The organism is Pseudomonas sp. 1 R 17 (assembly GCF_900067035.1).
GTDB classification, from domain to species: domain Bacteria; phylum Pseudomonadota; class Gammaproteobacteria; order Pseudomonadales; family Pseudomonadaceae; genus Aquipseudomonas; species Aquipseudomonas marginalis.
Genome location: NZ_FKLB01000041.1, coordinates 1 through 57671 on the forward strand (window position 1 = coordinate 1; position 57671 = coordinate 57671).

Consider the following 57671-nt stretch of genomic DNA (forward strand, 5'->3'; position numbering starts at 1 on the left):
GTAACCGTCCGAGCAACACATCTTCCTGATGCCATCGGTTAAGGCGATGGTGTCCACCTAAATTTAAGTGGACACCATTTTTAGCCTTTTTAAGCGGACGCCCATGCCACAAGAACGCCGTTCCTATTCCAAGTCCTTCAAGGCCCAGGTCATTACTGAGTGCGCCCATCCTGACACTTCAATTGCCAATGTCGCCTTGACCCACAACCTCAATGCAAACCTCGTCCATAAATGGATTCGGGTGCATGCGCAGAAAAACCTGGCACTGCAAACTGCCTTCATCCCGGTCAAGACTTCGCCGCCGGTGCCGATGCATCAGGCCCTTCCTGCCACGATCCGAATCGAAGTGCCGCATCCAAAAGGTGTAGTCGTGGTGAGTTGGCCAGCAGAAAATGCAGCGGCGTGTTCTGCTTTCCTACGAGACCTGCTGCGATGATCCGCGTCGATTCCATCTGGCTCGCCACCGAGCCCATGGACATGCGCGCCGGCACTGAAACCGCGCTCGCACGAGTCGTGGCGGTGTTCGGTGCGGCGAAGCCGCACTGTGCCTATCTGTTCGCCAACCGCCGCGCCAATCGAATGAAAGTGCTGGTGCATGACGGCGTGGGGATTTGGCTTGCCGCCCGGCGTTTGAATCAAGGACGCTTCTTCTGGCCGGGTGTGCGACACGGCTCCGAAGTTGAGTTGGATGCCGAGCAACTTCAGGCCCTGGTGCTCGGTTTACCTTGGCAGCGCGTCGGTGCAGGCGGAATCATCTCGATGCTTTAACATCTGCCATGGCGTGCTTGCCAGCGCAATTGGCCCATCAGTCTATCGTCGCCATCAGCCCTCTCTGGCAAAATCGGCGGCATGACTTTGCATCCAAATCTCGATCAATTAAACCCTGAACAGCTGCGTGCCCTGGCGGCGCAGTTGATCCAGCGCGTCGAGACAATGGACAAGCAAATCACTCATCACAAGTCGGTCAACGAGAAACTGGCCCACGAGATCGCGCTGCTCAAACGCTTCAAGTTTGCCAAGCGCAGCGAGCAGTTGAGCCCGGATCAAGCCAGCCTGCTCGACGACTTGATCGATACGGATATCGCCGCTATCGAAGCCGAACTTGAGGCGCTGCAACCGGCACCTGTCGAAGCCAAAGTGCGCCAGCAACCCAAGCGCGCACCGCTGCCACCGCAGTTTCCTCGCACACTGATCCATCACGAACCGGACAACAGCCACTGCCAGTGCGGCTGCGCCCTCAAGCGCATCGGCGAAGACGCCAGCGAAAAGCTCGACTACACGCCCGGCGTATTCACCGTCGAGCGTCACATCCGTGGAAAGTGGGCCTGCGAGCAGTGTGAAACGCTAATCCAGGCGCCGGTACCGGCGCACGTCATCGACAAAGGCGTCCCGACCGCAGGCCTGCTGGCCCACATCATGGTGGCCAAGTTCGCCGACCATCTGCCGCTGTATCGCCAAGAGAAAATCTTCGGCCGCGCCGGGCTGCCCATCGCCCGTTCGACACTGGCGCAGTGGGTGGGTCAAACCGGCGTACAACTGCAACCGCTCGTGGAAGCACTGCGCGAGGCAGTGCTGGCCCAGCGAGTCGTCCATGCCGATGAAACACCCGTGCAGATGCTGGCACCGGGTGAAAAGAAAACGCACCGAGCGTATGTCTGGGCCTACTGCACGACACCATTCTCGGCACTGAAGGCGGTAGTCTACGACTTCAGCCCGAGCCGTGCTGGCGAACATGCGCGCAACTTCCTGGGCACTTGGAACGGCAAGCTGGTCTGCGATGGCTTCGCAGGCTACAAGGCCGGCTTCGAAGGGGGCATCACCGAAATCGGCTGCATGGCCCATGCTCGCCGCAAGTTCTTCGACCTGCATGTGGCGAACAAAAGCCAACTGGCCGAACAGGCGCTGCACTCAATCGGCGGCCTATACGAGGTTGAACGAAAGGCCAAAGAGATGAGCGATGAAGATCGCTGGCGATTACGTCAAGAAATGGCGATTCCTATCGCGGAGAAGTTGCATGAGTGGATGCTGGCTCAGCGCGAACTTGTGCCCGAGGGCTCGGCCACAGCCAAGGCTCTGGATTACAGCCTGAAACGCTGGGTAGCGCTGACGCGCTACCTCAATGATGGTGCTGTGCCCATCGACAACAATCGGGTCGAAAATACGATCCGGCCTTGGGCCCTTGGCCGTTCGAATTGGCTCTTCGCCGGATCACTGCGCAGCGGTAAACGAGCGGCGGCAATTATGAGCTTGATTCAATCGGCACGCATGAATGGGCATGATCCGTTCGCGTATCTCAAGGATGTACTGACGCGGTTGCCGACACAGAGGGCCAGTGCAATTGACCAATTACTACCGCATCAATGGGCACAGGGCTCCTAACACGCTATGAGCTACATTCAGTCCGACGCGTCTGAATCTAATGGTGTCGATGGAGGTATTTGCCATGCGGGTTTTTTGTCATCCTGACTGTCGAAAATACGCCGCGCCTTGCGGAAATCCTCAACGTTCTCGACAACCCAAGTCCAGATAGGTGACATGCGGATCAACAGTCCCATACCCAGCGGCGTCAGCTCATACTCGACACGTGGCGGAATCTCACCGAACTCCCGCCGAACCACTAGCCCATCCCGCTCCATGGAGCGTAGCGTCTTGGTTAACATCCGCTGAGTCACCCCAGTCATCTGCCTTTTTATTTCGGCATGGCGCATCGTGCCGTAAACCCCCAGGGCATGCAGAATACCTAACGACCAGCGGCTACCTGCGTGAGCAAGCACTTCTCGTCTGACGCCATCATCGTCTTCTCTAAGCGTTCGGCAAATTGTTTCTGCCTGGCTGAGAGCCTCCTGATCGGTCATTTCATTCTCTGGTATCACAGGTGTGCCTTCTTACGAACGTTGCCTAATCGTGCAAGCATTTGTTCATCTTACAGGCAACAGGTCTCAGGAGAAATCATGACCGAAGTGACCCAGCTTTCCCCCCAATCCATTCTCGTTCTAGGCGCCGGTGAGCTTGGGCTGCCGGTTCTGCGCAATCTTGCGCGAGTAGCAAAGCGCGCGCCCGGCTCCACAATCAGCGTCCTGCTCAGGGATTCGACCATCAACACTCAGGTGCCCGAGAAAAAGGTCGAAATCGATGAGCTTCGAGGTCTTGGCATCCAGATGGTGGCCGCAGATCTCGTGAATAATTCAATCGATCAGTTGGCTGAAGTGTTCGCACGGTTCGATACCGTAATAGGCTGCGCAGGCATGGTTGCAGGCCGGGAAACCCCGATGAAGCTGGCTACAGCAGCTCTCAAGTCCGGTGTGAAGCGCTACTTTCCTTGGCAGTTTGGTGTCGACTTCGAGGTAATCGGTCGGGGCAGTCCTCAAGATCTGTTCGATGCTCAGCTTGATGTACGCGAATTGCTTCGCGCCCAGGATAAAACTGAATGGGTAATCATCTCGACGGGTATGTTCACCAGCTTTCTATTCGAGCCAGTATTCGAGGTGGTTGACTTCGAAAACGATACCGTGAACGCGCTAGGCAGTCTTGAGACCAGCGTGACGCTCACGACTCCAGAAGACATTGGTGCGTTGACAGCGGAAATTGTTTTCTTCGAACCTCGCTTCCGCGATCAGATTGTGTACCTCTCGGGAGATACAGTGACGTACGGAGAGGTTGCGAGCCTCCTCGAACGTGTACTGGGTCGCCCGTTCAAACGTAACGTGTGGACTGTTCCGTACTTGCTCCAAGAATTGGAGAGAGACCCAACGCATCACATCAAGAAGTACCGCGCTGTGTTCGCCCAGGGCAGAGGCGTGGCCTGGCCTAAAGCAGGCACTTTCAACGCGCAGCAGTCGACTCAAGTCACGACCGCTGAGGAGTGGGCCCGTGCAAATCTGGCAACCTCATCAGCATAAGGGCAGTAGCTGAACGAACGTTCTCGCGCTCGGAGTTGACCTGCTAAAAAGCTCCTCAGTCTGATAATGGGCGCTGATAACCGAAGCTAAGGCGCGGAGAATGGGTCTGGTAATCCAAGACGACCGAATCTTTATCTTATCCGCACCATCTGCCGAGGTCTGAGGCGTCCCACTTCACTATCTATTGAGTTTTCTAAGCGCGAATTCCGAACCACGGTGACTTAACCAAGCGCTTACTAAAGCCTTGCAAATGAGCGTGGTTTTGAGGAGCACGGGGGAGAATGGTGTGGTCAAGGTGTGTCTGCCGGACGCTTACAGCCAAAGATGCAACATTTACTCCTGTTTTTCAGGGATTTTAGTAAATGTTGGGATATCGAGGTGTTCACCAATGGCATCAACATTTACTGGCCATCGGCTTAACGCTGACGTCAGTGCTTTGGCCTGCTTCCGGCACAGCCACAGAGTCTGCTCGTCTATCACTGTTGCTTCGCCATCTAAACTTAATTGAAGGCCTAGCCGAAGACAGCGCCCGCCTACCCCGTGACGAAACCTCCCGCTACCACTTCGACTACAAACGCCTCCGCAACGACGTGCAACGTATACGCCAAGGCGTCCAGGACCACCTGAGCCCCCAACGTGCACAACCGCGCGATCCCTTGCCGTTGCAGGGAGACTATCGTCAAGACACGGAGGTGGCCCCCATGAGCCTCAGCGCCGATCAGGCGTCAGCCTTCCTGGCCCATGGCGGTTTCACACACGACGCGAGTGCCACGTTGCTGCTAGGCATGGTGTTCGCCGTACTGCTGGTTTGGGGCGTATGGGCATTACGCACAGCCTATGTCGGTTGGGCTGAGCACAAGCTGAGCCAGCGGCAGCTGCTGGGCGTCGCGGTGCGATTTGCCGTGATGTATGTGGTGCTGACCTATTTCCTGCTGTCTTGAGAGAGGTTGTATGAAGCACTTCGATCAAGGTCTCCCCATTGTGTACATGGCAGGTGTGGCTGCGGTGTTGCTGTCACCCACCTGGGCGCTAGGCGGGCTGCCATCACTGGAAGACCCGTCGCGCGGTACCGGGGATAGCATTCTCACGACGCTGCAGAACTACGGCTACGACATCGTAATGCTGGTGGCACTGCTGGTAATTGCCTCCATGTTTATCGGGGTCTGCTACCACGCCTATACCACCTATTCGGAGATCCACGCAGGACGTAAGACTTGGGGACAGTTTGGCCTGACCGTAGCGGTGGGTGCCCGATTGCTGGTGGTCGGTATCTGGTTACTGACCCAGGCCACCGGAATTCTCTAGGAGACAAACATGCCGAGCGAATCAAGGCAGGATCAAACTCTGACTTTTTTGCCCCATCGACTGAACCGGCAGCCGATCCCCGGGATAGCTGACAACAGCAACACCATGCTCTAAACCTGCGGCACAGGTCAGGCTTTGGCGGACCGGAGTGCATGGAGTCTAACTGGGGATGATCCAGCCTACCTCGCTACCGTCATGAACTGGTTACGCTGGATGTCGATCCTGCCTAGAGCTCCTTGAGTGCCGTCGCGGTGCCTGAGAGGATTTCGTCGGACAGGCCCCCGTCGCCGATTGCTCGCGCCATGGCAAGGGCACCAACCAGTGCACTGAGTACCAAGCAGGCGCGAAGTCGATCACCAGCGGCGTCCGTACCCGGCGTCAACGCGGCCAGAAGCTCGATGTACTGCTCGACCTGACGTCCATAGGCCGAGCGAGTTCGGTCATCCGCGCGCGAAATGCCCTCAGCCAACCCGGCCACTGCGCATCCGGCTTCAGGATGCGCGCGGTGGGCTGGACTGAGGTAATCGTCGACGATCGCTTCGAGCGCCCGTCTGCCGCCTTGGCCGGACGTAGCCACAGTCCGTGCACTTCCCTGAGCCAAAGCGCGTTCCACCGCGGCACCGACCAGTTCATCTCGAGATTCGAAATGACGGTAGAAGCCGCCGTGCGTCAGGCCGGCTTCCCGCATCAGCTCCGCTACTCCGAAACCGTTAATGCCACTGCGGCGCATTCGAGCCGCAGCGATGTCGACAATTCGATCGTGGCTTGCCGCCTTGTCTGCTTTCGAACTACCCATGAATGGGACACTCCTCCCGATGCAACACTAGTTATATCCTAACGATTTTGGTAACGATCCAGTTCAAGCGAATATACGCCAAGGCTTCGACCCCACTCTTTGGCGCTGCAGTTGCTGTTATCGGGTTTCGGTACTGAGATTGCCGAGGTGATAACCCATGCGTGCCTCGAAATCAAGACCCACTTCGTCGCGCTTTTGCGCGATTCGTGCTCCCCGCTCATGGACAGTCGGCCAAGAGAACGCATTAAGGAAAGCGTCCTGTGTCTGCATCAGGTCCTCCGCGGACGGCAGGGTTCTACGATTGATCAGCTGCTTCGCCTCGGCGAGCGCAGGTTTGTCGAAGGACGCGATGCGCCTAGCGAGGTTGTCGACGAAGGCGTCAAGCTCGTCATCGGGGAGTGCACGATTCACCCACCCGTAGTTCGCTGCCGTTGCTGCGTCGAAATCGTCGCTGCCGAGAACGATTTCGAGCGCCCTGGCCCGTCCGACGAGGAGTGGCAGGCGCTCGGTTCCGCCACCACCCGGAAAGACGCCTGCCCCGACCTCGATCTGAGCGAAGATCGCGCGCTCCTGGCTGGCAAAACGCATATCACATGCCAGAGCAATCTCAGAACCCCCGCCGCGCGTGCGACCTCGAATCGACGCAATGGTCACGACCGGGGAGATGGTTAACCGTGTCGTGGCATCGACGAATGTTGGCAGACCGGTCGGCCCCGGCGTCAGGGGAAAATCGGCAACCCGGGAGACGTCGTAGTGATTAACGAAGAAGTCCGGGTCAGCACTATCGAACACGACCACCCGCAACGTGTCATCGGACTCGATGAGGCCGACGATCTCCTGCAGCTCTAGGAGGGTCTCCGGATCGCACAGGTTGATCGGCGGATTGTTGAAGGTCACTCGCCAGTATCCCGGCGCTGCCTCGGTAATCATGAACTGGGTCAGTGGAGCATTCATTCGAAAGATTCCTTCGTTCTAAGGCGCTGGGCGCCGGAGGTGTCGGGGGCGCAGACCATCTGGTCGCTGACAATGAGGATGATGCTCATCATCCTCATTGTCAAGACGCGACCGCATCGAGGCCACCGGGCAACCGTTACGGGAGTTTGGGGAAGCGGAGCGGCTCAACAGCTCGGCGCTTCGATAGCGTCGATCGAATCGCCCATGCAGATACTCGGCAATCGTTGGGTTAGCGAAACCGGTCGGCATTGCTGCATGAGCGATGAGCGCAGGCACGCAGGAAACCGGAGAGACGACAGCGTTGCCGAGAACCGGGCCGACCTGCCATCGCTTGATAAGGGCGCCATAGAGCGAAAACGTCAGGCCCTGTAGCACAAAGGGTGCTGTTCCGACAGGTGACAAACGCTTGTCTTGGAATGTGTTGTAGATAAACAGAATAAATTCCACGTATCCTGGAGCAGCCCTCGCCAGATGCACTCAAGCCAGCGGCTACATCCGTTGTCACCGCTCGAAGACAGCACCTCAGCTCGAGCTCAGGGTCCTGCAGACAATCCGCATGGTAATTTCGAAATTATCCATGGTGAGCCCATCGATTGGCGAATGACCCTTTAGCCGCTCATGAGGTTTACACAGCGTCCGATAAAGCCTCCATGCATCCACATCCGGAGACCGCGCTAATACCGTGAGCACCAACTTGTGCCGTAACGCATCAAGCTGCCAGTCCGGAATGCGCTGACCACGATTCCCCAAGCTCAGGGACAGAAGACGTCGAGCCTTAATATCCCGATTGATCTGATCGCGGGATTTGCCTGCCAGTCTGGCGAAGACCAGCAGCGGCAAATTACTCGAAGCTTCAAACGTGGCCAACATTTCGGTCCGTTCACGCTGGGCTTCAGACACGTGAGATTTGTGAGGCTTTTCAGTCTGTATTGGAACGGGCACGACAGGCGATTGGTTGGGCCTCATGGGGCCTTTCTCGCTACCTACCAGCATCGTCGATGAGGTCGCCGCAGCAAAGTTGCTGCTGTAAAGAACGACATTTCCCTTAGAGTTTTCCAGTAAGGGCAGCGAGGCTGCGCCCTACAAACGAATAGTCAGCGGAGAGCTTGCTGCTTTCGGCTTACCCTGCCCCCAAAGGTCCAATCTATTCGCCCAATCCTGCATCATGGTCCGACGTTGCTCGACGTATTCCGCGTGGTTGTAGGCCGCACTCACCTTGCCTGAATCGGCATGAGAAAGCTGCGCATCAACCCATACCTTGGGGTAGCCAATCTCGTTAAGCGCCGTCGAAATCGTGGCCCTCATCCCATGCCCGGTGAGTTGATCGGCATACCCCATTCGACGCAACGCCCCATTCAAGGTGTTCTCGCTAATGCGCTTGCTTAGGTCGCTCCGGTGCGCTAACAAATAACACTGCGCGGGGACAACTTGACTCAGCATCTCGCGCACGATTTCAAGCGCCTGGACCGACAATGGCACGATGTAAGGCGGTATGTTTGAGGTCTGCTTCCCCGCCCTGCGCATCCCCATCTGAAGCTGTTTCACCACTTCCGGCGGGATGATCCACAACCGCTGCCTTAGATCAAACTGGTCGGGCGTCGACAAGCGCAACTCGCCGGTACGCACCCCCGTTAGCAGCAACAAGCGAAGACCTAGGCGTGTTTGGTTCGCACCACCGTAATCTCGAAGCGCGGCCAGCAATGTAGGCAGCTCGTCCATACGAAGAAAGGGATTATGTGCGACAGGGGGTTTCGGAAGCGCTACCACATCAAGGTCCGACGCAGGATTCTGGTCAAGCCCCTCCACCTTCACCAGGGCATAGCGGACAATTGCTTGAACCAGGTCCGACATTTTTCCGCTGTCGTTAACGCCTTGCGTTGTTCGATTCCGCTCAGGAGGTGCATCAGGTCGTGGCGATTGATGCCGTAGATGGACCGCCTGCCGAGCGTTGGCAGGAGGTCTTTTTTGAAGATTCTCAATATCTGCGAGAGTGTGCTCTGGCGCCCCTCCTTCAGGCTCAGCATGCGGAACTCCACCCACTGATTGAACACGGCCTCGAAGGTATGCTCTGCCGCAAAACGAACAGCACGGCGCTGTTGCTTACGGTGCTCATAGGGATTGATGCCTTGGGCGACCAAGGCTCGCGCCTCGTCACGTCGGGCACGGGCTTCTTTGAGGGAGATTTGTGGGTAACAACCCAAGGACATGCGCTTCTGCTTGCCTGCCCAGTAGTAACGGAAGAGCCAGACTTTGCCGCCTCTGGCCGTCACATTGAGAGTGAGACCATCACTGTCACCGAGGGTGTAGCCATTACCGGTGATTCGGGCATGCCGAACTGTCATTTCTGAGAGTGCCATCGCGAGCTCCTGAACAGAGTCAGGGCCAGATACTCATCTCGCTGCGCAAACTGCTCCAGCAACAAACCGATTCAGGGCATGTCCGGATTCTGGACTTAATCCTGGACTTAAACGCACCGGATAGTACTGGATTTCAGTGGTTCCCGCCGGAACGAAAAAAAGGGCCTAAAGGCCCTGATTTCAATCACTTACAGAATTCAGTGGAACTCTGTAGCGCAATATTTGGAGCGGGAAACGAGACTCGCATCTGGCGTCAGACCCATTGAAATCTAAGGGGTTTATTTTCTTGCCGAAGCAGGAAAAGACTCAAATCTGGACTTGTTTTTGAGGTGTATCAAGAGCCTGTTATCACGGATACAGTATGCTATGTCCGGAGATGTCCAAATCTGAAAATGCTTTGCCATTGATCCAACCAATCACTTCATGGGTAGAAACAGGCAAATAACAACAAAGTTATAACCTTCTGTCGTCTTTGATTCTCCTACTAGCTAACGCGACGCCACCCTGAGGACGGCGTCAAGTTCCGGTTTCAGCTGGTTAGCAAGGCATCACACAACTGCTCAAGGGCCGAGGTGGAGCGAATAATGCCACGATGCCCAAGGCCCGAGGTTAATATTAGCTTGGCACCTGGCCAAACTTCGACGAGCAATTCGCTCTCGATTTTATTGACGTAAGTGTCGTTGGTATCATGCAACGCGACCAATGGAATGGACATGGCTTCGGCTCCCCGGTAAGCGCTGTAAAAGTCCCAGTTTTCACCTTGCAACTGATAGCGGTCGAGCACGACGGACGACAAGTGCGCTTGCATGGTCCGGGTCAGCCGCAACTGAGCCGACACTTTCTCGAACACACCATAGAAACTGGAAGGCGAACTGATCAGCCCGAGGCGCTTGATGGGGAGGCCGGCTTTCACAGCATTAACTGCGGCAATTCCGCCAAAACTGTAGCCAATTACGCAATTGATACTGTCATACAGGCCGACCATGTGCGTAATGCATTCCTTAAAGTCCAGCATATCCGCTTCATCGCCTCCGGATTGACCGTGAGCGACCGCATCGAAAGCCGCAACACACAGTCCGCGACGGGTCAGCAACTCGATCAACGTGCGAAAATGCGACGCCTTCGACTCCCAGCCATGCGCCAGAAGAACGTCTGGGCGCTCTCCTCCCCACAGGTAGTACTTGCAAGAAACGTCCGATTTGATCGCAAAGTCCCCTGACACCGATGCGCTTACAAGGAAGCGATCCCTAGGATCGTTATTCTTGCGACGCGGTTGAAACAAAAGACTCTCCATTTTTCTTTTTGTGAAGCCAGGCGCGCAAATCTCACTGAATTTCATCGCAGTGCGAAATAACTTAAGCGGCAGCGTGCCGTTAAACTCAGGCGCATTGAAATCGCCATAAGATGCGGTAATTTTATCTTTGTAATTCACGATGACTCTCCTATTTTAAATCGCATCCATAAGGCATGTTTATTTCTTCATAACGAATGAAACGCTGCCTTTTTTCGTCCCATAAATGACACGACAGATTGCTTGTAATATCGGCTATACGCCAGGTTGTCCGATGCACTTTCGCAATCCCCTCAATAGCCGACATCGCCGCCGGAAGGTGATAAAAAGGCACCTTTGCATTGACGTGATGCACTTGATGATAACCAATATTGGCCGTCACCCAGTGCCCCAGCCGGCACATACTGAAGAACGATGTACTGTCGAATGCCGCATCCAAATAATCCCATTCTGCCGTCGCGTAAAACTTCGCGCCCTGAAAGTTGTGCTGAGCATAGAAAAGGTAGCTCCCCACTGCAGTGGCAATCAGTAGCGACGAGATATAGAGGAGCACACTCAGGCTGCCCGCGAACTGATAAAGCCCTAGCAGCAATACGCTATGGAGAAGCACAGACATGAAGGACGTCCAGCAGCGGCGAAAATCAATGAAGCCTCTAGCGAGCGTCGGCAGCACGAAGAAAACCAATAGCCCCAACACCATCGATAAACCGGAGCGCCTGAGTTTGTACAGCGCCTTCTGCCTTGGCGAAAATGCGGCCCATTGCTCAGTGTTCACAACCATGAAGTAGCCGGACAGGTAGCTCTCGGCCATTGAGTTCGTACCAAAATTCAGAATCGAGTTGGTACGGTGATGCTCATCGTGACTACGCGTCCATTGTGCCGGCGGAAAGAAGATGAAAAGTCCAAAAAAACCCAGGATGGCTTTAACTATAATGTTTGTATTTTTCAACAACGCGCCATGGCAATAGTCGTGATAAATCACAAACAATCTAATATTCAACGCCACAGCCGCGGCACACCCCAATATGCTAAGAATGATATCATCCGAGAGCGCAATCACGGAATAAGCAGAAAATAAAATTACCACCGTGGATATCAGGCAGAAATATGAGTACCCAATCCGCTCATGAGCAAAACCTTGAACAATATCAAATAACTTTCGCTTTTCTGATGAACTGAGCACGTTATTCTCCACTGTCACCCAAGTGTTTCAGCTGGCCGCTCATGCTTGAGCACCCCGAAATTTTCCTTGTATATAGTCTTGACGAACTTGAAGTCTTTTTATCTTACCGCTGGTAGTTTTGGGGATATGTGATTGGTCTACGCAAATCACTTCATGGGGTCGAATCCCGTGCACGGTGAAGCAGTGCTCCTTGATCATCGATTCAAGTGTTTCTACTGAATAGACATGGCGCTGTGAACGCTCAATCTCCTGAATAACGATGAGTTGCTCACCCTGCGCCTCAATGGAAATGGCGGCTCCCGCATCTGCTTTGAAAACACTGGACAGCGCCTGAACGGACCCTTCGATATCTGATGGGAAATAGTTTTTCCCATTGATGATGATGACCTCCTTCAAACGCCCGGTAATGAACAGCTCCTGCGCATCAAAAAATCCGTAGTCACCTGTTCTCATGAATGGCCCTCGCCCATCCTCGGTCATGGCCTGGAAAACCACCTCGCTTTCTTCGGGACGCTGCCAGTAACCCTGAGCAACGCTTGCCCCTGATACCCAGATTTCACCCACATCCCGATCATTCAAAACTCGGCGGCTCTGGGGATCCACAATCAAGACTTCATTGCCCAATACTTGCCCGGAACCGACTACCGTCTTTACGTCAGGCCGTTCGACAACAGGCACGGCCCGCCCTAGAGAGAGCTGCTCGCTATCGATAGTGATCTGCTGATGCACCTCACGGGGGCTACCACCGGTAACGAAGAGTGTCGATTCAGCAAGTCCGTAGCAGGGATAAAAAGCTTCGTGACTGAAACCGTATGGCGCGAACTGCTCGGAAAATGACTTGAGTGTCTGCGCATGAATAGGCTCAGCGCCGTTAAAGGCAACCCTCCAGGAGGAGAGATCAATACCTTCCATTTGCTTGCTGTTGGAGTGTTTAGCGCACAATTTGTAGGAAAAATTTGGCCCGCCGCTGGACGTTGCGCCGTACAGCGAGATTGCCTGGAGCCAGCGCAACGGCCTGCGCAAAAATGTCATCGGCGACATGATGTTGGCGGTAAAACCTGCAAACATTGGCTGAATAATGCCGCCCACCAGCCCCATGTCGTGAAAAGGCGGTAGCCAACTGACGACAGAGCTATGGGCATCATGCTCGAACTTACGATAGATGACCGTGGAGTTATGGAGCAGATTTTGATTGGTGACGATGACGCCTTTGGGATTTCCCGTAGACCCAGAAGTGTATTGCAAGAAGGCAATCTCACCTGGACTTATGACATGACGTGGCTCGACGTCCGAGTTAGCCACTTCATCGACGACAATAATCCTGAACGTCGTGTGTGTGAGCCCCTCTTTTTCCAGCCACTGGAGCAGAGAGTCCTTCAAAGCAGAGGTGGTCAGAATATACCGAGGATTGCAGTCCCTAATGATGACCCGCAGCCTTACATGTTCGGAGTGCGAAACCATTGGGTAAGCTGGCACCGCGACGATCCCGGCGAAAATGCATGCATAAAAGCTTGATATATAGTCGAACCCTGATGGGAATAGAAGGATAGCCCGCTCTCCGCCATCGCCTACGTCAAAGTGCCCGGCGATAGACCGCAGGCGTGCGAGCAGTTGACCACAGGTCAACGTTTCGCAGTCATCCAAACCATTGTTGAGGAAGCGATAAGCAATACTGTCGGACTGGTGAATACCTCGCCACTGACACACTTCAACTATAGATTTTGCAAAACAGCGTTCTTCAGTATTCGGAATGTTATAAAAATTTCTGTCGGTCACGTTGACCCCTCCTTCCTTGCCGGGTACTTATGGAAAATAGTACGCCACCCATGCCACGTCGCAGGTCGGCGATGCATGACAAACGGGTGCTAATCCCAAACTCAATTCAGCGCCATGAACGCTTTCAGTTCACCAACAGTCTTGAATGAGAACACCTTCGACTCCGGAATTTCAACGCCAGAGTTATCCTCCAAATAGCCCACAAGTTCAAAGATTTCAACCGAGTCCAGGCCCAAAGAAGGAATAAGCAGACTCATCAGAGACTCTTCGCCCTCAAGCGAATCAAGAATGACAAGCGACTCCGAGCGAATGTGGCCAACAGCCTCATAAAGAAGATTAAAAAACTTGCAATTACCCACGCTTACGACTCCTTGAACACACTGAAAAAATGGCTTCCGCGGATGACCTTACGCTCGCGCTCATCCAGCATCTTGCTTCTGGTCTCAGGCAACCGAAACCAATGGATATCTGGCATACAATGGTGTTCCTGGTGATAGCCATTATTGAACCAAAGCAAATTGTATAACCGTGAATAGCTACTCACGGAATTACTCATGCTATTGGCCGGGTCACAGCCGTGATGCTCTGCATAGTTTTCCAGTGAAGCCATCGACGTCCCGAGGTAATGAACAGGAATCACAAACAGCACAAACGCCAGCGGCTGATAGATCAGCGTTAGAGTGACTGCAAAGACTAGGATGCTGATCTCGATCATCACCAGTGCGCCGACGCGCTGATAGGCATCTTTAAACAACTCGGTGACAGACAGCCTGAAATAACTGAGCAGCGTGTAGCGCAATGCACTCTCCTCGCCAGCGTCACTGCCGTATAAATAAAGCGATGATCTGTCCTTTGGCGGCTGATCGCCCACCCACCCATCGTTATTGAAAACGTGGTGATTGATATGGTGTGCCTTGTAGAACGATTGCGGCATGCCCAGCGCCAGTGTATTGATCACTGAAAACACCAAGTTACCCAGGCGCGACTTGAAAAACGGATTATGAATAAAATTATGTGCCACGCATTGATAGTTGGTACACATCAATAGAATGTTGGCCAATGCCAGAATGAGCAGACTCGCAATCGACAGTTCGTTAAACCACACGACTGGTACGACCCAACAAGCAATATGCGCCAAACTCAAAGCCACCAGCACGCCATCGAATTTACTATATTTAAACATTCTGCTTTCTCCACTGACGACGCTGTTCAGACATGATTGCTCCTTCCTCAGCCGTGGCATAATGTTTTTCCCAATGCTCCAGTTTTTTCTCCATCACTCGAAACCAATAGCGTGGAAACAACGAGCGGAAAATTTGCACAACGTAACCATGCTCAATCAGTACCGGGCTTTCAAGACTACCCAGCGACCAATATTTTTTGTTTGGGTTAGCATGATGATCCGAATGCCGAGTCAAATTCAGCAAAACCGCGGATGAAAATAGGCTGCGGCAATCCCAGCTGTGGGCTGGCCTGACCTTACTACCTGGCACACGCACCAAACCATAATGTTGAATGTAATTAGTGCACTCATAAGTAACTTTCGAGGTCACCACAATAATTAGATAACACGCAAAACCCATTGCACCTGCGACATATATTGAGATAGCGATGATCAGCAGCGTGAGGATGAAGCCTGGCATCAGTCTATTCCCTAGGCCGTAGACAGATCTCGGCAATCTGTTCAACCGCGCCTTCTCGAATGCCCAGGCTTCGGCATACTGCTCCCAGGACGAGCGGACAATAAACCGATAAATACTTTCACCGCGACGCGCTGTCGCTGCATCCTGAGTTGTCGCAACATTTTTATGATGACAATGTACGTGGGAAATGGCGAACTGGCTGTCAGCAACGATCGCTAAGGCTAGATTGCCCGCCGCCATGTCAAGCTTGCTGATTGTTCGGTGGGTCAGTTCATGTCCCACCACCATATTGATGCTGAGTACGAACCCTGTGCTCACGGAAGCGACAACAACCTGTAAGAGCGTCCATTGTCGTTCAGCCAGCGCCGGCGTATCAACCAGACGGGCCAGCGCTTGCATAGCTTCATGAGCATGTCCGCCGGCCACGAGCAACACCGCGCCTACCGCGATCAGCGACTGGACGATATATACATACATAAGCCCGTCGAGAACAAACGACCAACGTCCGGCATCCTGAACATCGCCGAGATCAGAAAATCGATCGAGCACAAAGTAGCATGCAAAGATGAACAACAAGTTTAGTAAGGGCGCCCACCCACCCCACAAGGTCGAGAACACCAACAGGGGCATATAAAGTAAAGGCACCGCCGAGAATCTTAAATACTTCACGTATCACCTACCCAGTTCAATTATTTGCCGAACGACTCAATTTCCCACTGATGGTTTTTCACGGTATGCATCTTCAATACGTCCAGGCAGGCATTGACCAGGGATTGAGAGCCACACATCAGGAAACGTTCCGTTCCTTTTAACCGATCGCCTTCCGTTGCCCGAAACATCTCATGCAATATTGCAGGCACACGCTCACCGTTCGTAGCACTGCTGGAACTGGATTCTCTTGAAACCGCCACACGATAATCAAAGGCCGGGTATTTTTTCTTCATCGCCTCAAGGCGCCTTCCGTCATAACAGTGAGAGGAATAGCGCACTGCATGCATTAATAGCACGGAGGCCTTGGGATACTTTCTCAACCGCCCCTCAAGCACTCCCAGCACCATACCCAACGCTGAACCACCCGCGACTGCAACACAACGATCGGTTTCTTTAGGCCAGTCGTCTAGAGAAGCTCCAAATTGCCCAAATGCGGCGCTGACGTTCAAGTCGTGATGGATGTGAGCGTTATCAGATAGCCACTGCGAATAAAAACCGCTTTCTCTTCGTGCTACATCTACAGCCAATCTTCCCGGACTTGTACTGACAATAGAATAACTTCGACCGTCAGTTGCCCCCGGTATAGTCAGCATAACGCTCTGCCCTACCTGAGCGACACAAAGGCTGGATAATGTCACTCGGGAAATGTATTCGTTCATCGGCTCAATATGTTCAATACGTGCCGACAGCAGATTTGTCGTGTCACTGAGCTTATGCAGAAAATCCAGATGGACGTCACTTTGCGGTACAGCTTGGCAGGCCAAGACATACCCTTGTGCAATCTGAGAGGGTGTCAGGCAGTGGCTTAAATCAATCAGCGATCTAGCCTGTCCATGCGCTACTTTCACAAGACATTTCTGGCATGCGCCAACTTGACAGGAATACGGCACGTCAAGACCTTGCTCCAGAAGACTATCCAAGATCGTATTTTTCCGGTGCAACTGACATGGCGTACTGCCGACCTGACCAACAAAGGGAGGTTTTTTCTTAAAAAAGGAAAGCATTGGGCCTACCTATTACGAGTTACTGATTGATCATCGCGGTGATTTGCCGAGCCAGCCAACGAGGGCTGATACGAACCGACTGCATAGCCAACTTATTCACCAGCCCGGGGACAATGACCACACGGTTACTTAACAGGCCTTTGAAACCGATCCTCGCCACTTCTTCCGGGCTCATGACAATACCGAACAACCCCTTAGCGAGGCCTGTATCCACCGACCCGGCTCTTAGATGAAATGCCGTCTGAGTCGTACCTGGGCACAACGCTGCACATCTCACGCCCTTCTTGCGCAGTTCCACCGCCAATGCTTCAGTGAAGTGCAAGACATAGGCTTTTGAGGCGTAATAGTTTGCATAATAAGGTCCGGGCTGAAATGCAGCTAAAGATGCGACATTTAGCAAGTAGCCTTTACCCCGGCGTACAAAATGTTGTGCGATAAAATGGCTCAATACCGTAAGTGCGCGGACATTAGTTTCAATAAGCGCACTATGATCGACCACATCGGTGTCCAAAAAACTGCCTCCGCGACCGACACCGGCATTATTGATAAACACTTCTATCACTTCAAGATATGGCGAAAGGTGCAATATCAGCTGGCTTAACTCATCAGCATTCGATAAATCAAAACTCAAACACTTAACCGTCACTTGATAGTTCGCAGCAAGACGCTCCGCAGCATAGTTTAGTCGCTCTTTATGATTGGCAACCATGATCAGATTATAACCACTGCTCGCCGCCTCCTGGCTAAGCGCGTAGCCAATACCGGAGGATGCTCCGGTAACGACAGCATATTTCCCTTCTTTCATAAACCAAGCCTATTTATTAAGATTGCGCGACAGCAATGCTGCTTTTCAATTGGTATGCCAGGCATGCGGAAAACCGATCTAGCGATACAGGCGGGTGCAATAAGCTGTTTAGCAGAAGATCCAAACTCACCGAGTCTTCCTTAATCAGATAACCAACGCCTAACATTCCAGGTACATGGCAAAGCGTTCCAAACTGCAGCAATGCGTTTTGGCTGCCTCCGTTGGACGCCATAATGGTTCTGTCATAGATAAAGCGAAATGCCGGTAGACCAGCCAGCACTGAATACTTCATCACCCGCTGGACGATCGCATTGGTCGCTCCACCGGCCCAGCGCAAGTAACTGATCTGCAAGAGATGGGAAAGCAATCCCAAGCCTTGCTTGGAGTGCGATATGGCTCGTTTATGCGCTTGCGTCGCTTGCACGAGCACGTCGACTTTCTGTTGTGAACTTGCCGCTGACTTATAACGTTTGAAGGCGGCACTTACCGGATTGATGAAATCAAGTGCACGGCCAGGCAAATGGTCCAGTGCAACAGGTTCGAACAGGGTCGGTGGCGACCCGGTCGTTTCTCTATAAGCTTCATAAATGGCCAGCTGCACCAACATGTCTAACGAGATACGCCGCCGCCTAACCGCGCTCAGGTCCAGATCCTTTATACAAAGCACACGGTGCTCAACGCTTCGCAGTTGGTTGTCTAGATAAGACTTGATCGAAGCCACCTTTACACGCCCCAACTGTGCCTGCGCAACAGCGTTGTCATAGCGAGCCACCTCTTCCTGAATCAAGACGCCCGGGAGCTGCGACGGAGCATTCTGATTCTGCTGGACTGTCGAGACTATTGATGCCGCTTGAGCGCCAGTAAGGCTTGCATGCTCGCAGAGCACGAGCACTTCATTGCTGCCAAGGCGCGCGCACACCTGCAATGCCTTGTCGGCAAACCGATTATCTAGATTGACAAGACGCCCCGAAGCGCTGTCATTACTCCCCGCCGGATCAATACAAAGCAGGAAACTGCACTGGCGCAACACCCTTAGCCCTTCACCCGCCACCGGATCAGCCTGTAGACGCACCGAAATGGTAGACCACCCATGACGACGATAGGACGCACACTCCGACAAAGTCAGGGTTGCGCCATGGACGTCTTCAGGGTTCGGTTTAAAGATGATGTCGATCAATATCGTTCGAAGATGTCCAAGATCCAGGCAGGCATCCACTGGCACCTTGAATAGAGCGCCAGCGTGCAAAATGGCGAAATAGGGGTAAGTGTCAGGGCAGACCAGTGCGTCGCAAAAAGCCCTTGGTGAACGCCAAATACGAAAAGCCCGGGCAACGTCGTCGCTCGCCAAGCAGGCTTGATGAATAGCAGAAATCAGACGGGTAAAACGCTCGACGTCTGCCTCATGCTCCTGACCCATTGAAAAGACCAGCGGGAAATTATTATAAAACGGCAAGCCTCCACGACACGTCAGGTAGAAATGCGCGGTACTGTCCTTGTAACTGCTCTGGTAGCCGCCCATCCATCGACGCAATACGTCGACCCCATGGAAAAAACTAACGGATAAAAGAAACAGGCTGGATACAAAGTGCGCACGCGCTCTGCCGAACCCTTGAATACTTTGAATATGTTCAAATAGAGCGCAATACAACCCGCGAATACTTAGTGCGGGCGAGCGTTTTTTATAATCCACTGTTTCTGCCCTCCTGGCATTTAATTATTCCTCCCACGACTCAAGTGCTACTCAGGCCATCCGCCAAACGCAAGAACTTGATGTATGAGCTAGAGGCCAATGGTAATAACGCCGGCGGTGCCAAATAAGGGGCGCTGCTGCGATACCAGGGCAAGTCGGGTGAACAAGAAAATGCTTCCAGCCAGTTTGCATAGGACGCGCCATTGGCCAACGACAAGGCCAAGCCGTGCCCGCAGCACCCCACAAAACTGTCGACCGACGATTGTCCACGGGTAACGACGGGATAGTTATCTAGCGTGACGCCAATGGTTCCGCTCCAGACTTTTTCAATACTGATATCAGCCAGTTGAGGTAGAAACTTGCTCAGCCCTTCGCTCAGGCCTGCATAGACCTTGTAGGACTCCGGTTCTCCATCGCGTTGCCGCTTCCATACAGAATCTGTGGAATAAAATGGCTCCCCTCCGCCGAACAACAAACGATGATCAGGCGTGATGCGCAAGTAATTAAAGATTCTTCGTACATCGATGATCGCGTTGTTCGGCTGTAACCCAAGTTGTGCCATTTGACCAGGCAGTAACGGCGCAGAAAGCATCAGCGAAGTCGATATGGGCATCACTCGTCCGCGCAACCGATTCAACGAGGGGGTAAAACCGTTCGTCGCCAACAACGCCCTCGAAAAGCGCAGGGAATGCCCATTCGCCTCAACGAAATGTTCCTGAGGCTCGGCACACCGAGTGTTGACGTAAATCTCTCCACCCATGGCCAGGATTTTCTTGGCCAAAGACACTACGAGCTTCACAGGGTCAATGGTCGCTGTATTTTTATACTCGAGCCCCGACAGGTAACCCGGGCTATCGACAATCCCTTTGATAGCCTTGCGATCGTAGGTCTCTACGTCAAAACCCGCTGCAATCAACGCGTCGCCCTCCAACTGGAGTTGTCTATCATTGGCCGCGTTGGTGGACACTTTGAACTGGCTACCCATCAACAAATCACAACCCAGCTTTTCGTCGCGAATCAACTGCGTGCTGTAGTTAAGTGCGTCCAGGGTGTGGACGAAAATCTGACGAGCCTTGACGTCACCATACTGTTTCACCAAAAGGTGATATTGCTTGCCAATACCTGGCCCTATCATCCCTGAGTTTCGGCCACTGGCTCCACTGCCTAGAGGATGGGCATCGACCACGATGACTTTGCGGCGCGACCCAAACTTTTTCAATATGTGGTAAGCCGCAGACAACCCTGCCAACCCCGCACCAATAATCAGATGATCGCACTCTGCGTCCGCGCACAGTGATGGCAAGGAAATCTCGGCCCCCGTACGACTCCATACGAGGTTTGATGTGAAGTCCATTTCAATACACCTAGATAGCGTTAGTTAACTTCATCAACCGAAGCAGAATTCCAACACGGAACTTTCCATAGGTGGCGAAGTACTCAGGTGTCACTGACATTGGCTGCCACTTCAACTTGTAAGCCACCTGACTGGCTGCGGGATAGATGCGCTGTCCCTGCTTTTCCAACGCGCCCAATATCCATCTCAACAGACGGCTGCGCGAGGAATACGTATCAAATTCATCCGTCACACCATAGAAGGGAGTCAGCCCAAAATTCAGGTACTTCTCGCCCTCTTGCTTGAAGCGCTTGATCGCCTCGACATTGACCAATTCCATTGTGCCAGGAGGCAACTTGGACACGCGGCGCGTCAGGTCATGCATCCACCCGTTGTATTCGCCAAAGGCTGGCACGTAACTAATGAAGCCGACAATCTTGTCGTGCAGTACGGCGACGAAAATTCGCTCTTTGTCCAGCCCGCTTGCACCCAGGTCGCCGACCATGAACGACAGCAGTTTTTTGCTTCCTTTGGCCTTCAACCACTCCTCGGTAATGGACGAAAGCATGCGCTGTTGGTCCGGTCCGTTAGGTAGGTCAACCCCCAACTCCTTGACAATGACCCCTGCCTTTTCGGCTCGCTTGATCTTGTTTCGCAAGCTCATGAAGGGGCTACCCGCCATCGAAAAACGCTCCAGATCCAGTGTGTAGGAGCAGCCCATCTGGTTGACATGAAAACCTAGCCTTTCGAACAGATCGGCTTGATCACGACGCAGTTGCACACAAGACAATTCCCGGCCATGCTCCACCGCGTGGCTGATGAATGCCTTCAGCAGCGGCTCCCGATTATCCGCAGAGCTAATAACACCGGTGAGGATGAACAGGCACTTACCATCGTCCTGAAAAGGCAGGTATCCGGCCAGCCCTTCGACAGTAAACGTCGAGATACCACTGTTGAGGGTCAGGAATAGCGACGGGTGATTCCCAAACCGCTCAGCCCAGAGAAATTTTCGCGCGCTATCCACCACCGTACCGTTAAGCTTTCTTTCATGTGCCATCAACGCTTGAAACTTCGCGTAGAGCGGGTGTATGCGTGGCTCGAACGACATCGCTCTGGATTTGAAGCCATTTCCGAATAGACTGCGATCACCAAATAGATGAATGAGAATCCCCATCAGCGCCCATTCTACCTCTACAAAATAGCACCACAGCGCGGCAACTATCGCTGCCGTGAAAAAATTATGCGCGCCGTTATACAGAACATAGTAGATGTCGGGCACCTTGCCTTGGTAACGCCTGTACGCAATTGCACCCGGGAAGTAACCGATAATATCGATATACGAGAACAGGATAATCAGCGGAATAACTCGAACGTCCGCCCAGTGGTACAAAGTGATCAAGACGCTCGCGAGCAATAGAAACCCGTACTCAACACGCGCCATTGCCCGTGTGTTCGGACTTTCAAAACTATTTACTACATCCATTTAGTACCCCTGGAGACTGAACGACGGCTCATCGAAGATGCTGCGCAGTGGCCCATGTCAAGCTGGCAAGCGATCTTTTTTACGATCAATGTAATGACTGAATCCATGGCGAGCAGCCAACTCACCCACCTCCTTGGCTTCGTCATAGGCAATTTCTTTACCAATGCTATAACTGGAACTTACATTTTCCATGCTGAGCAATATGGTTTCCGAGAGGCATGCCAGACTCACCCCAGGCTCACAGCCGATGATGTTGCAGTCACTCAACATCGCTTGTGCATCGGGCAAGGTAACCAATCCTCCCTCGTACACCTCCCGAGCCCCTCCCTCACGCAGCACATCGAAGGGGCGGGCCACGTCGAAAATCTTACAGGTCTTCGGAAAAACGTCGGCGGCGATGAAAGGTTTGCCTTCGCTGGTAGCCGAGTACACGCAATCAATGTCCTGGGCGATTACGGTGTGCTCCAGCCCAATATGGACCTCGAAGAATTGCACGCCACTGGCCGTACCGGCATCCATGATCGATTGCATTAATACAGGCACCTGCTCGGCCGGGCAGTGAAGCAACGCCTGTTCGAGATCGAGATTCCTGCAAACGCCCCAGAACTTCCCGGCGGCGGATTCATCGCTGAGACACTCGACTCGCAGGAGCACCTCGATCAGCGCACCACGCAAATTGATGTACTGCTCCTCGACCGTAGAACTCATGCTGCCAACGATGTCTATCTTTCCAAAAAACTGGCATAGATCCATGAGTGCGACACGACCTACAGACCCCCGAGCACCGAATATCATCAGGCGCTTGCGCAAAGCCGATGGGCCGAATACTTCACGGATCAAGTTGCAACTGGATATAGCTGTAAGGCTGTTACCAGTGGTCAAACAGAAAGGGGCATCAGCAATGTCCAGACCGCCTTTTGAAATAACCGAAGTATAAGCGCCTAAACCCACCACAACGGCGCCGACATCTTGGGCTTTCTGCAGATACTTTTTCAACAAATCGGCCTTATCGGCGCGGCTCAGCTTAAGCATCGCTTGCGGACTGATGGGGCTGTAAATCATTGCGCCATTGACTACCCGGCCATGAGGGCTTGCCATTGAGAATTCAAATACAACTTCAGGACTGTTTTCTATCTGCCCGAACGAGAAAAACCAGTGCGCCAACGCAAGCTTCTGCGCTTCGGTGAAGTATTCAATAACGGCTTCCGGCAAGCCTCTGCAGATATCCTCGGCACTCGTGGAGTGCAGGAGAAATGCGAACTGCACATGGTCACCCTTCACCGGCTGTGGCGACAGTGGCCGGGGCCGAGGTTTTTTCTTGGCATTACCTTTCACTGGCGCATCGCTGGCTGCGGGCACATACCCCACCAGGAAACCCATTAGCTTGTCGTAACGCTTATTTTGCAGAATCTCGCACACCTCCTCGAAGGCGCCGAGGAATCGCTTCAACTCTGACTTGCTAATAGTGAGCGCTGGCTGAAAACGGATACTCCCACGCTCGGCGTCATTCAACAGCGGCATGCAAAAGATGCCTTTAACGTGCACAAGATAGCCACAGATCAGTAGCGACATTAAATCGCTTTTCTGCGCATAACTGACGATATAGTTACCTTGGGTCGCCGGATCACTAAAATGCAATGCGTACATAAGCCCAAGGCCACTGTAAGTAAAGCTGGTGTATTTATCCGCCAGTAACGCGAGTCGCTGGCTGATGATCGCCTCGCATTCCCTGACATGCTCTAACAGCGCGCTTTGCTCGCACATCAATGAATTGATGACAGCGAGCCCAACAGCACATGCCAAACCGCCGTTGGCGAATGTAGAGCTATGTTTGCTGTCGAATTCTGCACTATAGACACCACGCTTAATGATCATGGCGCCGATGGGGATAATGCCTCCCCCCAGGGCTTTAGAGAGCAGGATGAGGTCAGGCTCAACCCCAAAGCGGTGGGCAGCAAAAACGGCCCCAGAACGCCCAAGACCGGTCTGAATTTCATCCAATACCAGTAGCGTTCCATAAACTCGGCACAATCTCTGTGCCTCTACCAGGTAGTTGGTCTCGGCGGGAGTCATGCCCCCCTCACCTTGAATGGGCTCTACAATAAAAGCAGAAAATCGTCTGGTTTCCAGAGCCGCCTGCAGCGCTGCTAAATCGTTGTACTGCACTTTACTGTAGTTTTCGCCATCGACAATGTCGGGGTTGCTATAGCGCTTGCTGCCCGTCGCAGACAGTGCAGCATACGTTTTACCATGGAACGAGTTTTTTGCAGACAGCACTGCCCTTCTGCCAGTTTTCAGGCGACTTAACTTCAGGGCAGCCTCGACTGTTTCTGTACCCGTGTTAGTGAACACGACCTGCTCGTAATTGGCGCCTGCGACCTGGATCAAGCGATCAGCCAATTGCTGGGTGCTTGCAGCGACAAAGGGCTGAATAAAGTTCGGGCACTCACGTTGCAAATAGTCAATCGCGATCGCGTTCAACTCGCTGGAGTTATGCCCAAACGGCAAAGCGCCATATTGCGCGACGCCATCTAATATTTTTTTACCCTGAGCATCGTAGTGATAGCAGCCTTTGCTTCGTACGATATCCAAATCGAGCTTGAATTTTTTGAGCATCGACTGACGGTAGGGTTGGAGATTCACAGTTCACAACCTTGGCTCATCTGCTGTTCGAATCCAAAGCGCGTCACAGGATGGAATGCAAGTAAGTCGACAGCCTTAGCAAGATAATGTGCCTGGTTATCGGAGAGGTAGCGTTGTGCACCGAAATTTTCAAAGATACATATTTTGATTTCTTTCAGTGTGCGCTGGATTTGGTAACGCAACGCCAACACCTCAGGCACAAGCCATGCAATATTATCCGGCATCACGTTTTCTGCGATTCCCATTACGCTATAACGGCACTGGGCAAGCCCGCCTTTGATAGGAATGAAAATCGATGGGCTCGCCATTGCGCCAGGACTGAGGCGCTCGGAGAGTGCTTGGCAGGCACCAGTGTAAGCGGCACATATGAATAGATTAAAGCTAATCAAACCGGTATTGAGATAGAGCTCGAACGATTCGTTTTCCGCCCAAACAACCCAACCATTCTTAACTGTTACGTCGTCAAATATTACTTCATGGCTGTCTGTTGCTAGCAGGATATCGCCGGGCCAAAAGTCTTTACGTTCAAGTCCCGCATCGCCATTGGACAAAATTGCAATGCCCGGCAAGCCTTCTGCAGTAACGATTGACACTGCGTAATAGTCAGCAACGTTACTCATCGTACAAGGCTTTTTACTGCCTGTAATTTTAATAACGCCCTCTTCATTTACGCTCGCGGCGACGCTGGTGTGGAAAATATCTTGATTTCCCGAGCTTTCGGCAAACGCGGATGCCATCAACTTACCGTTCAGCGAAATATCGTTGAGCAACATGTCCGCAAACGGAAACGCGGAGGGATACATTGCGATGGTCGATACAACATGATAGTGCATACAAAGCATCAGAGCCGCCGAAGGACATACCGCAGCAACTAACCCAACCGCTTCAAGCGCTTCTTTCAGCGGCAGCTGGAGCCCACCGTACGCTTTCGGAATAATTAAAGCAGGCAGCTTAGTTTTGGAGAGCATGTCTTTAACTTCTTGCGGTGACAGCTGCTCCAACTCAAGCAGTGACCGACCCTCTGTTAGCTCCAAAAAACAGTTTGCCTGATCCAGGCCAGAGCGCAGCACTTCATGAATTGACATCGCGGTAACATCCTTATTTTTCGTTTCTTAATAACAGATTAGCGTGACGCGCAATTACACGCGCAACGCGGCTGCCTATAGCCGGCAGCTTATTCGCCTGCACTGAGCACTCCATAGCAATGGACATTCCAACGCCATTAAATAATAAAAATTCAGAGCACATAAATGATGCAGGCAGGCATTCTATGAGCGACCCTGCGTTTGCCTATGCTTAATGTGCACAAGTATGATTAATGTTAAGTCGCGACCAAATCTTAGACGAAGCAACGCGCCCTTCAAGAAAAGTTCAGGAATTCTGAAATCAGTGGCACATCAATAAATAGTTAAAACAGGAGACGGCAGGATAGAGCGAAAAGCTTAAAGCCAGAAAGCTCAAAGCTTTTGAATAAGAGGTTTTTTCAGCAATTTTCATAAGCCACTCCGTGCTTTACTTTTTTCTTCCTTGCGAGCTTTCCTCTTGCAGGTAAAACTCGGGACGCACCTTAACAAGTTGAAAACCAAAAAACAAGTTCCCGCTTTCAAAAAGTATACTGTTCTATCCAATCCCGAACTTAACAGGCATCACTCGATCGCTGCCTTTTAAGCATGGGAGTTGGCACATACGTACTAACTGGTGAGCGCTCACTGTCTCAGCGAACTCCGATCCCCTACAGTCTTCGGCCAGATTGCTACCAAGTATCACAGGCTCACGTATCGAAGCGAAGTTTCTCAATTTACACCTCCAAACAAGCATACCGCTTATAGTTCGGTGTAGAATTCGAGCTCGCTAGCCGCTAATTGACGGATATCGACAGGATCATAAGGGGGAGAAAAAGGTATTGGCTCCCCCCTCTAAGGAAACAGTGACCGTCCGGCGCAATTGCCACGGACACTGACTATCAGCTTGAAAGGAGCAACACATGGGTTTCCTCACCGGTAAGCGCGTATTGATCGTAGGTGTAGCCAGCAAATTGTCTATTGCCTCCGGCATCGCAGCAGCCATGCATCGGGAAGGTGCAGAGCTTGCGTTTACCTACCAAAATGAAAAACTTAAGGCTCGAGTGGAAGATTTTGCGGCGAGTTGGGGCTCAAAGCCAGAGTTGTGCTTTCCTTGTGATGTTGCGAGCGACGAGGAAATCGCACAGGTGTTTCAAGCCTTGGGCGCTCATTGGGACAGCCTAGACTGCATTGTGCACTCTGTCGGCTTCGCCCCCAGTGACCAACTTGAGGGCGACTTCACCGAATCGACCACCCGTGAAGGTTTTCGGATTGCCCACGATATCAGCGCTTATAGCTTCGTCGCGCTGGCCAAGGCAGGGCGCAAAATGATGGCAGGCCGTAATGGCAGCCTTTTGACACTTTCGTACCTGGGCGCGGAACGCACCATGCCTAACTATAACGTCATGGGCATGGCAAAAGCCTCTCTCGAAGCCAGTGTACGTTATCTTGCCGGCTCACTAGGCCCGCAAGGCACTCGCGTCAATGCCGTCTCGGCTGGCCCGATACGCACGCTGGCCGCATCAGGTATCAAGAACTTCCGCAAGATGCTCGCGGCTAACGAGGCGCAGACTCCACTGCGCCGCAACGTTACTATCGAAGAAGTTGGCAACGCTGGCGCATTCTTGTGTTCGGAGCTGGCGTCCGGAATTAGCGGCGAAATACTGTATGTCGATGGCGGCTTCAATACTACAGCAATGGGCAACATTGAAGATTGAGGCTTCATAGGTTGCGTGAGCTTGTTATTAAGACTCAACGCTTCTGCACTTTCGGATCAGGGGCGGCCAATAGGCCGCCACCTGATAACTGAATCGCGCGTGCCGAATTGCCATATCTGAGAAAGGCATGGTGAGCTCCTGTTAGAGAGTCAGCACCCGATGCTCGTCTGGCGACCTGAGAGGATCCATCAACAATACGAATTTGAGTCTCCCCGGAAAAAGGTACTCAAAAAGGTACTTAAACGTACTGGATCACCCTAGTTTTCAGTGGTTTTCCGCAGAAACGAAAAAAGACGCCTAAGCGTCTATTTCGTGGATCCCAGCGTCCAGTGGACATCTGTGGATCAAATTTTGGAGCGGGAAACGAGACTCGAACTCGCGACCCCGACCTTGGCAAGGTCGTGCTCTACCAACTGAGCTATTCCCGCTTGGTGATGCGCATTCTATAGAATCCTCAGCACCCGTCAACCCCTTGATTCAAAAAAGTTTTATTTCTTTTCAACGGTGGTGCGCAGATGCGGCCAGGCGGCGCGCAGATATTGGAGCATCGACCACAGGGTCAGGCCCGCTGCGATCAGCAGCAAGGCATAACCCGTGAGGACCCAGAACGAGAAGTCCGACGGGTTGGCCAGCAGGATAACCAGCGCGAGCATTTGCGCGGCGGTTTTCCATTTGCCCATGTTGGACACGGCCACGTGGGCGCGGGCGCCGATTTCAGCCATCCATTCGCGCAGGGCCGAGACGACGATTTCGCGGCCGATGATGACCGCTGCCGGCAGGGTCAGCCACAGGTTGCCGTGTTCCTGCACCAGCAGGACCAAAGCGACGGCCACCATGAGCTTGTCGGCCACCGGGTCGAGGAACGCGCCGAAGGGCGTGCTCTGTTCCAGGCGACGCGCCAGGTAGCCGTCGAGCCAGTCGGTGGCGGCGGCAAAGGCAAACACTGAACTGGAAGCCAGATAACTCCATTCGTACGGCAAATAGAACAACAAAATGAAAATTGGGATGAGCAGGACGCGTAGAACGGTGATCAGATTAGGGATATTCATCGGCACAACTGGCTACGAGGTGGAAAGGCATTCTATTCGCTATGCAGATTCGCATAAATCAGCTCAGCGAGCTTTTTACTGATACCGGGTGCTTTGGCTATCTCGTCAATGCTGGCACGGGACAGCTCCTGCAAGCCACCAAAATGTTTAAGCAAGTCGCGACGCCGCGTCGGGCCAACCCCTGCCACCCCTTCCAGGGTTGAGGTTCGCCGGGTTTTGCCACGGCGGGCGCGGTGGCCGGTAATGGCGAAACGGTGGGCTTCGTCGCGAATCTGTTGAATCAAATGCAACGCGGGTGAGTCGCCCTTCAAAGTGAACTCATGGGCGGCATCATTCAAGTACAACGTCTCGAAACCCGCCTTGCGCGTCGTTCCCTTGGCCACGCCCAACAGAATCAGGTCAGGCACCGCCAGCTCATTGAGCACGTCGCGGGCCATGGACAGCTGGCCCTTGCCGCCGTCGACCAGGAGGATATCCGGCAACTTGCCCTCGCCATCCTTCAACTTACTGAAGCGGCGCGTGAGGGCCTGGTGCATGGCGGCGTAGTCATCGCCGGCAGTGACGCCTTCGATGTTGTAGCGCCGGTAATCGGACTTGATCGGCCCTTCCGGCCCGAACACCACGCAGGATGCCACCGTGGCCTCGCCACTGGAGTGGCTGATGTCGTAGCACTCCAGGCGCTGGGGCGGCTCTTCCAGGTTAAGGACTTCAGCCAGGGCGTCAAAACGTGCGGCGACGTGCTGTCGGTTGGCCAGGCGCGCGCTCAGGGCTTGCTCGGCGTTAGTCACCGCCAGTTGCTGCCAGCGTGCGCGGGTGCCACGCACGCGGTGGCTGATGTCCAGCTCGCGGCCGCGCAGTTCGTGGATGGCTTCGATCAACGCGGGGAAGTCTTCGTGCACCACATTGACGATCAACTCCGACGGCAGGTCGCGCTCGGGGCTGCTCACGTAGTATTGGCCCAGGAAAGCGGCCATGACTTCGGCGACCTCCTCATCAATACCGGTCTGCGGAAAGAAGTTCTTGCTGCCCAGCACTCGCCCACCGCGCACGCTGATCAGGTGCACACAGGCACCGCCCGGATTGACGAAGGCCGCGATCACGTCGACGTCGCCGGTGCCACCTTCCATGCTTTGCTGGTCCTGGACACGGCGCAGCAGCGAAATCTGGTCGCGCAGCTCGGCGGCCCGTTCGAAATCCAGGGTGCTGGCCGCCTGCTCCATGGCGGTGGAAAGCTCATCGGTGAGGGCATTGCTGCGCCCTTCGAGGAACATCACCGAATGGCGCACATCCTCGGCGTATTCGGCCGGCTCAACCAACCCCACACAGGGCGCCTTGCAGCGCTTGATCTGATACTGGAGACAGGGCCGGGTGCGGTTCTTATAGAAGCTGTCTTCGCACTGGCGTACAAAAAAGGTTTTTTGCAGCAGGCTCAGGCTTTCCCGAATGGCCCCGGCGCTGGGATAAGGCCCGAAGTACTTGCCCTTCGCCTTCTTCGCCCCACGGTGAATGCTCAGGCGTGGGAAGTTGCCATCGGATAAAAACACATAGGGATAGGATTTATCGTCACGCAGCAGAATGTTGTAGGGCGGCCGCCATTCCTTGATCAGCGTCTGCTCAAGCAGCAGCGCTTCGGTTTCGTTGGCGGTGATGGTGGTTTCGACCTGGGCGATACGCGCCACGAGGGCCGCGGTTTTCGGCGCGAGACCGGTCTTGCGAAAGTAGCTCGCCAGACGATTCTTGAGGTTTTTGGCTTTGCCGACATACAGCAGGCGCGCCTCGCTGTCGAACATGCGGTACACGCCAGGGCGGCCACTGCAGGTTGAGAGAAAGGCACTCGGATCAAACGGTGTGGTCATGTCAGGCGCTGGCGTCCACCATGCCGTGGCGCACCGCGAGCAGGGTCAATTCAACATCACTGCTGATGGCGAGCTTCTCGAAGATGCGATAGCGGTAGGTATTGACGGTCTTGGGCGACAGGCACAGCTTGTCGGAGATCGTCTGTACCTTCTGGCAACCGACGATCATAAGGGCAATCTGGATTTCCCGCTCCGACAGCGCATCAAACGGCGAGTCGCTGGTGGGCTGGAAGGACTTGATAGCCAATTGCTGGGCGATCTGCGGGCTGATATAGCGCTGGCCGGCAAACACCAGGCGAATGGCCTGGACCATTTCCGCCAGGCCCGCACCTTTGGTGAGGTAGCCGGCAGCGCCAGCCTGCAGCAGGCGTGTCGGAAACGGGTCTTCCTCGCACACAGTCACCACCACGACCTTGATGTCCGGATGGCTGCGCAGCAATTTGGTCGTCGCGCCAAGACCGCCGATGCCAGGCATCTTGACGTCCATCAACACCACATCGGGTTTCAACTCCCGGGCCTTGATCAGGGATTCCTCGCCTGACTCGGCCTGACCGACTACTTGCAGGCCATCGATGTCAGCCAGCATTCGTGTAATGCCTGTACGAACGAGATCATGGTCATCGACTACTAGCACCCTAATCAAGCAGACACCTCGCGAAATGGTCTTATAGGTTGCTGAACACCTTAGCAAAAAACCAAGGCACAGACCTAATAGCACGCGTCATATAGAGAGAGATTGATTGGGCGACAGCCATCCGCCGGGCGGCGGATGGCTCAATTTGCTGGGCGAAGGGTCAGGAATCCTGGGGCTGGGGCTTGGGTTTTCCATTCATAGCAATCGAATGCTCGGCCAACGTCGAGGTCAGGCGACGGATCGCAGCCTGGTCTTCCTTGAACATTGCGCGATAGTCCCCGAGGACTTTCTCTTCAATCTGGCTCAGATTCTCCAATTGAATCGGCGTGGCTGCACCGGTCAACACGTAAAGTACATCCACGCCTCTTTGGGCGACACGAGACAGGTAATCCGCTTTAGGCGCACGCCCTCCACTTTCATATTTACCTTGTGCGTTGGCTTCAACGCCGCCGATTTCACCAAACACTTTTTGCGACAGACCAAGCCGCTCCCTTTCTTGCCGTAAACGCGAACCGATTCCACTCATTTGGATGTATGATCCTATTTGGCACACCCCAAGAGGTGACACATTCATCTCTTATTAAACAAACTTGAACGGTTTTGAACTATGCCCGGAATCCGTACCGCTGCACAAGCCAAGGCCTGGCTGGAACATCAAGGAAAGTCAGTTCAAGCGTTCGCCCGTGAACATGGCGTAGATCCGGCAACCACCTATCAAGTGCTCGCTGGGCGCAAAAAGGGACGGCGTGGGGAAGCCCATAAGGTAGCGGTCCTTTTGGGCATGAAAGAAGGGATCATCCTTGCTGAGACGGGAGACCTGAACAACGATCAGGAAGTCGGCGCCTGAGGCCAGTATGCGCTTATAAGGAGTGGGTGCACGTTTTAGCTTGAGCGACAAACACGCTCCATACGCCAGAAGCAGTCTTCTTCACCTACGATGCTGAGCCCCATGCGCTGATAGAGCCTCCTGGCCGGGTTGGTCTTGAATACGGTCAAACGCAACAGTCCCAACGTTTGCGCCTTGAGCGCCATCTGCTCCAACACCCAGCCACCCGCGCCCAACCCGCGATACGCCTCGAGCAGATGCAACTCGCGAATATAGAGGGCCCGGCTGTCGCGGCTCAGGCTGATAAAACCCAAGACCCTGTCGTCCCGGCAAATCAGCCAGTTTTCCCGACCGGCCCAGGCAGTATCAAAGCCTTCGTTGGACCACCACAATCCGTACTGCACGTAGTAGCGGGCCATGGCCTCGTGGGTCAACTTCCGCGCAAAGGGAAGGTCCTGGTCCGTTGCAGCGCGCATGTGAAAAGCCATTAGAGAGCCATCACGTGGCTGACCCACCCCCCGCCATCGCGACGGGCAATCAGCAACGCATCCCCCACGCCAGGTACAGCAGCAAGCAAACGGCCATTGGCGGCCCAGATCGCACTGCGACCGGCGCAGGCCCAGCCACCCGACGGGCCGCCATGATTGGCCATCAACACCAGCAGGCCATGTTCAGCGGCATAGCCTTGGAGCAGCGCACTGTCCGTGGCGTAGCCGCCCTCACTGATCAACACCCCGGCGGCATACACCGTGGCGCCCGCTCGCGCGGCGGTACGGGGATGGCTGGCATGGGAAAAATCTGCGCACACCGCCAGCGCAATCCGCTCATTCCCTCGCTCAAGTACCGCACCGCCCTGCCCTGGGACAAACACAGCCTCTTCGCCGGCATGCAGATGCTGCTTGGTGTAGACCGCCAGGGAGCCATCCGCTCCGAGCACCAACGCACCGATCAGCACGCCCGCCTCTGGCGTCAGTCGGATCGGCATCCCCACCACCGCCGTCAGTCGCAGCTCACGCGCCATCTCGCGCAGGGGCGCCAGCACCTTATCCCCCGGCGCAATCGCCAATTCAGCGGCCAGCGACGGCTCATACCCCGTCAACGACAACTCTGGGAACACCAGTAATTGCACACCCTGTTCCGCCGCCGCGCGCATAAATGCGAGGTGCCGTTCAATATTGGCCGGGACATCGCCCGCGATGGAAATGGATTGAGCAGCAGCAAGAGTGAAGGCAGTCATGGTCGCGTCCAAGCAATCAGTATCAAAGTGCAAACAGCATATCGGCACTCCCCCCATAGCCGTAAGTCCCCCACTGCAATAGAAATTACTGATTGAATCTGCCTGCGTGCCTCGAGTAAGCTCCCCCATACATTTGGAGACACACCATGTTGCAACTCACCCACACTCAGGTTTGCCCTGCTGCCAGCGCCCAGCGCTCGGTGTCGGCTACCCGTGTGAACGGTTCGAGTGCACTGGTCAGCTTTTATTTTGGGTATTGGTTTAGCCACTGGCGCGCCTGATACCTGAAATCGGCGCCCACTCACCAAGGGGTCGCCTACCAGAGAAATCTAACCCCCGGTCGGCTCCCCGACCGGGGGTTTTGTTTTTTCAGGTCCCCATAAACTTTTCAACTTGATCAAGAACACTTAAAGGAATCCCGACATGAACTACGCCACCTATTACCGCTACGACACGTGCACTGCATGGCGATTTAGCCAGCTCCGCTCGGGACAGCCTGCCGCCTCCGATCGGTCACCTATCGGTGGCAAACCAACACACGTCGCCGATACGGCGAATTGTCGAACACCCCAGTAGGCCGAGCGCGCGGGAATAGCCCGCCGCTTGCCCAGGAAGCCTTGAATATGAACTCCTCCGTCGCCGCTCTGCCCCTCTCTGCCTTGAACAGTGCCAATGAAGCCCTGACCCAGCGCCTGCCCAGCTCGCTTGAGCTCAAGCACCAGTTGCCCCTCAGCCCGTTCCTCAACGAACAGATCCACGCCCACCGCCAAGCCGTGCGCGCCATCCTCAATGGCGAAGATTCACGCTTGCTGGTCATCGTCGGTCCGTGCTCGATCCATGACCCGGAATCGGCGATGGAATACGCCCGCAACCTGAAGAAGCTGGCCCTCGACGTCGGCGACCAGATGCTGCTGGTGATCCGCGCCTACGTCGAAAAACCCCGCACGACGATCGGCTGGAAAGGCCTGGCCTACGACCCTCGCCTGGATGGCAGCGATGACATGGCCGCCGGCCTGACCCTGTCCCGCGAGCTGATGCGCGAAATGCTGCGCCTGGGCCTGCCGGTCGCCACCGAGCTGCTGCAACCCATGGCCGCCGGCTACTTCGATGACCTGCTCAGTTGGGTGGCGATTGGCGCGCGTACCACCGAGTCGCAGATCCACCGCGAGATGGCCAGCGGCCTGGGCATGCCCGTAGGCTTCAAGAACGGCACCGATGGCGGCGTCGCGATTGCCTGTGACGCCATGCGCTCGGCGTCCCACCCGCACCGCCACTTCGGCGTCGACAGCCAAGGCCATCCGGCGATCATCCAGACCCCGGGCAACCCCGACACCCACCTGGTGCTGCGCGGCGGGCATCACGGGCCGAACTACGATGTGCAGAGCGTGGCGCGGGTAAGACACGACCTGGCCAAGTCCAAGGTCACCCCGCGGATCATGGTCGATTGCAGCCATGCCAACAGCAACAAGGACCCGCTGCGCCAACCGGCCGTGTTCAACGATGTGTTGGAGCAGCGCTTGCAGGGTGATACCTCGCTGATCGGCATGATGCTCGAAAGCCATTTGTTCGAAGGCTGCCAACCATTGAGCCCGCCGATGAAATACGGGGTGTCGGTGACCGATGGCTGCCTGGGCTGGACCGCCACCGAGCAGTTGCTGCGTGCGGCTGCCGAGCGCCTGCGCGCTTAAGGCTGATGGATCGAGGCGCTGCTGCCGCAGGTACAGCGCCTCATGAGAACCTGCGGCACACAGGCCATTCGTGACGTGCAGGCAAGAGTCCTTTTCGGCGTCGACGGTGTTTCCGACGCAACGACGAGGGGATACTCAACGCCATTACCTACGGCCCTATTGGAGTTACCGATGTCTACCCTCACGCCAAAAGTCCCTGCCTTCGGCCTCGGCACCTTTCGCCTGCAAGGCCAGGTGGTGATCGATTCCGTCAGCACCGGCCTGGAACTGGGCTACCGTGTCATCGACACCGCGCAGATCTACGAGAATGAAGCGGACGTTGGCCGAGCCATCGCCGACAGCGGCATCCCGCGGGACGAGCTGTTTATCACCAGCAAGATCTGGATCGCCAACTTCGCTGAAGGCCAATTGATCCCAAGCCTCAAGGAAAGCCTGCGCAAGCTCAAGACCGATTACCTGGACCTGACCCTGATCCACTGGCCATCGCCAGAGAACCAGGTGCCCGTCACCGAATTCATGGGGCAGTTGCTGGAAGCCAAACGCCTGGGCCTGACGCGCCAGATCGGCATTTCCAACTTCACCATCGCCCTGATGAAGCAGGCCATCGCAGCCGTGGGTGCCGAGCACATCGCCACCAACCAGATCGAATTGCACCCTTATCTGCAAAACCGGCAGGTTGTGGATTTCGCAACCGCCAACGGTATCCAGATCACCTCGTACATGACCCTGGCCTACGGTGAAGTACTCAAGGATCCGGTGATCCAGCAGATTGCCGAGCGCCATCAGGCCACAGCGGCGCAGGTGACCCTGGCCTGGGCCATGCAATCGGGCTATGCGGTCATCCCGTCCTCAACCAAGCGTGCCAACCTGCAAAGCAACCTCAAGGCTCTGCAACTGACCTTGAGCGCTGCTGACATGGCGCACATTGACGGGCTGGAACGGGGCCAGCGCTTGACCAGCCCCAAGGGCATCGCGCCGAAGTGGGACTAAACCCCCGCCACCGGTGTGCGGGATAACTCGCGCAGCCATGGCAACACCCGCAGGCCGGCAGTGGCCTCGGGTGGGTCGATGATGTCCATGAAGTGTTCGAGATTGACGTTGTCCGGCACGCCGGGCAGCCGCACCAGCACCGCCGGCGTTACGCCAGGGTGTGCCCCCACATCCAGGTGATCGTAGACCAATACATGGCGCACCTGGGGCTGGGGCCCACAGGCCTGGGCCGTCAGCCCCGCATTGATGATCAGCACGTCGAAGGGTTCGGCCGGGATGGCCGTGAGTATCTGGACTTCCTCGAAGGTTTGTACCGGCACGATCCGGTGGTACCCCAACTGATTGAGCATTCTTTCGATGTACAACCGTTGCAGGTGTTGTTCATCGGCAATCAGGATGGTCAGTGCTTTGTTCGGCATGGCAAACCCCTGGGCAGGCAGCGCTCGTCAGTGAGCGAGGCCCATTTTCCAGACATATCCCGAAGACAAAATCAGGCATGTTCCCCCTTCTTGTAGGAGTTCTCCCAAATCAACCGAATGGCCAGCTCCCGCAGTCAAGCCTGATTGCCATACCGGCTCAAGCTGTGATGCAACTGTTCGATGGCCGAAGCTACCGCCTCTACCGCAGCGTCCGATGCATCGTTGTCATGCCGCTCACACACGCTCTCCAATGTCTCGCAGCACGTGATCAACACCTGAGCCTTGACCATGCGCGCGCCCCCTTTAACACGGTGAGCCAAGTCATGGAGCTTGGCGAAATCAGCCGGCGATTTCAGGGACGGCAACAGCGCACGGTCCTCCTCAAGGCTATTGAGCAACGGCGTCAGCAGCTCGTTGAGAGCATCCTTATCACCCTGCGTCAGCATGATCAGTGAACTTAAATCAAACGCCACTTCCACTTCATCCGTTAGCGCGCCAGCGGTCCGTGATGCCAAGGCCAGGCGCAAGTCCTCAAGCCCGGTCGGCTTGAACAGGCAACCGTCCATGCCTGCTTGCCGGCAGCGTTCGGCTTCCTGCGGCAAGGCATTGGCGGTGAACCCGAGGATCAGGCACGGCGCCAGCCCACGCTGGCGTTCCTGTGCACGAATATCACGCGCCAACGCGTAACCGTCCTTGAAGGGCATATTGCAATCGGTGATCACGCCGTCAAAATGCCCGGCCTGCCACAGTGAAAATCCTTGGGCGCCGTCCTCGGCCAAGGTGATGCGATGCCCCAGGAAACTCAGCTGTCGAGCCAGCAACAAGCGGTTGGCCGGGTAGTCATCCACCACCAGGATATTCAACCCGCGCGCTGGCGGAACGTGGGGGACCGGTACATTGGCAGGCACGGCCGAGGTCAGCGCCAGCGTCAACGTCACATCCACCCGCGTGCCCTTGCCCAGCACACTGCTCAAGTGCAATTGACCGCCCATCATCTCGCACAGGTTGCGACTGATCACCAACCCCAGGCCCGATCCGCTTCGCGCCGGCTGTTCGTTGTTGCTGCCCTGGATAAAGGGGTTGAACAAGCGCTGCTGATCTTCGGCACTGATGCCAATACCCGTGTCCTCCACCCACAACCGCAGGTGCAACTGGTCGTCGGTCAATACCGGTGCACCCTGGGCGCCCAGGCGCACCTGGCCGGAGGCGGTGAACTTGATCGCGTTACCCAACACATTGGACACCACCTGCTTGAAGCGCAACGGGTCAACCAGCACCGGCCGGTCGATCAACGGGTCGAGTTCCACCTGCAGCACCAGGCCCTTGTCCCGCGCCAGCCCCTCAAACACCCGCGCCACTGAGGCCAGCAGTTCGTGCAGATTGTCCGGTTCCAGGCTCAGGGACAGGTGGCCGGATTCGATTCGCGCAATGTCGAGAATATCGCCGATCAACTCCAGCATGCTCCGGGACGCCACCGACGCAACCTCCAGCGCATCGCGGTCAGCCACGCCCTGCTCGGCGTTTTTCAGGGCCAGTTCGATCATGCCGATCACCGCATTCATGGGCGTGCGAATCTCATGACTCATGGTCGCCAGGAAGGTGGTCTTGGCACGGTTTGCGGCGTCGGCCTCCTCCTTGGCTTCCTGCAACTGCCCCAGCAAGCGCTGGCGCTCGCTGACATCCACCCAACCGGCGATCATGCCCACCACGCTGCCATTGCTGTCACGGTACGGGAGCATCCATTGGTAGATGGTCAACACCTCGCCGCCGGGCACCTTGAGCACGCGGTCATGAACCTGCGGCTCGCCCAACGCCATCAAACGCAAATAGTCGGCATGGAACGACTGGGCCTGGGGCGGGTTCCCCGTGTCGGTTTCCACCACGGTCTTACCGATGACGTCTTCCAACTTGAAGCCGAACACATCGAGGTAGGCATTGTTGCAGGCCATCAGGCGCCCCAGGCGATCGCGCACATAGATCGGGTGCGGCGTGCCGTCGATCAACACACTCATGAACCGCATCTGGTCGCTCAACGCACGCTCGGCCTGGGTGCGCTTGCGAATCAGGCTGCGCAGGTAGAACACCCATCCCAGGGTGACCAGCAGCAGCAGCGCGGCCAAGCCAAACCCCTGGAGGATGATGTTGCGGTGACGTATCCAGTAGTTGTCTTCGATGATGATCTCGCTGCGCCAATGGTTGGTCAGCTCGTCCATTTCTTCTGGAGTAATGCTCAATAACGCCTTGTCGAGGATCGAGTACAGCTCCAGTTGGCTGCGGTTGACCCCAAAGGCAATGCGTGCAGGCTCACTCCCGACAGTGCTGGTGATGCGCAGCCGCTTGCGGTAATTGCGGGCGATCATGTAGCGCGCGCTCATCAGTGAAACCGCAGTCGCATCGACACTGCCGTTGACCACCAATTCCATGGCCTGCTCCGGGTTCTCCACGTCGACAAACCCGATGCCTGGGTAGTCCCGGCTGATTTGCCCGGCCAGGCTGTTGCCGCGAATAAGCGCCATGCGTTTGCCAGGCATATCTTCCAGGGTCACCAGATGCTCGTCGTGGGTGCGCACCACCAATACATAGGGACTGGACAGATAAGGGCGAGTAAAGCGGATCTTTTCGGACCGCTCGACACTGGGGGTGACGACCGCCAGCATGTCCACGCGACCGGCACTGGCCTGTTCAATTTGCCGCGGCAGCGAACTGCCCCGTTCCACATCAAACCTCAAGCCTGTACGCAGACTGATACGCGAGAGGACCTCGGAGCTCAATCCCTCGAATTGCTCTTGTTCGTTGAAAAAAGACAACGGCACGAATTTATCGAGCACCGCCACTTTCACCCGCGGGTGCTTCTCCAGCCAGCGCTGTTCACTTGCGCTCAAGCGCAGTTGCTCCGCCTCCAGGAACCCGCTGCCGCCGGCACTCCAACGCCGCAGGATTTCCATCTGCTGGTTGGCCGGAACGGCGGCCAGTGCGCTATTGATGATGCCCAACAGGCGGGTATTGTCCTTGGCGAATGCGAACCCGAAAGGGTTGACCTCCAATGCGGAGAAATCCGCCATGCGCACGTTATTAAGGTGGTTCTTGTTGATCAGGTAGCGGGTGCTGATGGCGTCACCCAGGTACACATCCGCCTGGCCGAACGCAACGGCGCCAATGGCTTCGAAGGTCGAGGCAAACAAGAGCAATCGCGCATCGGGGTAAAAGGCCTGGACGGCCTCGGGCTGCATGTAATGGTAGAGCATCGCCAGGCGCTTGCCGGCAAGGTCAGCCTTCAGCGCCTGGTTTTCTCCCGCACGCGTCACCAGCGCGGGTTGGTCATTGGCGTAGGATCGGGACAGCACCAGCTCCGGGTCGGCCGCCTCGAACCCGTTGGCCGATCCCACAAAATCCACGGCCCCGGTCTTCAGGGCTTCGATCACCTCATCACGGGTGTCGTAGCGCTTCACGTCGATGGTGATATTCAGCGCCTGGGCAACCAGTGCCGCAAAATCGGCCGTGATGCCCTCGAGCTCGTCATTGTTGCTCAAGTCAAAGGGCGCGTAGTCGGGGGCCGACACCCCCATCAGGAGCGTGCGGCGCTCGCGTAGCCAGCGCCAGTCGGCTTCGTCCAACACCACCGAGGGATTTTCAAGAGTGGAGTGACCCAGCAGTTTCAGATCGTGGGATTCCTCCAAGGCCATCACCGCCCAGGGCAACAGCCCCATCAGCAGGATGGCCGCGCGTTTCACCCGCCGGGAGGTGAGCATTTCAGATCAGATGATTGCGCTGGGCGAACTTGGACAGATGCACCACCGACGACATACGCAACTTCTCCTTGAGCCGCGTCTTGTACGTACTGATAGTCTTGTGGCTCAACAGCATGTCCTCGGCAATATCCTTGTTGCCCAGGCCCAGGGCCAGCTTCTGCAGCACGGTCAATTCGCGATCGGATAACGCCTCCACCAACTCCTGCTCGGTCGATTGCAGGTCGTCGCGACGCACCGAACTGGTGGGCAGGCTGGGGAAGCAACTGTAGCCGGACCTGATCGCCCTGATCGCCTTTTGCAGCTCATCCAGTTCACCGGTCTTGGCAACAAAACCCATCGCCCCGGCGCGCATGCAGCGAGTGGAAAAAAACACCGCCAGATACGAGGTCAGCACCAGGATCCGGCAGGGCAACTCCAGCGCCTTGATCCGGCTGATCACCTCCAACCCACCGAGCTTGGGCATCGCCAGGTCGAGAATGACCAGGTCCGGACGTTCTTCGCGAGCAATCTGCATGGCATCAGCGCCATTACCCGCTTCGTAGATAGTATCGAAACCTTCCTGCCTCAATAGATACTTCACGGTAGCGCGTATAAAAGGGTGATCATCCACGATTAAAGCTTTGTTGCTCATAAGACTCCCCTGGGAAGATCAGTACGCTTACATATCACTCGAGACCCCACTACCTGTGAAAAGTAACAGTTCCGACAAGCGGCACTGATTACTCAGTCAAACACCTCAGGCAGTACAGGCCCCTCCTTTTGAAAAACACAGTAAACATGTGAAGCCACGCCTTGATTCCTGAACAGGCGCAAGCGCGCAACCTTAGCAACCGCGTGTTTTTGCCAATGAAGGGATAATCTCGACTAAATGTAGGACTTTTCCTCAGAACTCTCCAAAGCTACTCGGTGGTGCTGGGGCTCCAGAAGGCCTGCACCACCAGGGTCGACCTGGAAATTCGCGCCACCAGGGCGTCCAACTCGTCACCGTCTACCGAGGTCACCGCCAGTGTGGCTTCGATTTCAACTTCCTCAGTGCCGAACGGCCGCACATCGACATCGCTGGCCGGGTAGTTACAGCGCGCCAGTTCGGCTTCCAGCAACGCCAATACCGCGGTTTGCTGGGTGCGCCGGGCAATCACATAGAGGATGTTGGTGACCTCCGCCGACACCACATCCAGCGGTTGGCGGTTGATGTTATTGACGATGGGCCGCAGCAGCGTATTGGCCGCCAGCACAAACAGCGTGCCTAACAACGCTTCGAGGACCAGGTCGGCACCGGCGCACGCCCCCACCGCTGCCGACGCCCAGAGCGTGGCGGCGGTGTTGAGACCGCGCACATTGCCTTCTTCGCGCATGATCACGCCGGCCCCCAGAAAGCCGATGCCCGACACCACATACGCCACCACCCGCACGGCGCCTTCCGCACCGCCGAGGCGGTTGGCCATGTCGACGAAAATCGCCGCACCCACCGCCACCAGTACGTTGGTGCGCAGGCCCGCCGTGCGTTGGCGGTACTGGCGCTCGAAGCCGATCAGGCCACCGAGGATAAACGCGGCGGTGAGGCTGACCAGGGTATCGACCAGGGAGTTGAGGTTGATGTTGTCGATTGCTTGCATGGGAAACCGTCCCTGTTCACTGCCAGCCAAACTTACGGATGTAGTAGCCCTTCACCGCCTGGGTCAGCGCCATATACGCCAGCAGGATCACCGGCAGGAACACAAAGTACAGCGACGGCAGCGCCTGCAATTTGAAGTAATGCGCCAGCGGCCCCATCGGCAGGAAGATCCCCACGGCCATGATCACCGCGGTCATCACCATCAACGGCATCGCCGCGCGGCTTTGCAGGAACGGGATTTTCGGGGTGCGGATCATGTGCACGATCAGCGTCTGGGTCAGCAGCCCCACCACGAACCAGCCGGACTGGAACAGCGTCTGGTGGTCAGGGGTGTTGGCATCGAACACATACCACATGAGTGCGAACGTGGTGATGTCGAAAATCGAACTGATCGGCCCGAAAAACAGCATGAACCGCCCCACGTCCCCCGGCTGCCAGCGTTGTGGTTTGGCGAGCATGTCCTCGTCGACGTTATCGAACGGAATCGCGATCTGCGAGATGTCATACAGCAGGTTTTGCACCAGCAGGTGCATCGGCAGCATCGGCAGGAACGGGATAAACGCACTGGCCACCAGCACCGAGAACACGTTGCCGAAGTTGGAGCTGGCGGTCATCTTGATGTACTTGAGCATATTGGCGAAGGTGCGCCGGCCCTCCAGCACGCCCTCCTCCAGGATCATCAGGCTCTTTTCCAGCAGGATGATGTCGGCGGCTTCCTTGGCGATATCCACCGCGCTGTCCACAGAGATACCAATGTCTGCTGTACGCAGCGCCGGTGCATCGTTGATGCCGTCGCCCATAAAGCCCACCACATGCCCGTTGGCCTTGAGCAGGCGCACGATGCGTTCCTTGTGGCTGGGCGTCAGGCGGGCGAACACATTGGTGGTTTCCACGGCCTTGGCCAACTGGGCGTCGGTCATGTCCTCGATGTCGTTGCCCATCAACAGGCCTTGTTGCTCCAGGCCCACTTCACGGCAGATCTTGGCGGTGACCAGCTCGTTATCGCCGGTCAGCACTTTGACCGCCACACCATGGGCTTTCAGCGCCTTGAGAGCGGGCGCAGTGCTTTCCTTGGGCGGGTCGAGAAATGCGACGTAGCCGATCAGCGTGAGGTTGTTTTCATCCGCCAGGCTGTAAGTGTCGCGCCCCGGTGCCATCGGTTGCGCAGCCACGGCCACCACCCGCAGGCCTTCTTCGTTGAACGCGGCAGTGACCTGGCGAATGCGCGCCAGCAGGTCGTCGGTCAGCGCTTCGTTGACCTCGCCATGGCGCACGCTGTTGCACACCGAAAGGATCTCCTCCACCGCACCTTTGCAGATCAGCAGATGCGGCCGGCCCTGTTCGGCCACCACCACCGACATGCGGCGGCGGTTGAAGTCGAACGGGATTTCATCCACCTTCTGGAACGCGGTGCCGACCTTCAGTTCGCGATGCACCTCCACGTGCTCGAGCACCGCCACGTCCAGCAGGTTTTTCAGGCCGGTCTGGTAGTAGCTGTTGAGGTAAGCCATCTCCAGCACGTCGTCGGACTCCTCGCCCCACACGTCCACATGACGCGCCAGGAAAATCCGGTCCTGGGTCAGGGTGCCGGTCTTGTCGGTGCACAGCACATCCATCGCGCCAAAGTTCTGGATCGCATCCAGGCGCTTGACGATGACCTTCTTGCGCGACAGGAACACCGCGCCCTTGGCCAGGGTGGACGTGACGATCATCGGCAGCATTTCCGGGGTCAGGCCCACGGCAATCGACAGCGCGAACAGCAGCGCTTCGGTCCAGTCACCCTTGGTGAAACCGTTGATGAACAACACCAGCGGCGCCATCACGAACATAAAGCGGATCAACAGCCAGCTGACCTTGTTAACGCCGTGCTGAAACGAGGTGGTCGCACGGTCGGTGGCGGTCACGCGTTGGGCCAGCGCACCGAAATAGGTGCTGTTGCCGGTGGTCAGAATCACCGCCGTCGCGGCGCCGGACACCACGTTGGTGCCCATGAACAGGATGTTCTCCAGGTCCAGCGGGTTGCGGGTGTTGGTGTCGTGCTGCTGGGCGAACTTCTCCACCGGCATCGATTCCCCGGTCATCGCCGCCTGGCTGACGAACAGATCCTTGGCGTTGAGCACGCGGCAGTCGGCGGGGATCATGTCCCCGGCCGAGAGCACGATCAGGTCGCCTGGCACCAACTGCTTGATGGGCAATTCAATGCGCTTGGCATCATCCCGGCGCAGCACCGTGGCGGTGTTGCTCACCATGGCTTTCAACGCATCGGCTGCCTTGTTGGACTTGGCCTCCTGCCAGAACCGCAGCAGCGTCGAGAGCACCACCATGGAGAAAATCACCGTGGCGGCCTTCATGTCTTCGGTCAGCCAGGAGATCACCGCCAGCAAGGTCAGCAGCAGGTTGAACGGGTTCTTGTAGCAATGCCACAGGTGCACCCACCACGGCAGCGGCTGCTCGTGCTCGACTTCATTGAGGCCGTATTGCACGCGCAGGGCGTCGGCTTCCAGGCTGCTCAAGCCCTCGGCATGGCTGCCCAACGTACCGAGCAATTGCACGGCACTGCTGTTGGCCGCGACCACCAGGGTTTGCGCCAGGGTGGGCGGCACTTCGCGGCTGACGCTGGCATCGGTGACGGTTTCGAGCATCGCCAGGCGGCGGAAATGCCGGGCGATATGCCGGGTCCGCAGGAAGCCGGCGAAGAACTCTTTCAACAGAGTGAGGTTCATGGTGTGTTACTCCTGCGCGAGGAAAAAACCTTCGTGCAGGTACTGCCTGTCCCACCGCGCCCGCTTCATAGGCACAGTCAGCCCGGCCCGCCCGCCGCAAAAGGCAGGCGCGTCCGTAGCATCCCGAGGTTAACCGGGTGCTGGTCAGCGTCGATGAGAGGGATCGCACAGGGGCCAGGACTGGCCGCTGTCGGGATGCCGCTTCTCGCTAGGTGGCGAGACAACGGCATCGAAAAAATGCGCGTTATCTTGCCAAGTATGTGCCGGTTACCGAGACCGGCCGACAACTGTCACTCGAACAAGTACCCACTGAGGGTCTCCGCTATTGATGAAAACGCGCGAAGCTTACGCCCCGATTTAAGGAGAGTAAACCGTAGGAAAGTTTCCATATGGTGAATAAGAGGATTCTTCAGGGAGGGTTCAGGAACCCCCATCCTGAAGCCGCCGATGCTTGAATGTGAGGTGGCAGGTTCGCCAGATCCCGTAGCAGCTGCCGAGCGCAAGCGAGGCTGCGTCAGCAGTTCGTCTGACACACCGCGAACGCAGCCTCGCTTGCGCTCGGCAGCTGCTACGTACGAGGTGGTGGGCCAGGTTTTTGCGAAATTAATCGTCCCGCGTCAGCACTTCCAACAACTCAATCTCAAAGCGCAGATTGCTGTTGGGCTTGATATGCGCGCCCATCGACCGTTCGCCATAGGCAAGGTGCGCCGGCACAAACAACCTGCGCACCCCGCCGACCTGCATGCCCATCAAACCCTGGTCCCAGCCCTTGATCACCCGCCCGGTGCCGATCACACACTGGAACGGCTTGCCCCGCTCCCAGGACGAATCGAAGACCGTACCGTCTTCCAGGGTGCCGGTGTACTGGGTGGTGATCAGTGCGCCCTTGACCACGGCTTTGCCGGTGCCTGGTCGGGTGTCGGTGATCTGGAGTTCGTCGGGGCTCATGGGGTTCTCGTTGAAGGCGTAAAGGCTGGGGTTTTCCCAGAATCGGTGGGGTTTGGCAAGTGCAGGAACAGTCGCAGCCGTGACATTTCCCTTTAACTTGCAGGACGTTTCCGAGAGAATCCCAAGCGCTTGCGCCGCTCAAGCGAGGGAGCTTGCTTCCGTTGGGCTGCGCAGCGACCCCGTTGCTTTAGTACTGCCCCCCACAAAAATCCCGTAGATATAGCGTCGGCCCGACTTGAACACGCCATAAGCCGATACAGAGTGCTCGCTTGTGCTTACTTACGCAGAGAGCTCACGCAGCGCTGCCGTCGCCAAAAAACCTGACCGCGATGCATAGCGATGATCCTTTTGCACACGCTCGTCAATCCGCTGCAAGAGGTGTTCCGGCAGAGAGGCATTGAACCGCACTGATTTCCCCAGATAAGGCGTGAGGTCAAAGTCGACTATCGCCCAGACACCACCGGCAAAATCCGGATTACCCAAATGGGCATCAACCTCCAGCGCCTGAGGAAGCTGTTCCTGATCGGCAACCAGGCCTTCGAGGTGCAGAGCCAATGCCTCACGTACATTGTCCAGCGCTTCGGAAAAAGACCCGCCCGCCGAGAAACACCCCGGCACATCAGGGACGGTCACGCTGTAATCCGAATCAGCATCTTTGTGTACTACCACTGGGAATTTCATTGTTCCTCCTCTGACCGAGCCCGTGGGAGCTCGCCCAATTCATCCAGCAGGCAATTATTTGAGACCGGCTGATTTGAAAATACTGTGCAGAGTGCCCTTGGCAATCTCTGACTTGGGATGAGGGACGGTGACTCTTCCCCGCTTCATGGGGTGCTTGAACTGATGATGACTGCCCTTCACTGCCACCTCAAACCAACCATCCGCAACCAGCAGGTCAATCACCTCTCGACTTCTCATCGCCTCACCCTTAGGTGTGTATATTACACACCACCAAATGGCAATGCGTGTTTTGTACACACGAGACACACCAATAAAAAAACCCGCTCAACCGTCAAGCGGGCTTGTGTGACGTAATGATGACGGTGTCCAAAACCCTTATGCCAGCGCACTAGTGTGAGTTTTTGTGCCCCGATCTTTTGTCGACCGTGCTTTCGGTCATGCACCTGGTGGACTGTTGCTTCAGCTCATCGACCTTTTGGATGGCCTGCTTATAAGCCTGGGCGTAATTGTCGACGATGTGGGTCGCTTCCTCTTTGCTATTGCCGGTACGGGCGGCAACGATGTTGACCACTGCGTCTCTATCCTCCGCCTTCAACGCAGGTTCACCAAAGGCTTTCACACGCTCGAACCATTGTTTCAGCGCGTCGCCCGCTTGAGCAGTACACCGTGCAGGCCACCGCGATCCTTTTACAGTGATTGACCGTCTCAGTCTGGCAAGCCCAACACTCTCTCATCCTCGCGCAAAGACACCAGGCCACCTGGTGCATTCGCACCCCACGCCGCGTAATTGCCCTGCACTATCCTGACACCGGGCTGTCGTACTTTCATGCTTCTAAAACCCGGAGAAACCATGACCCAGGATGTCCTCGCCAAAGAAACCAACCGCCGCCAGCTGCAGCAGATCATCTCCGGGCTGTCCGATGGGATCATCCTTGTAGAGGTAGACCAGACCATCCTCTGGGCCAATGAAGCCGCGCTGACCATGCACGGGGTGGATGACGTCGCGGCACTGGGCAGCAATGCCCGGGAATACGCCGAACGCTTCGCCCTGCGCTATCGCAATAATCATCCCTTGCCCCTGGAGAATTACCCCCTCGCCCGCGCGGCGGCAGGCGATGAATTCAGTGACGTGGTAGTGGAGGTCATGCCCACCGCCGATGAAGAAAAAACCTGGGTGCACCGCCTGCGCAGCCTGGTCATCAGCGATTCCCATGGCACGCCTGAATTGCTGGTGCTGATCCTCAGCGACGCCACCGAATGGGCCAGCGCCGAACAGCGCTTCGAAAAAACCTTCAACGCCAACCCGGCGCCGGCAGTGATCTGCCGCCTCAGCGACCTGCGCTATATCAAAGTGAACCAGGGCTTCCTGGAGATGACCGGCTACACCCGCGACCAGGTGATCGGCCGCTCCGTGTATGAGCTGGACGTGCTGGAGCATGCCGAGCGCAGGGAGCTGGCCGTTCAGCGCCTGGGGGAAGGCGCGACCATCCCGCAGATGCAGGCCGAGCTGAAACTGCCCGGAGGCGGCAGCAAACTGGTGATCGTCGCCGGCCAGCCGCTGGATATGAATGAGGAAGACTGCATGCTGTTTTCCTTCACCGACCTGGAGCCACGCCGCAAGGCCGAAATCGCCCTGCGCCAGAGTGAAGAGCGGTTCGCCAAGTCGTTTCGCCTGACGCCGGTGCCCACCTTGGTGTGCAACGCCGCCAACCGGCAGGTGGTGGATGTCAACGAAGCGTTCATGACCATTACCGGGTACACCAGCGAAGAGCTGATCGGTAAATCCATCGAAGACATCAACTTCATCGACAGCCAGGAGGCAGCCGCCCAGTTGTTCGCCACCCTGGAGAAAGCCGGCAACCTCGATGGCCAGGACCTCAAGGTGCGCAAGAAAGGCAACGAGGTCATCGACTGCGTGGTCTCGGCGGACACGGTGACCATTCAGGATGTGCCCTGCTACCTGCTGGTGATGATGAACATCACCGAACGCAAGCGCTCGGAGCTGGAGTTGGTGGCGGCCATCGAGGAAGTGATGCAGGACGCATCCTGGTTCAGCCAGACCCTGATCGAGAAACTGGCCAATGCCAAGAGCGTCAACAGCCCCAACCTGCCGAACGTGGCCTTTACCGACCTGACCGCCCGCGAGCGCGATGTACTCGGCCTGATCTGCGAGGGCCTGGCCGACAAGGAGATCGCCTCGCGCCTGAAATTGGCGCCCAACACGGTGCGTAACCATGTGGCCACGGTGTACTCGAAACTGGGGGTGCATAGCCGTAGTGCAGCGATTGTCTGGGCCCGTGAACGCGGGCTGTTTGCCGGTGAACTGCGGGTCAAGAAAACCCGATAAAAGTGCAAATGCACTAGTGCGGCTAGTGCGAATTCGCCTTATCCCGCGCAGTCCCAATCCCTAACCTTCAGGGTGTGAGTACAGGGCTTTCAACCTGTGCCGTCGTAAAACGACACCCTGAAGGAACCCACATGTTTACGCTCTCTCAACTGCGAAATTGCATCGAAGAAGGCCTCGCGCCGCTGACATGCGAGTTCACCCTGTGCCGGGATGCGTCGCTGACCCTCAAGGTCTACGACGCCGACACCGGCCGGGTGGACCTGGTGGTGACGGGGATCAGCACCAACCGGCTGCAGACCCCGCAAGACGTGGAAAAGATGGTGGAAGAACTGCGCTACGAACTGCAAAGCAACAACATGGGCAAGGTCACGCTGGAAGACGCGCCTTCAACGACGAACCAATGAAATAGAACACCCCGCCCGCGACGATGAACGCCCCCAGCATGTAGAACATGTAGTGGGCCGGCAGGCTGGCCAGCACCAGCCCGCACAACACCGGCCCCAGCGCCGCCCCCAGGTTGGACAGGTTCTGTGCGCCGTAGTACATGCCGCGCAGGTGGTCCGGGGCGATCCGGTCGATAAACATGTATTCGGCCGGGAACACGATGATTTCCCCCACGGTAAATACTGCCATCGCCAGCACCCACCACAGCACGCTGGTGGACAGCGCAAAACCAATCAAGCCCAGCATGAACATGCCCAGGCCGGCGATCAGCCATTGGCTGAGGTAACGGTGGGAAATACGTCGACCAATCACGTACTGCAAGGCGATCACCAGCACGGCGTTGGTGGTGAGCACGGCACTGATGACGGTGTAGGTGTATTCAGCACTGGTGGTGGTAACCAGGTACTGCGAGAGGTAGGCGGTGAACTGGCCGAACACCACGGCGCTGAGCACACCCCCAAGGGTGAAGCACACCAGGCGATGGTCACGCAGCAGCACGCGGCCGACGGCCAGGAACGGCACCGGCTTTTGCGTCACATCGATGGTCGCCAGGGTGCGATCGCCCCAGCGCCAGTACAGCAGGAAAAAACCCGCCCCCAACAACGCCGACAGGATGAACGGCAGGCTGATGTCCAGCTTGGCCACCATCGCCCCAAAGAACGGCCCCGCGGCATAGCCGATATTGGTCAGCGTGTACTTGATGGAAAACACTTCGCTGCGCGCATCTTCCGGCAACAAGCTGGCAAAACCGGCCTTTACCGCAATATCGATGACCGCGTAGGCCAGGTTGATCAGGATCAGGCAGCTGTAGAACGCCCAGATGTTCTGCGCCAGCACCGTACCGATAAAACCCAGCCCAAACAGCACGCTCAACCCCAGCAACAGTCGATAACTGTTGATGCGGTCGACCAGAAAACCGCCATATACGCTGAGCAGCGAGCCAAGGATCAACGAGCTGCCGATCACCAGCCCAACCTGGGTGATATCGAGGGCAAATTGGCGGGTGAGGTAGATCACCAGGTAGGGAAAGGTAATCGCCTTGGCCAGCGTCAGCAGCAACGTGGCGGACAACAACAGGTTCACGGCGCGGGGGTAGTTTCTTATTGTGGCAAGCATCCTGCTCTCTTTCGTCTAAGGTAACGCGGTCTTGATGGCCGGTTACCTTAACGCAAGAGCGAGGAAAAAACGCGGGTCATTTCTTGACGGGCGTGATCTCCAGGATGGTGCCGTTGGTGGTTTTGAGCAGCACGAACCTGTCGCCCACACGGGCCCACTGGCTGTCGGCTTCAGGCTGCTTGAGACCGCGTTTCTTCCAGTCGCTGACCGCCGACTCCTTGCGCATCAGGATGTCCGGGGCACGGTCGCCTTCTTTCAAATCACGGGTATTGATGTTCGAAGGCTGCACGGTTTCCTGGGGAGTGTCGCCGGCCTGCACGACAAAGCTGGCGGTGGACAGGCTGGCGGCGACCAGGACACAGGCAGCGAGGGTTTTGGACTTCATGGGTGCTCCTTCAATGAATGATGCGTACCCAGGTTCCGACCGCAGGCGCATGAAATCATTCAGCCTGTTGAACCTTGATCCCCTGTGATGAGCATAGGTATCTACACAACTTTTCAGACCCTGACAAATCTCCCTGTGGTGAGCGGACTTACGCGTGCCCCCATTGCCCTTATGAAATTAATCCTGTAATTTTTCATGAAATTATTAGATATAAATTTCATGAACCAGCAAGAAGAACTCGACGCCCTGGCGATCCTGATCCACGACCTGCGCAAGTACAAGAAGCTTACCCTCGCCCAACTCGCACAGAAGATCGAGCGTTCGGTGGGCTTCCTGTCCCAGGTGGAACGGGGTTTGTCGCGTCCGACCGTGGCGGATCTCACCGCCATCAGCCATGCCCTCGATGTGCCCACCACCTATTTCTACAGCCTGTCCAAACCCAAGGCCGTGAGCTGGGTCACCCGCCCCAACGAACGTCGCACGGTGTACTACGCCAACGGCATCACCGACATCCTGGTGTCCCCCAGCATGAATGGCGCCTTCTCGATGCTCGACAGCCTGCTGGCCCCGGGTGCCAACAGCGGTGAACAAACCATGAGCGACCGCGCCGAGCAGGCCGGATTTGTACTGGAAGGCGAATTGACGCTGTGGGTAGAGGGCGAGGCCGATTCGGTCACCCTCGGCCCCGGTGACAGCTTCCACCTGGCCAGTTTCGCCCACTGCCGCTACGCCAACCTCACCGACCTGCCCGCCCGCGTGCTGTGGGTTTACAACTAGGAGCAACACCCGTGAAAAGCCAAGCCTCCACGTTACTGGCCGAAGTACGGACCTTTCGCCAGAACCATCCCGACGTGCGTTATGTCGACCTGATTGCCCTGGACATCCCCGGGCATTTCTACGGCAAGCGCTACCCCATCGAGATGCTGGAAAAGGTCGCCGCCGGCAGCCCCTTGAAGCTGCCGCAGAACGCCGTGCTGCTGGGGGTTCAGGGCGGGCTGTTCAAGATCGGCGACTACTGCTTCCACGACGGCGACCCGGATGCCAACCGTCGCCTGGTGCCCGGCACGCTCAAGCCGGTGCGCTGGGAGTCGCAGCCTTTGGGGCAGATGTTGATCACCTCGGACGGCACCGAGGCGCCGATCGAATTCGAACCTCGCGAAGTCCTGGCCAAGGTGCTGGAGCGCCTGCACCACAAAGGCATTCACCCGGTGGTGGCCTTCGAACTGGAGTTCTACCTGTTCGACAAAAAGCTCGACAACGGCCTGCCGCAATTCGCCCGTGACCCGCTCAGCGATGACACCGACGACCAACCCAACCTGCATATCGAACGGCTGTCGCGCTTCAGCGAAGTGCTGGACGACATGGCGCAGACCGCCAAGGACCAGGGCATCGACATCACGGTGATCACCGCCGAACTCGGCCCCGGCCAGTTCGAGATCAATTTCGGCCACCTCGACGACGGCCTGCGCGCCGCCGACTGGGCAGCCCTGTTCTGTCGCAGCACCCGCGGCGTGGCGCTCAAGCACGGCTACCGCGCCAGCTTCATGGCCAAGCCTTACCTGCAATTTCCCGGCAGCGGCATGCATGTGCATGTCAGCCTGTACGACGGTGCGGGCAACAATGTGCTCGCGGCGCACCAGCAGCAACCCCTGCGCCATGCCGTGGCCGGTTGTCTGGAATTGCTGCCCCACTGCATGCCGATCTTCTCGCCCAACCACAATGCCTTCCGCCGCCTGGGCGGTACGGTCAACGCGGCCACCCGCGCCTGCTGGGGGTTTGAAGACCGCGATGCGTGCGTGCGCATCCCCGACTCCGACCCGCGCAACCTGAGGATCGAACATCGCCTGGCCAGTGCCGACGCCAACCCGTACCTGGTGCTGGCGGCGATCCTGGTCGGCCTTGAACATGGCCTTGAAGCCGGGCGAGAACCTATCGCGCCACTGAACGAGGACCGCAGCAGCGGCACCGACTTCCCCGTGGAAATGCTCGATGCCGTGCGCGCCATGCAGCATCAGCCGGTATTGCGCGATAAGCTCGGTGCTGAATTTATCGACGTGTACTGCGAGAACAAACGCCAGGATCACCTGGCCTTTCAACAAGAGATCAACGCGCGGGAATACCGTTGGTTTCTTTAAACCTGGAATAACCGATGACCGACCAAAGTGCCCCGGCCCTCAAGGAAATCTTCAACCTCGAACGCCTGCAACACATCGCCAACGAAATGACAGCGGTGTACCCGGCGTTCGACGCCAAGGGGTTTCTCAAGCATGCCAAGGCCGGGCTCGCCGAGTTATCGGTGATGCAGCGTATGGCGCGGGTCAGCGAAAGCCTGCACGCGGTGATCCCGCTGGACTATGCCCAGACCCTCAAGCTGCTCTACGCCCTGGCCCCGCGCCTGAACAGCGGGTTTGTCAGCCTGTGCCTGCCGCACTACGTGGCGAGCTACGGCCTGGATGACTTCAAACGCTCCATGGCCGCGCTCAAATACTTCACCCCCTTTGGCTCGGCTGAGTTCGCCATAAGACCCTTCTTGCTCCACGACTTCGAACGCACCCTGGCGGTCATGCAAACCTGGTCGCTGGATGACAACGATCACGTACGCCGCCTCGCCAGCGAAGGCTCGCGTCCGCGCCTGCCGTGGTCGTTTCGCCTGGCCAAGGTGCAGGCCAACCCCGAACTGTGTGCGCCGATCCTCGACAACCTCAAGGCCGACAGCAGCCTCTACGTACGTAAATCCGTGGCCAACCACCTCAACGACATCACTAAGGACCACCCGGATTGGGTGCTCAGCCTGATCGAAGGCTGGAACCTGGATAACCCGCACACCGCCTGGATCGCCCGCCATGCGCTGCGCAGCCTGATCAAGCAGGGCAACACCCGCGCGCTGACGATCATGGGCGCAGGCGCCAAGGCCGAGGTGAAGCTCCATCACCTGAGCGTGACGCCGGCGGTGATCACCCTGGGCGAGCGGATCAACCTGTCATTCAGCCTGGAATCCACCGCTGCCACTGCACAGAAACTGGTGGTGGACTATGCCATCGACTACGTCAAAAGCGCCGGGCACAGCGCGGCCAAGGTGTTCAAGCTCAAGGCGTTTACGCTGGGCGCGGGTGAACGGCAGAGCATCCGCCGCGAGCAGCATATTCGCGCGTTGACCACGCGCAAGCACTATCCCGGCAGGCATGCGGTGCATGTGCTGGTGAATGGAGAGCGATTGGGCAGTGCCGAATTCGAATTGAGGGATTAATCCGATTCAACCAACACCACAGATCAATGCGGGAGGGTTTCTTCAGCTGGATTCGCCGAGCAACAGTGGCTGCTCCCGCGCGCACAATTCCACCACGTAGTCCCACAACACCCGCAACCGCACCGACTTGTGCAACTCCCGGCGCGAGCTGATCCAGTAGCTGCGCTGGATCCCCTCCCCCGGCAGCAACGGCACCAGCTCCGGGTCGCCCGACGCCATGAAGCACGGCAACACCGCAATCCCCAAACCGGAGCGGGCGGCCTGGTGCTGGGCGATGACGCTGGTGCTATGGAACACCACCTTGGGGTTGCGGCAGAAGCTGCTGAGAAATTTCAGTTCCTGGCTGAACAGCAGGTCGTCGACGTAATCGATCCATGAATGGGCTGCGAGGTCTTCGCGTTTTTCAATCGGTGGTGTGCGCGCCAGGTAGGCGCGGCTGGCATAGAGCGCCAGGCGGTAATCGGTGAGTTTGCGCGTGACCAGTTGATCGACGCTGGGGCGTTCGAGGTGGATGCTGATTTCCGCCTCGCGGTTGAGGATGCTGACGAAACGCGGCACGGCGAGCAGTTCCACTTCCAGGCCGGGATAACGTTCGAACAGCCCGCCCATGCGGCCGGCGAGGAACATCACCCCCAACCCTTCGGCCACCCCGAGGCGGATCTTGCCCAGGGGTGCAGCGGCGTGGGTCAATTCGTCCTCGGCCAGCAGCGCGACGTTTTCCATGGCTTCGGCGTGTTTGAGCAGGGCTTCGCCGGCGGGGGTCAGTTCGTAGCCCTGGGCGTGCTGTACGAACAGCGCGGTGCCGAGGCTCTTCTCGATGGCTTCGATATGCCGGGCCACCGTGGCGTGCGTGGTTTTCAGGCGCTGCGCGGCGGTGAGCAGGCGGCCGCTGCGCTGCAACTCCAGAAAATACCGCAGGTCATTCCAGTCGAACATGTCGCCTCCATTGCATGGCCCGGATAGCGCTGTTTAAAAACGCACAGCAGCTGGGTAAAAACTAACATTTTTAAGACGAAAACTAACAACTAGGATGGAGCCAATAAGAAAAACAAGCGAGACCTCAGATGCCCATTGCAGCTGCGCAATACGATTATGTGGTAGTAGGCGCCGGCCCCGCAGGCTGCCTGCTCGCCAATCGACTGTCCGCCAACCCCGCCCACCGCGTGCTGCTGCTTGAAGCCGGTGGCCGCGACAACTACCCCTGGATCCATATCCCCGTCGGCTACCTGTTCTGCATCGGTAACCCGCGCACCGACTGGTGCTTCAAGACCGAAGCCCAGGAAGGCCTGCAAGGCCGTGCGCTGAGCTACCCACGGGGCAAGGTGCTCGGCGGCTGCTCATCCATCAACGGCATGATCTACATGCGCGGCCAGGCCCAGGACTACGATGGCTGGGCGGCGGCAGGCAACGACGGCTGGGCCTGGAAAGACGTGCTGCCACTGTTCAAGCAGAGCGAAAACCATTTTGCCGGCAGCTCGGAATTCCACAGTGACGGCGGCGAGTGGCGAGTCGAACAGCAGCGGCTGCACTGGCCGATCCTGGACGCCTTTCGGGATGCTGCGGCGCAAAGCGGCATTGCCACGATCAGCGACTTCAACCAGGGCGATAACGAAGGCTGCGGCTACTTTCAGGTCAACCAGAAGGCCGGGGTGCGCTGGAACGCGGCCAAGGCGTTTCTCAAGCCGATCCGCCAGCGGCCCAATCTCACCGTGCTGACCGAGGTCGAGGTAGACCGCGTGGTCCTGGAAAACGGCCGCGCTTCGGCCGTGATCGGGCGTCAAAACGGCCAGCCAGTGAGCTGGAAGGCCCGCAAGGAAATCGTGCTGTGCGCCGGCTCCGTGGGCTCGCCGGGCATCCTGCAACGCTCGGGGATCGGCCCGTCCAGCGTGCTCAAGCCGCTGGGCATCGATGTGCGGCATGAACTGCCGGGCGTCGGCGGCAACCTGCAGGATCACCTGCAGCTGCGGCTGATCTATAAGCTGGAAAACGCCCGCACCCTGAACCAGATCGCAGGCACCGTATGGGGCAAGATGGGCATGGGCCTGCGCTACCTGTATGACCGCAGCGGCCCGCTGTCGATGGCGCCCAGCCAGCTCGGCGCGTTTGCCCGCTCGGGCCCGGAACAGGCCTCGGCCAACCTTGAATACCACGTACAGCCGCTGTCCCTGGAGCGCTTTGGCGAACCGCTGCATGGGTTCCCGGCGTTTACCGCCTCGGTCTGCGACCTGCGCCCGCAAAGCCGTGGCCGCATCGATATCCGCTCGGCCAACCCGGCGGATGCGCCGCTGATCCGGCCCAACTACCTCAGCCACCCGGAGGACCTGCGGGTGGCCGCCGACGCCATTCGCCTGACCCGACGCATCGTCGCCGCACCGGCCCTGAGCCAATTCAAACCGGTGGAATACCTGCCCGGCGACGCACTGCAAACCGAAGAGCAACTGCATGAAGCCGCCGCGCGTATCGGCACGACGATCTTCCATCCAGTCGGCACCTGTCGCATGGGCAGCGATAAAGACGCGGTGGTCGACGCCCAGTTGCGCGTACATGGTGTGCCCGGCCTGCGTATCGCCGATGCCTCGGTCATGCCGCGCATTACCTCCGGCAATACCTGTTCACCGACGCTGATGATCGCGGAAAAAGCCGCGCAGCTGATCCTTTCGCCGAACACTGTAGGAGCGAGCTTGCTCGCGAAAAACACAAAAGCGCCGCTGCCCTCCGGGTTTCCCGCGTAATTGTTGACAACGTTCGCGAGCAAGCTCGCTCCTGCAAGGAACTGAGAAATAGCGGCGCTGAGCCTGGCGCCGACAGTGGAACAACAATAAATAATCACTGTGAGGGCTTCCCGATGTCAGAACATGCTCAAACCCTGGGCTCGGCCACCAACGCGAGCACCGGTAACGAATCAAGAAAAGTCATCTTCGCCTCGTCCCTGGGGACGGTGTTCGAGTGGTATGACTTTTTCCTCTACGGCGCCCTGGCGGCGGTGATCAGCAAGCAGTTCTTTGCCGGGGTCAACGACACCACGGCGTTTATCTTTGCCTTGATGGCCTTTGCGGCCGGCTTTGTGGTGCGCCCGTTCGGCGCGCTGGTGTTCGGCCGCCTGGGCGACATGATCGGGCGCAAATACACGTTCCTGGTGACCATCATCCTGATGGGCGTGGCGACCTTCTGCGTCGGCCTGCTGCCAACCTACGCCAGCATCGGCATCGCGGCGCCGATCATCCTGATCGTGCTGCGCATGCTGCAAGGCCTGGCATTGGGCGGCGAGTACGGCGGTGCGGCCACCTATGTGGCCGAGCATGCGCCAGCCGGCAAACGCGGCCTCAACACCAGCTGGATTCAATCCACCGCGACCCTCGGTTTGCTGCTGTCGTTGCTGGTGGTGCTGGCATGCCGGTACTTCACCGGCGATCAGTTCGAAGTGTGGGGCTGGCGTATCCCGTTCCTGTTTTCCATTGTGCTGCTGGGTATTTCCACCTGGATCCGCATGAGCCTGCACGAGTCGCCGGCATTCCTGAAAATGAAAGAGGAAGGCAAGGCCAGCAAGGCGCCGATCCGTGAGTCCTTCGGTAAATGGGAAAACCTCAAGGTGGTGCTGATCGCGCTGTTCAGCATCAACGGTGGGCAAGCGGTAACGTTCTACGCGTCGCAGTTCTATGTGCTGTTTTTCCTCACGCAGTTCCTGAAGATGGACCCGGCCCTGGCCAATATGCTGCTGATCATCAGCGTGGTGATTGGCGCGCCGTTCTTCGTCTTCTTTGGCTGGCTGTCGGACAAGGTCGGGCGCAAGCCGGTGCTGATGCTCGGCCTGCTGCTGGCCACCGCGCTGTACTTCCCGATCTTCAAGGGCCTGGCGCACTACACCAACCCTGCGATGGACCAGGCCAGCCGCCAGGCACCGATCACCGTGCTGGCCGACCCGGCCACCTGTACCTTCCAGTTCGATCCGGTAGGCAAGGCGAAATTTGACAGCCCGTGCGACAAGGTCAAGACCTTCCTGGTCAAACAAGGCCTGCCGTACAGCAGTGCCGCCGCCCCGGCCGGCAGCCCGGTGCAGGTCAGCGT

At 56.8% G+C, this 57671-nt stretch carries 50 protein-coding genes, 1 tRNA gene and 3 pseudogenes (1 of these 54 running past the window's edge); 18 read left to right on the top strand and 36 right to left on the bottom strand.

Annotation, left to right across the window (positions count from 1 at the left end):
* Nucleotides 1–103: 103 nt before the first annotated feature.
* The 3 genes from BFP99_RS32805 to BFP99_RS14495 all read left to right on the top strand — a co-directional run bounded on the left by BFP99_RS32805 (nucleotide 104) and on the right by BFP99_RS14495 (nucleotide 2379).
* Complete coding sequence (locus tag BFP99_RS32805) at nucleotides 104–436, top strand: IS66-like element accessory protein TnpA (RefSeq protein WP_003173944.1); 333 nt, start codon at nucleotides 104–106, stop codon at nucleotides 434–436.
* The gene (gene tnpB / locus BFP99_RS33615) at nucleotides 433–768 is read left to right on the top strand and encodes an IS66 family insertion sequence element accessory protein TnpB (RefSeq protein ID WP_003177794.1); all 336 of its coding nucleotides are present in this window, start codon (nucleotides 433–435) and stop codon (nucleotides 766–768) included. The genes BFP99_RS32805 and tnpB overlap by 4 nt, the downstream gene beginning before the upstream one ends.
* A gap of 81 nt (nucleotides 769–849) precedes the next feature.
* Nucleotides 850–2379 (top strand): IS66 family transposase, encoded by a 1530-nt coding sequence (locus BFP99_RS14495; RefSeq protein ID WP_042944682.1) that lies wholly within the window; start codon nucleotides 850–852, stop codon nucleotides 2377–2379.
* 17 nt (nucleotides 2380–2396) lie between these two features.
* Here BFP99_RS14495 and BFP99_RS14500 read toward each other — a convergent pair whose 3' ends face one another.
* Nucleotides 2397–2855: a winged helix-turn-helix transcriptional regulator gene (locus tag BFP99_RS14500; protein ID WP_003429427.1), complete on the bottom strand. Its 459-nt coding sequence runs from the start codon at nucleotides 2853–2855 to the stop codon at nucleotides 2397–2399.
* A gap of 96 nt (nucleotides 2856–2951) precedes the next feature.
* Between BFP99_RS14500 and BFP99_RS14505 the strand changes: the two genes are divergently transcribed.
* From BFP99_RS14505 to BFP99_RS14515, 4 genes and pseudogenes are all read left to right on the top strand, one after another.
* Complete coding sequence (locus BFP99_RS14505; RefSeq protein ID WP_065947525.1) at nucleotides 2952–3899, top strand: aromatic alcohol reductase; 948 nt, start codon at nucleotides 2952–2954, stop codon at nucleotides 3897–3899.
* A 362-nt stretch (nucleotides 3900–4261) separates the two neighbouring features.
* Nucleotides 4262–4570, top strand: a pseudogene (locus BFP99_RS33430) (RAQPRD family integrative conjugative element protein); the annotation flags it as partial.
* Between the two features lie 30 nt (nucleotides 4571–4600).
* The gene (locus BFP99_RS33435; protein WP_065926203.1) at nucleotides 4601–4840 is read left to right on the top strand and encodes a TIGR03758 family integrating conjugative element protein; all 240 of its coding nucleotides are present in this window, start codon (nucleotides 4601–4603) and stop codon (nucleotides 4838–4840) included.
* Nucleotides 4841–4886: 46 nt separating this feature from the next.
* Nucleotides 4887–5204: a TIGR03745 family integrating conjugative element membrane protein gene (locus BFP99_RS14515; protein WP_242001102.1), complete on the top strand. Its 318-nt coding sequence runs from the start codon at nucleotides 4887–4889 to the stop codon at nucleotides 5202–5204.
* A 226-nt stretch (nucleotides 5205–5430) separates the two neighbouring features.
* Here the strand turns inward: BFP99_RS14515 and BFP99_RS14520 are convergent, their stop codons facing one another.
* From BFP99_RS14520 to BFP99_RS14595, 16 genes and pseudogenes are all read right to left on the bottom strand, one after another.
* Nucleotides 5431–6000, bottom strand: a complete 570-nt coding sequence (locus BFP99_RS14520; protein WP_065926205.1) for a TetR/AcrR family transcriptional regulator — start codon at nucleotides 5998–6000, stop codon at nucleotides 5431–5433.
* Between the two features lie 117 nt (nucleotides 6001–6117).
* Nucleotides 6118–6954: an enoyl-CoA hydratase/isomerase family protein gene (locus tag BFP99_RS14525; RefSeq protein ID WP_065926206.1), complete on the bottom strand. Its 837-nt coding sequence runs from the start codon at nucleotides 6952–6954 to the stop codon at nucleotides 6118–6120.
* 522 nt (nucleotides 6955–7476) lie between these two features.
* Nucleotides 7477–9311: pseudogene (locus BFP99_RS14535) on the bottom strand (tyrosine-type recombinase/integrase).
* A gap of 529 nt (nucleotides 9312–9840) precedes the next feature.
* Nucleotides 9841–10743 (bottom strand): alpha/beta hydrolase, encoded by a 903-nt coding sequence (locus tag BFP99_RS14540; RefSeq protein WP_065947528.1) that lies wholly within the window; start codon nucleotides 10741–10743, stop codon nucleotides 9841–9843.
* A 10-nt stretch (nucleotides 10744–10753) separates the two neighbouring features.
* Complete coding sequence (locus BFP99_RS14545) at nucleotides 10754–11785, bottom strand: fatty acid desaturase family protein (protein WP_176719694.1); 1032 nt, start codon at nucleotides 11783–11785, stop codon at nucleotides 10754–10756.
* A gap of 39 nt (nucleotides 11786–11824) precedes the next feature.
* Nucleotides 11825–13561 (bottom strand): fatty acyl-AMP ligase, encoded by a 1737-nt coding sequence (locus BFP99_RS14550; RefSeq protein WP_083221183.1) that lies wholly within the window; start codon nucleotides 13559–13561, stop codon nucleotides 11825–11827.
* Nucleotides 13562–13662: 101 nt separating this feature from the next.
* The gene (locus tag BFP99_RS14555) at nucleotides 13663–13920 is read right to left on the bottom strand and encodes an acyl carrier protein (RefSeq protein WP_065926209.1); all 258 of its coding nucleotides are present in this window, start codon (nucleotides 13918–13920) and stop codon (nucleotides 13663–13665) included.
* A gap of 2 nt (nucleotides 13921–13922) precedes the next feature.
* A complete protein-coding gene (locus BFP99_RS14560; protein ID WP_065947530.1) occupies nucleotides 13923–14744 on the bottom strand; it encodes a fatty acid desaturase family protein in 822 nt (273 codons plus the stop codon).
* Complete coding sequence (locus BFP99_RS14565) at nucleotides 14737–15873, bottom strand: fatty acid desaturase (RefSeq protein ID WP_137213038.1); 1137 nt, start codon at nucleotides 15871–15873, stop codon at nucleotides 14737–14739. Before BFP99_RS14565 ends, BFP99_RS14560 begins: the two co-directional genes overlap by 8 nt.
* A gap of 20 nt (nucleotides 15874–15893) precedes the next feature.
* On the bottom strand, nucleotides 15894–16919 hold the full coding sequence (locus tag BFP99_RS32025) for a 2Fe-2S iron-sulfur cluster binding domain-containing protein (RefSeq protein ID WP_083221185.1): 1026 nt from the start codon (nucleotides 16917–16919) through the stop codon (nucleotides 15894–15896).
* A 19-nt stretch (nucleotides 16920–16938) separates the two neighbouring features.
* Nucleotides 16939–17724, bottom strand: coding sequence for an SDR family NAD(P)-dependent oxidoreductase (locus BFP99_RS14570; protein WP_065947531.1), 786 nt, complete (start codon nucleotides 17722–17724; stop codon nucleotides 16939–16941).
* Between the two features lie 16 nt (nucleotides 17725–17740).
* The gene (locus tag BFP99_RS14575) at nucleotides 17741–19414 is read right to left on the bottom strand and encodes a choline/carnitine O-acyltransferase (protein WP_141690776.1); all 1674 of its coding nucleotides are present in this window, start codon (nucleotides 19412–19414) and stop codon (nucleotides 17741–17743) included.
* 40 nt (nucleotides 19415–19454) lie between these two features.
* A complete protein-coding gene (locus BFP99_RS14580; RefSeq protein WP_065926214.1) occupies nucleotides 19455–20768 on the bottom strand; it encodes an NAD(P)/FAD-dependent oxidoreductase in 1314 nt (437 codons plus the stop codon).
* 10 nt (nucleotides 20769–20778) lie between these two features.
* Entirely contained in the window at nucleotides 20779–22230 is a 1452-nt protein-coding gene (locus tag BFP99_RS14585; protein WP_083221186.1) for a DUF2156 domain-containing protein, read from the bottom strand.
* A 57-nt stretch (nucleotides 22231–22287) separates the two neighbouring features.
* Nucleotides 22288–24873: an aminotransferase class III-fold pyridoxal phosphate-dependent enzyme gene (locus BFP99_RS14590; protein ID WP_065947533.1), complete on the bottom strand. Its 2586-nt coding sequence runs from the start codon at nucleotides 24871–24873 to the stop codon at nucleotides 22288–22290.
* Complete coding sequence (locus BFP99_RS14595; RefSeq protein WP_065926217.1) at nucleotides 24870–25958, bottom strand: acyl-CoA dehydrogenase family protein; 1089 nt, start codon at nucleotides 25956–25958, stop codon at nucleotides 24870–24872. Before BFP99_RS14595 ends, BFP99_RS14590 begins: the two co-directional genes overlap by 4 nt.
* A gap of 899 nt (nucleotides 25959–26857) precedes the next feature.
* On the opposite strand from BFP99_RS14595, the gene fabI reads away from it, so the two are divergent.
* Nucleotides 26858–27652 (top strand): enoyl-ACP reductase FabI, encoded by a 795-nt coding sequence (fabI, locus tag BFP99_RS14600; protein ID WP_065926218.1) that lies wholly within the window; start codon nucleotides 26858–26860, stop codon nucleotides 27650–27652.
* Between the two features lie 352 nt (nucleotides 27653–28004).
* Here fabI and BFP99_RS14605 read toward each other — a convergent pair.
* From BFP99_RS14605 to BFP99_RS14625, 5 genes are all read right to left on the bottom strand, one after another.
* A tRNA-Gly gene (locus tag BFP99_RS14605) sits at nucleotides 28005–28080 on the bottom strand.
* Nucleotides 28081–28140: 60 nt separating this feature from the next.
* Nucleotides 28141–28701, bottom strand: coding sequence for a CDP-diacylglycerol--glycerol-3-phosphate 3-phosphatidyltransferase (pgsA, locus tag BFP99_RS14610; RefSeq protein WP_027603207.1), 561 nt, complete (start codon nucleotides 28699–28701; stop codon nucleotides 28141–28143).
* Between the two features lie 32 nt (nucleotides 28702–28733).
* Nucleotides 28734–30557 carry an excinuclease ABC subunit UvrC gene (uvrC, locus tag BFP99_RS14615; protein WP_065926219.1) on the bottom strand — a complete coding sequence of 608 codons (1824 nt, stop codon included), beginning with the start codon at nucleotides 30555–30557 and terminating at the stop codon, nucleotides 28734–28736.
* A 1-nt stretch (nucleotide 30558) separates the two neighbouring features.
* Nucleotides 30559–31200, bottom strand: a complete 642-nt coding sequence (gene uvrY, locus BFP99_RS14620; RefSeq protein WP_003190387.1) for a response regulator transcription factor GacA — start codon at nucleotides 31198–31200, stop codon at nucleotides 30559–30561.
* Nucleotides 31201–31351: 151 nt separating this feature from the next.
* A complete protein-coding gene (locus tag BFP99_RS14625; RefSeq protein ID WP_065947534.1) occupies nucleotides 31352–31717 on the bottom strand; it encodes a helix-turn-helix domain-containing protein in 366 nt (121 codons plus the stop codon).
* Nucleotides 31718–31798: 81 nt separating this feature from the next.
* Between BFP99_RS14625 and BFP99_RS14630 the strand changes: the two genes are divergently transcribed.
* Nucleotides 31799–32038 carry a DNA-binding protein gene (locus tag BFP99_RS14630; RefSeq protein WP_065947535.1) on the top strand — a complete coding sequence of 80 codons (240 nt, stop codon included), beginning with the start codon at nucleotides 31799–31801 and terminating at the stop codon, nucleotides 32036–32038.
* A gap of 35 nt (nucleotides 32039–32073) precedes the next feature.
* On the opposite strand, the gene BFP99_RS14635 is transcribed toward BFP99_RS14630, so the two are convergent.
* Entirely contained in the window at nucleotides 32074–32505 is a 432-nt protein-coding gene (locus BFP99_RS14635; protein WP_065947536.1) for a GNAT family N-acetyltransferase, read from the bottom strand.
* Nucleotides 32505–33254 carry a carbon-nitrogen hydrolase family protein gene (locus BFP99_RS14640; RefSeq protein ID WP_065926221.1) on the bottom strand — a complete coding sequence of 250 codons (750 nt, stop codon included), beginning with the start codon at nucleotides 33252–33254 and terminating at the stop codon, nucleotides 32505–32507. The genes BFP99_RS14635 and BFP99_RS14640 overlap by 1 nt, the downstream gene beginning before the upstream one ends.
* Nucleotides 33255–33877: 623 nt before the next feature.
* Between BFP99_RS14640 and BFP99_RS14645 the strand changes: the two genes are divergently transcribed.
* Entirely contained in the window at nucleotides 33878–34942 is a 1065-nt protein-coding gene (locus BFP99_RS14645) for a 3-deoxy-7-phosphoheptulonate synthase (protein WP_065926222.1), read from the top strand.
* A gap of 171 nt (nucleotides 34943–35113) precedes the next feature.
* Nucleotides 35114–35932, top strand: coding sequence for a 2,5-didehydrogluconate reductase DkgB (gene dkgB, locus BFP99_RS14650; RefSeq protein ID WP_065947537.1), 819 nt, complete (start codon nucleotides 35114–35116; stop codon nucleotides 35930–35932).
* Here the strand turns inward: dkgB and BFP99_RS14655 are convergent.
* The 9 genes and pseudogenes from BFP99_RS14655 to BFP99_RS14695 all read right to left on the bottom strand — a co-directional run.
* Nucleotides 35929–36351 carry a chemotaxis protein CheY gene (locus tag BFP99_RS14655; protein WP_065947538.1) on the bottom strand — a complete coding sequence of 141 codons (423 nt, stop codon included), beginning with the start codon at nucleotides 36349–36351 and terminating at the stop codon, nucleotides 35929–35931. The two genes, dkgB and BFP99_RS14655, sit on opposite strands and share 4 nt — an antisense overlap.
* A 134-nt stretch (nucleotides 36352–36485) precedes the next feature.
* Nucleotides 36486–40100, bottom strand: a complete 3615-nt coding sequence (locus BFP99_RS14660) for a transporter substrate-binding domain-containing protein (protein WP_065926225.1) — start codon at nucleotides 40098–40100, stop codon at nucleotides 36486–36488.
* Nucleotide 40101: 1 nt separating this feature from the next.
* Nucleotides 40102–40731 carry a response regulator transcription factor gene (locus BFP99_RS14665; RefSeq protein ID WP_027603197.1) on the bottom strand — a complete coding sequence of 210 codons (630 nt, stop codon included), beginning with the start codon at nucleotides 40729–40731 and terminating at the stop codon, nucleotides 40102–40104.
* 268 nt (nucleotides 40732–40999) lie between these two features.
* Nucleotides 41000–41716, bottom strand: coding sequence for an MgtC/SapB family protein (locus BFP99_RS14670; RefSeq protein ID WP_065926226.1), 717 nt, complete (start codon nucleotides 41714–41716; stop codon nucleotides 41000–41002).
* A 16-nt stretch (nucleotides 41717–41732) separates the two neighbouring features.
* Nucleotides 41733–44438 (bottom strand): magnesium-translocating P-type ATPase, encoded by a 2706-nt coding sequence (gene mgtA, locus BFP99_RS14675; protein ID WP_065947539.1) that lies wholly within the window; start codon nucleotides 44436–44438, stop codon nucleotides 41733–41735.
* Nucleotides 44439–45041: 603 nt separating this feature from the next.
* Entirely contained in the window at nucleotides 45042–45386 is a 345-nt protein-coding gene (locus BFP99_RS14680; RefSeq protein WP_065926228.1) for an FKBP-type peptidyl-prolyl cis-trans isomerase, read from the bottom strand.
* A gap of 279 nt (nucleotides 45387–45665) precedes the next feature.
* Complete coding sequence (locus BFP99_RS14685; protein ID WP_065947540.1) at nucleotides 45666–46067, bottom strand: type II toxin-antitoxin system HicB family antitoxin; 402 nt, start codon at nucleotides 46065–46067, stop codon at nucleotides 45666–45668.
* A gap of 54 nt (nucleotides 46068–46121) precedes the next feature.
* Nucleotides 46122–46304: a type II toxin-antitoxin system HicA family toxin gene (locus BFP99_RS14690; RefSeq protein WP_065947541.1), complete on the bottom strand. Its 183-nt coding sequence runs from the start codon at nucleotides 46302–46304 to the stop codon at nucleotides 46122–46124.
* A 190-nt stretch (nucleotides 46305–46494) separates the two neighbouring features.
* Nucleotides 46495–46722: pseudogene (locus BFP99_RS14695) on the bottom strand (hypothetical protein); the annotation flags it as partial.
* 195 nt (nucleotides 46723–46917) lie between these two features.
* On the opposite strand from BFP99_RS14695, the gene BFP99_RS14700 reads away from it, so the two are divergent.
* Together BFP99_RS14700 and BFP99_RS14705 are read left to right on the top strand one after the other, a co-directional pair.
* On the top strand, nucleotides 46918–48414 hold the full coding sequence (locus BFP99_RS14700) for a PAS domain S-box protein (RefSeq protein WP_065947543.1): 1497 nt from the start codon (nucleotides 46918–46920) through the stop codon (nucleotides 48412–48414).
* A gap of 131 nt (nucleotides 48415–48545) precedes the next feature.
* Nucleotides 48546–48818, top strand: coding sequence for a DUF1652 domain-containing protein (locus BFP99_RS14705; RefSeq protein ID WP_027603187.1), 273 nt, complete (start codon nucleotides 48546–48548; stop codon nucleotides 48816–48818).
* Here the strand turns inward: BFP99_RS14705 and BFP99_RS14710 are convergent.
* Nucleotides 48781–49974 (bottom strand): MFS transporter, encoded by a 1194-nt coding sequence (locus BFP99_RS14710; protein WP_027603186.1) that lies wholly within the window; start codon nucleotides 49972–49974, stop codon nucleotides 48781–48783. The two genes, BFP99_RS14705 and BFP99_RS14710, sit on opposite strands and share 38 nt — an antisense overlap.
* A 76-nt stretch (nucleotides 49975–50050) precedes the next feature.
* Nucleotides 50051–50359, bottom strand: a complete 309-nt coding sequence (locus BFP99_RS14715) for an RcnB family protein (RefSeq protein ID WP_027603185.1) — start codon at nucleotides 50357–50359, stop codon at nucleotides 50051–50053.
* Nucleotides 50360–50578: 219 nt separating this feature from the next.
* Here BFP99_RS14715 and BFP99_RS14720 point away from each other — a divergent pair, with 219 nt between their 5' ends.
* From BFP99_RS14720 to BFP99_RS14730, 3 genes are read left to right on the top strand one after another with little or no spacing between them, the layout of a single operon-like run.
* Entirely contained in the window at nucleotides 50579–51136 is a 558-nt protein-coding gene (locus BFP99_RS14720; RefSeq protein ID WP_027603184.1) for a helix-turn-helix domain-containing protein, read from the top strand.
* Between the two features lie 11 nt (nucleotides 51137–51147).
* Nucleotides 51148–52494, top strand: coding sequence for a glutamine synthetase family protein (locus BFP99_RS14725; protein ID WP_065947544.1), 1347 nt, complete (start codon nucleotides 51148–51150; stop codon nucleotides 52492–52494).
* 14 nt (nucleotides 52495–52508) lie between these two features.
* Nucleotides 52509–53606, top strand: a complete 1098-nt coding sequence (locus tag BFP99_RS14730) for a DNA alkylation repair protein (RefSeq protein ID WP_065947545.1) — start codon at nucleotides 52509–52511, stop codon at nucleotides 53604–53606.
* Nucleotides 53607–53648: 42 nt separating this feature from the next.
* Here the strand turns inward: BFP99_RS14730 and BFP99_RS14735 are convergent, their stop codons facing one another.
* Complete coding sequence (locus BFP99_RS14735; RefSeq protein WP_065947546.1) at nucleotides 53649–54542, bottom strand: LysR family transcriptional regulator; 894 nt, start codon at nucleotides 54540–54542, stop codon at nucleotides 53649–53651.
* Between the two features lie 128 nt (nucleotides 54543–54670).
* On the opposite strand from BFP99_RS14735, the gene BFP99_RS14740 reads away from it, so the two are divergent.
* Nucleotides 54671–56338 (top strand): GMC family oxidoreductase, encoded by a 1668-nt coding sequence (locus BFP99_RS14740; protein ID WP_065947547.1) that lies wholly within the window; start codon nucleotides 54671–54673, stop codon nucleotides 56336–56338.
* Between the two features lie 113 nt (nucleotides 56339–56451).
* Nucleotides 56452–57671: the 5' portion of an MFS transporter gene (locus tag BFP99_RS14745; RefSeq protein ID WP_065927812.1), read on the top strand. Its footprint extends 403 nt past the window's final position; the window shows 1220 of its 1623 coding nt (coding positions 1–1220); it begins with the start codon at nucleotides 56452–56454; its stop codon lies off the right edge, out of view.

Bases quoted from the DNA above. Each gene is read 5' to 3' on its own strand.
- BFP99_RS14700 (WP_065947543.1), top strand. From the start codon at position 46,918: ATGACCCAGGATGTCCTCGCCAAAGAAACCAACCGCCGCCAGCTGCAG.
- BFP99_RS32025 (WP_083221185.1), bottom strand. From the start codon at position 16,919: ATGCTTTCCTTTTTTAAGAAAAAACCTCCCTTTGTTGGTCAGGTCGGC.
- BFP99_RS14505 (WP_065947525.1), top strand. From the start codon at position 2,952: ATGACCGAAGTGACCCAGCTTTCCCCCCAATCCATTCTCGTTCTAGGC.
- BFP99_RS14705 (WP_027603187.1), top strand. From the start codon at position 48,546: ATGTTTACGCTCTCTCAACTGCGAAATTGCATCGAAGAAGGCCTCGCG.
- BFP99_RS14625 (WP_065947534.1), bottom strand. From the start codon at position 31,717: ATGAGTGGAATCGGTTCGCGTTTACGGCAAGAAAGGGAGCGGCTTGGT.
- BFP99_RS14690 (WP_065947541.1), bottom strand. From the start codon at position 46,304: ATGAGAAGTCGAGAGGTGATTGACCTGCTGGTTGCGGATGGTTGGTTT.
- BFP99_RS32805 (WP_003173944.1), top strand. From the start codon at position 104: ATGCCACAAGAACGCCGTTCCTATTCCAAGTCCTTCAAGGCCCAGGTC.
- BFP99_RS14580 (WP_065926214.1), bottom strand. From the start codon at position 20,768: ATGGACTTCACATCAAACCTCGTATGGAGTCGTACGGGGGCCGAGATT.
- BFP99_RS14680 (WP_065926228.1), bottom strand. From the start codon at position 45,386: ATGAGCCCCGACGAACTCCAGATCACCGACACCCGACCAGGCACCGGC.
- BFP99_RS14670 (WP_065926226.1), bottom strand. From the start codon at position 41,716: ATGCAAGCAATCGACAACATCAACCTCAACTCCCTGGTCGATACCCTG.
- BFP99_RS14665 (WP_027603197.1), bottom strand. From the start codon at position 40,731: ATGAGCAACAAAGCTTTAATCGTGGATGATCACCCTTTTATACGCGCT.
- BFP99_RS14640 (WP_065926221.1), bottom strand. From the start codon at position 33,254: ATGACTGCCTTCACTCTTGCTGCTGCTCAATCCATTTCCATCGCGGGC.
- BFP99_RS14525 (WP_065926206.1), bottom strand. From the start codon at position 6,954: ATGAATGCTCCACTGACCCAGTTCATGATTACCGAGGCAGCGCCGGGA.
- BFP99_RS14720 (WP_027603184.1), top strand. From the start codon at position 50,579: ATGAACCAGCAAGAAGAACTCGACGCCCTGGCGATCCTGATCCACGAC.
- BFP99_RS14715 (WP_027603185.1), bottom strand. From the start codon at position 50,359: ATGAAGTCCAAAACCCTCGCTGCCTGTGTCCTGGTCGCCGCCAGCCTG.
- BFP99_RS14685 (WP_065947540.1), bottom strand. From the start codon at position 46,067: ATGAAATTCCCAGTGGTAGTACACAAAGATGCTGATTCGGATTACAGC.
- BFP99_RS14655 (WP_065947538.1), bottom strand. From the start codon at position 36,351: ATGCCGAACAAAGCACTGACCATCCTGATTGCCGATGAACAACACCTG.
- BFP99_RS14515 (WP_242001102.1), top strand. From the start codon at position 4,887: ATGGCAGGTGTGGCTGCGGTGTTGCTGTCACCCACCTGGGCGCTAGGC.
- BFP99_RS14495 (WP_042944682.1), top strand. From the start codon at position 850: ATGACTTTGCATCCAAATCTCGATCAATTAAACCCTGAACAGCTGCGT.
- BFP99_RS14630 (WP_065947535.1), top strand. From the start codon at position 31,799: ATGCCCGGAATCCGTACCGCTGCACAAGCCAAGGCCTGGCTGGAACAT.
- BFP99_RS14740 (WP_065947547.1), top strand. From the start codon at position 54,671: ATGCCCATTGCAGCTGCGCAATACGATTATGTGGTAGTAGGCGCCGGC.
- BFP99_RS14500 (WP_003429427.1), bottom strand. From the start codon at position 2,855: ATGACCGATCAGGAGGCTCTCAGCCAGGCAGAAACAATTTGCCGAACG.
- dkgB (WP_065947537.1), top strand. From the start codon at position 35,114: ATGTCTACCCTCACGCCAAAAGTCCCTGCCTTCGGCCTCGGCACCTTT.
- BFP99_RS14735 (WP_065947546.1), bottom strand. From the start codon at position 54,542: ATGTTCGACTGGAATGACCTGCGGTATTTTCTGGAGTTGCAGCGCAGC.
- pgsA (WP_027603207.1), bottom strand. From the start codon at position 28,701: ATGAATATCCCTAATCTGATCACCGTTCTACGCGTCCTGCTCATCCCA.
- tnpB (WP_003177794.1), top strand. From the start codon at position 433: ATGATCCGCGTCGATTCCATCTGGCTCGCCACCGAGCCCATGGACATG.
- uvrC (WP_065926219.1), bottom strand. From the start codon at position 30,557: ATGACCACACCGTTTGATCCGAGTGCCTTTCTCTCAACCTGCAGTGGC.
- BFP99_RS14520 (WP_065926205.1), bottom strand. From the start codon at position 6,000: ATGGGTAGTTCGAAAGCAGACAAGGCGGCAAGCCACGATCGAATTGTC.
- BFP99_RS14595 (WP_065926217.1), bottom strand. From the start codon at position 25,958: ATGTCAATTCATGAAGTGCTGCGCTCTGGCCTGGATCAGGCAAACTGT.
- fabI (WP_065926218.1), top strand. From the start codon at position 26,858: ATGGGTTTCCTCACCGGTAAGCGCGTATTGATCGTAGGTGTAGCCAGC.
- BFP99_RS14660 (WP_065926225.1), bottom strand. From the start codon at position 40,100: ATGCTCACCTCCCGGCGGGTGAAACGCGCGGCCATCCTGCTGATGGGG.
- BFP99_RS14730 (WP_065947545.1), top strand. From the start codon at position 52,509: ATGACCGACCAAAGTGCCCCGGCCCTCAAGGAAATCTTCAACCTCGAA.
- BFP99_RS14645 (WP_065926222.1), top strand. From the start codon at position 33,878: ATGAACTCCTCCGTCGCCGCTCTGCCCCTCTCTGCCTTGAACAGTGCC.
- BFP99_RS14710 (WP_027603186.1), bottom strand. From the start codon at position 49,974: ATGCTTGCCACAATAAGAAACTACCCCCGCGCCGTGAACCTGTTGTTG.
- BFP99_RS33435 (WP_065926203.1), top strand. From the start codon at position 4,601: ATGAGCCTCAGCGCCGATCAGGCGTCAGCCTTCCTGGCCCATGGCGGT.
- BFP99_RS14585 (WP_083221186.1), bottom strand. From the start codon at position 22,230: ATGGATGTAGTAAATAGTTTTGAAAGTCCGAACACACGGGCAATGGCG.
- BFP99_RS14570 (WP_065947531.1), bottom strand. From the start codon at position 17,724: ATGAAAGAAGGGAAATATGCTGTCGTTACCGGAGCATCCTCCGGTATT.
- mgtA (WP_065947539.1), bottom strand. From the start codon at position 44,438: ATGAACCTCACTCTGTTGAAAGAGTTCTTCGCCGGCTTCCTGCGGACC.
- BFP99_RS14560 (WP_065947530.1), bottom strand. From the start codon at position 14,744: ATGTTTAAATATAGTAAATTCGATGGCGTGCTGGTGGCTTTGAGTTTG.
- BFP99_RS14635 (WP_065947536.1), bottom strand. From the start codon at position 32,505: ATGGCTTTTCACATGCGCGCTGCAACGGACCAGGACCTTCCCTTTGCG.